The organism is Pseudomonas sp. P1_F7 (assembly GCF_056405655.1).
The window spans coordinates 1-45208 of record NZ_JBFUBR010000027.1 but is presented as its reverse complement, the minus strand read 5'-3'; the positions used below and the strand labels follow the sequence as shown (position 1 = coordinate 45208).

Here is a 45208-nt window from a genome sequence, read left to right as displayed (position 1 = left end):
CCGGACACCGGGTCAATCGCCGCGACACCGCGAGCAAACGCTACGCCTCGCGTTTCGCCAACAACCTGCGCCGCCGCCTGCTCAAAGACGCCACCCCGGACACCGGTTGCGGCCTGAAGCTGATCGAGCGCGCGGCGTTCTTGCGCCTGCCGTACTTCGACCACATGCATCGCTATATTCCAGCCCTGATCCAGCGCCATAACGGCCGCATGATCGTGCACCCGGTCAACCACCGGCCGCGCACGGCCGGGGTGTCGAAATACGGCAACATCGACCGCGCGCTGGTGGGCATTCTCGATTTGTTCGGTGTCTGGTGGCTGATCAAGCGCACGCGGCTGAACACCATTGCCCAGGAGATAGAAGGATGAATCTCTCCCGCGAAGCCTTGTGGCTGATCGTCGGTTTTGTCGGCCAGATCGCCTTTACCGGGCGGTTTGTCCTGCAGTGGCTGTACAGCGAGTACAAGAAACGCAGCGTAATCCCCGTGAGCTTCTGGTACCTGAGCATCGTCGGCAGCACCTTGCTGCTTGCCTATGCCATTTACCGTGAAGACCCGGTGTTCATCGCAGGGCAGGCCTTTGGCTCCCTGGTCTATTTTCGCAACCTGCAGTTGATCGCCAAAAGTAAAAGCCTGAAGGAGTAGGTCATGCGCGGATCGTTATCGACCCGAAATATTACGTTGCTCGTGGCCATCGCGATGGCGTTGCTGTTTTTCTGGGGGCTGGGCAGCGTGCCGTTCCTCAGTGTCAACGAGGCCCGCCGCGCCGTTACCGTGCGCGAAATGCGCGAGGCTGGTAGCTGGCTGCTGCCTTACATGAACGGCGACTTGTACTTGTCCAAGCCGCCGTTTTTCTATTGGGCCGGCCTGGTTTCAACGGCGGTGCTGGGCAACTTGTCCGAATGGAGCGTACGTCTGCCTTCGGCACTGGCTGCTGCCTTGTGCTGTGTTGGCACCTATCTGTACGGCGTTCGGCAAGCGGGGCGGCAGGTCGGTCTGTTCGCCGTGGTGTTCCTGGCCGCGAACGGTGCCTTCAGCCTGTTCGCACGGCGCTCGGAAATCGAGATGCTGTTGACCCTGCTGTGCTTCGGCGCGCTGCTGGCGGCCTGGCAGTTCATCTTCCTGCAAGGCCGGGTCTTGTGGAGTCGGCTCAGCTACGTGCTGTTGGGCTGCGCGCTGCTGACCAAAGGCCCCGTCTGCCTGTTGTGGGTGACGGCGCCGATCCTGGCCTATGCCTTGATCTACCGCGATGCCCGGGCCAAGGCTTATCTGTGCGACGGTTGGGGCTGGCTGATTGCCGTGGTGCTGGGCAGTTCCTGGTACCTGGCGGTGTCGGTGAGTCAGGGCTGGGGGATCTGGGCCTCGATCATCAGCGAAGACATCGTGAAGAAGATCGACGGGCAGGGCGCCGAGGCCTGGTATGCGTACCTGTTGTACCTGGCGGGTGATTTCTTCCCGTTCTGGCTGATCGTGTTTGTACAGCCGCGCAAGTTCTGGGCAATGATCCGCGCGCGCCGCGAGGCGGGCATGTTGCTGATTTGCAGCCTGTTGCCGCTGCTGGTGTTTTCCCTGTTCACCGAAAAGCATGGCAAGTACCTGTTGCCGGTTTATCCGTCCATGGCGTTGCTGCTGGCAATGCACTGGTCGGCGCTGCTCGATGACCTGAAGGGGCGCTGGCGCACGGTCCTGGCCGTTGTGCCCTGCGTGATGCTGGCCGGGTTCGTGGTGTTCTACATGTTCGTCGAAGCGCGGGTGCTGTCGCACCGGGTCGGTGGTCTTGAGCAGATTGCCACGCTGGCCGACGGACAGCCGGGGCAGAAGGCTTATACCCTCGGTGAGCCGGATATCCGCCTGGTCTATTACATGGGCCGGCCGGTGGCGCAGCTGACGGTGGCGCAGTTGCAGTCCGAGCCCCGTCCGGCGGGGCTGCTGTTTGTGCAAGAACCCCTCGCACCGGAACTGCAGAACCTGGCGTCATGCCAGGTCGGTGAAATCAACCCGTACCTCAAACCGCACCGTGCGGCGCTACTGGTGCGCATGGGCGGAGACTGCCGCTGATCGGCTTCCCGGTCGAACAGTCACCGCAGCACATCACCCGTTCGGACTAGGCAGGGCTAACGATTCTGCCGCGTCCGGGCGGCGCCAAACTTCATGCTCAAAGGGGTGTTGCGCCACGCGCGCCCCGCCAAACGAGCAGAAGGCGCCGCGATGGAGTTTGCATTCAGCGACGAACAGGAAATGATCCGCGCATCGGCCGAGGGCTTCCTCGCCGATGTCTCGGATTCTGCCGCCGTGCGCGCGGCAATGGTCAGCGAGCGGGGCTTTGATGAAGCCCTCTGGCAGCGTCTGTGCCAGGAAATGTACTGGCCAGCCATTCATATCCCCGAAACCTATGGCGGCCTGGGCCTCGGCTTTGTCGAGCTGACGATCCTGCTGGAACAGATGGGCCGGCGTTTGCTGTGCTCGCCGTTTTTCGCCACCGCCTGCATGGCCACGCCTGCGCTGTTGCTGGCTGCCAATGATGAACAGAAGCAGCGCTGGTTGCCGTCGATTGCCGACGGCAGCGTGACCGCGACCCTGGCGTTCAGCAGTGCCAACGGCTGGTCAGCCGACGATGTCCAGGCAACGGTGGTGGCCGAGGACGACGGGTACGTTCTCGACGGCACGCTCAAGCATGTGCTCGATGGGCATGGCGCCGACCTGTTGATCATTGCCGCACGGCAACCCGGAACCACTGGGAAAAATGGCATCAGCCTGTTTGCCGTGAGCGCCGAGCGGGCCGGCATCGAGCGGCAAATGCTGCCGACCATGGACCAGACCCGGCGCCAGGCGCGGATCCAGCTCAAGGGCCTGTACCTTGACGCTGACTGCCTGCTGGGTGAATTCGGTCACGGCTGGCCGCACCTTGAGCGAGTCCTGCAACTGGCCTGCATCGGCCTGGCTGCCGAGCAGACCGGCGGCGCGCAGCAGGTGCTCGACCTCAGCGTGGCCTACATGCAGGAACGCCAGCAGTTCGGTCGCCCGATTGCCAGTTTCCAGGCCCTCAAACACCGCGCCGCCGACATGATGCTGCAAGTCGAATGCGCGCGTTCGGCCAGTTACTACGCCGCGTGCGTGGCCCAGGAAGTTCTCGATCCAGAGGGTGATCCGCAGGTCGCGGCCGAACTGCCGCTGGCGGCGGCACTGGCCAAGGCGCAGTGCTCCGAGACTTATTTCCACTGCGCGTCCGAGTCGATCCAGCTGCATGGCGGCGTCGGATTCACCTGGGAATACGACCCGCACCTCTACTTCAAGCGCGCCCGCGCCAGCGAGAGTTTCCTCGGGCTACCGGCCTGGCATCGCGAGCGGATTGCCGCGGTCATTCTTGGAGAGCAGCCATGAAAATCAGTTTCAGTGAGCAGGACGAACGCTTCCGCCGGGAAGTCGCCGACTGGATGAGTGCCAACCTCTGCGGCGAATTCGAAGCCCTGCGTTTTCGCGGCGGTCCGGGCGATGAGCATATGTTTCCCGAAGAGCGCAAAGCCTGGGAGCGCAAACTCGCCGAAGGCGGCTGGACCTGCGTCGGTTGGGCGCCGGAGCACGGTGGACGCGGACTGTCGATCACCCAGCAAGTTATATTCCACGAAGAGTACGCCCGCGCCGGCGGTCCCGGCCGCATGGGGCATATCGGCGAAGGCCTGGCCGGGCCGACCATTGCCGTGTTCGGCACGGTCGAACAGCAACAGCGCTTTTTGCCAGGCATCGTCAGCGGTACGTCGTTCTGGTGCCAGGGCTATTCAGAGCCGGGCGCCGGTTCCGACTTGGCCAACGTTAAGACCCGCGCAACGCTGGATGAGGCGACCGGCCAATGGCTGATCAACGGACAAAAAGTCTGGACGTCCCTGGCCCACGAATCGGATTGGTGCTTTGTCATCGCCCGCACCGAACCGGGTAGCGTCGGCCATCGCGGTCTGTCGTTCCTGCTGGTGCCGATGGCCCAGGCACAAATCACTGTGCGACCGATCGAGCAACTCACCGGTACCTCGGAATTCAACGAAGTGTTCTTTGACGATGCCCGCACCGACGCCGCCAACATCATCGGCGCGCCGGGAGAAGGCTGGAAGATCGCCATGGCGCTGCTGGGTTTCGAGCGCGGCGTCTCGACCCTCGGCCAGCAGATGCAGTTTCAGAACGAGCTCAACGAAATCATCGCCAAGGCCCGCGCCAACGGCGCCGACCGCGATCCGATCTTGCGCCAGCGCCTGGCCGAAGCCTGGAGCGGGCTGCGGATCATGCGCTACAACTCGCTGCGCATGCTCTCGGGTAGCCAGGACGGTTCGCTGCGCAAGGAGGCGACCATCTACAAGCTGTTCTGGTCGACCTGGCACGCCAGCCTCGGCAAGTTGGCGATGGACGTCCTCGGCGCCGAGGCGGAATTGCTCGAAGCCGCGCCTTACCAACTGACCCGTTTGCAGTCGCTGTACCTGTTCAGCCGCGCCGACACCCTGTACGGCGGCAGTAACGAAATCCAGCGCAACATCATCGCCGAGCGTGCCTTGGGCATGCCCAAAGAGCCGCGTCCACGCGCCTGAAAGGAGAGAGTTCATGTCTGTACCTCAATATGTTGAAGGTCGCGGCCTGCTGCGCGGCAAGTCGGTGCTGATCACCGCGGCGGCGGGTGCCGGCATCGGTTTTTCCGCTGCTGTGCGTGCTGCCGAGGAAGGTTGTCGCGCGCTGATGATCAGCGATATCCATGAAGGCCGCTTGGCCGAAGCGGTGGTGAAGATCCGCGAAACCACCGGGCTGCAGCAGGTCTTCGGCCAGGTCTGCAACGTTGCCGACGAAGCCCAGGTGCAACAACTGATCGCCTGCGCCGAGCGTGACCTGCAAGGCGTCGATGTGCTGATCAACAACGCCGGGCTTGGCGGTTCGCGCTTGCTGGTGGAGATGGGCGACGAAGAATGGAACCGGGTGCTGGATGTGACGCTCACCGGCACCATGCGCATGACCCGCGCCATGCTGCCGAAAATGATGGAGCGGCGTGCCGGCGTCATCGTCAACAACGCCTCGGTGCTGGGCTGGCGTGCGCAGAAAGAACAGTCGCACTACGCCGCCGCCAAGGCCGGGGTCATGGCGCTGACCCGCTGCGCAGCGGTCGAGGCCGCTGACTACGGCATCCGCATCAACGCGGTCAGCCCGAGCATTGCCCTGCACGATTTCCTGCGCAAATCCGCGCCCCAGGCGGTACTCGATCAACTCGCCGCCAATGAAGCGTTCGGCCGTGCCGCTGAGGTCTGGGAAGTGGCCAACGTGATGATGTTCCTGGCCAGCGACTACAGCTCCTACATGACCGGCGAAGTGTTGTCGGTGTCGAGCCAGAGGGCCTGACCATGCCACGTATTTTCGACACGCCGATGGCCTTGTTCGACGCCGTGGGCGAATCACTCGGCGCCAGCGACTGGCTGTTGCTGGAACAGGACCGCATCGACCGGTTCGCCGACGCCACCGGTGATCACCAGTGGATTCACGTCGATCCGCTCAAGGCTGCCAGCGGCCCGTTTGGCACCTGCATTGCCCATGGCTACCTGAGCCTGTCGCTGGTCAATCTGTTCTTGCCGCAGATCGTCGAGGTCCGTGGCCTGGCCATGGGCGTCAATTACGGCTGCGAGCGCGTGCGCTTCCCCTCGGTGGTGCGCGTCGGCTCCCGGGTGCGCGGCAGTGCGCAATTGATCGCGGTCGAGGAAGTGAAAGGCGGCGTACAGGCGACCATCCGCGTCAGCGTCGAAATCGACGGCGAGGAACGCCCCGGCTGTGTGGTCGACACCATCAGTCGCTATTACCCGGCCTGATCTTCAACAGCATTTTCGAGGAATCCAGCATGAAAGAAGCCGTCATCGTTTCCACCGCCCGCACTCCGATCGGCAAAGCCTTTCGCGGTGCGTTCAATGACACCGAAGCGCCGCAACTGGGCGGCCACGTGGTGCGCGAAGCCGTGCGCCGTGCCGGCATCGAGCCGGGTGAAGTGGACGACGTGATCATCGGCGCCGCGGCGCAGCAGGGCACTCAGTCTTATAACCTGGGTCGCCTGTGCGCGATTGCCGGCGGCTTGCCGGCATCGGTTGCCGGGATGGCCGTCGAGCGCCAGTGCTCGTCGGGCCTGATGAGTATCGCCATGGCCGCCAAAGGCATCATGTGCGACGAAATCGACATCGCTGTGGCCGGTGGCCTGGAGTCGATTTCCCTGGTGCAGAACAAGCACAAGAACCTCTATCGCAACCAGTCCAGCCTGGTGCTCGACCTCGATCCGCACGCCTATATCCCGATGATCGAAACCGCCGAGATCGTCTCCGCGCGTTACGGCATCTCCCGCGATGAGCAGGACGAATACAGCTACCAGAGCCAGCTGCGTACCGCACAGGCCCAGAGCGCCGGGCGCTTCGACCGCGAGCTCGCGCCGCTGGCCAGCCGCAAGGCACTGTTCGACAAGGCTACCGGCGAAACCAGTTATGAAACCGTCACCTTGCTGCGTGACGAGTGCAACCGCATCGACACCACCCTCCAGAGCCTGAAGGCGCTGGAGCCGGTGTGGCCGGGCGGTCAGTGGAGCGAAAAGGGGCGTTTCATCACCGCCGGCAATGCCTCGCAGTTGTCCGATGGTGCGTCGGCCTCGGTGCTGATGAGCGCGAAAATGGCCGAGAAGCGTGGCCTGGAACCGCTGGGGATCTATCGCGGCATGGCCGTGGCCGGCTGCAATTCCGACGAGATGGGCATCGGCCCGGTGTACGCCATTCCCAAGCTGCTCAAGCGCCACGGCCTGACCATGGACCACATCGGCCTGTGGGAGTTGAACGAAGCGTTCGCCTGTCAGGTGCTGTACTGCCGCGACACCCTGGGCATTCCGGCCGAACGCCTGAACGTCAACGGCGGGGCGATCTCCATCGGCCATCCGTTCGGCATGTCCGGGGCGCGGATGGTCGGCCATGCGTTGGTTGAAGGCCAGCGCCGCGGTTTGCGTTACGTGGTGGTGAGCATGTGCATCGGTGGCGGCATGGGCGCTGCTGCTCTATTCGAGGTGGTCTGAATGATCAGCGCTCAACAGATTCAGACGACCATGGCGCGTTATGTGGAGCTGGTGGATGCCAGCGACATCGAGGGCATCCTCGCGCTCTACGCCAGTAACGCTACCGTGGAAGACCCGGTCGGCCACGCGCCGTTGCAGGGTATCGACGCCATCGCGCGCTTTTACCGTGAAGGACTGGGGGCGATAAAAGTCTCCGCAACCCAGACCGGCCCGGTGCGCGCGACGCTCAACGGTTGCGGCGCGATGCCGTTCCGGGTCGACATGGAGTGGGGCGGGCAACCGTGCTCGTTGCATGTGATCGACGTAATGGAGTTCGATGTCGACGGCAAGATCCGCTCGATGAAAGCCTTCTGGAGTGAAGTCAATGTGACGGCGCGAGGTGCAGCATGAATCTGGAACAGCGGATCGCCCGCCTGGAAGCGCTGGAGGACATCCGCCAGCTCAAGCATCGCTACCTCAACGCCTGCGACCTCAAGCAGGTCGAGGTGATTGCCGACTGCTTTGCCGAAGGTGAAGTGTTGATCGATTACGGTCTGTTGGGGATCTTTCGTGAGCGCGATAGTTTTGTCTCGCTGTACCGCGAACTGGCCTGTCATGAGCGGGTGATCGACCTGCATCACGGTGCCAACCCGGAAATCGAGGTGCTGAACGAGGATCAGGCCCAGGGCCGTTGGGCCCTGTGGTATTTCAACCTGGATGGCGAGAGCGGGGCGACGCGGCAGTTGGGTGGCTTCTATCAGGACCGTTACCAGCGTATCGCCGGCCAATGGAAGATCGTCGCCACCCGTTTTACCGCTCACTCGGAAGTGGCGCGTTCCTGAAGGCGGGTTTCGATCCGGTCGGAGTTCTGTGTCCGGCCGGTTTCGTAGAAGGCCTTGAGGTTCTCGGCAATCTGCTGCACGACCTTGTTGAAGGCCTTGGCCAGCAACCTTTCAAACAGCCTGCCACCGCGCAGGCTGTATCTCATTTGCAGGGTGATGCGGGTCACATCCCCCTCCGGCTGCAAGGCATAACTGAAACTCGCCTCGCGAAACGGAAAGGGCGAGTCATTGCCGCCCTTGTGCAACCGCAGCACGAACCCCGTGCCTTCCCGCCACTGCACCACGCTTTCATCCAGATACTGACCGCCCTTGCGCAACACCCGGCGGCTGGCGCCCAGGCCTTCCTGCACGCCGGGATGAAACTGGCAACCGGTCAGGCCCGGCACGTAGTGCGGGGCCAGGCTCAGGTCGCGCAGTTTGGCCCAGGCGGCTTGTTGCGTGAGGTTCAGTACAACGCTGTGGCTGGCTACGGGCATGTCAAAGCTCCTCTTATGAATGGGATTGGGCCGCGTCGAGAAACGCCGGGCGTTCGCCCGCGCCATGCACCGCGATGTCCGCGCCGCTGACGTAACGGGCCAGCGTCGAGGCCAGGTACAGGCAGGTATCACCAATGTCCTCCGGGGTCGCCAGTCGTTGCAGCGGAATGGTCGCCGCCACCCGGGCAATGCCCGCGTCGTCACCATAGTGCATGGCCGCCTGCTCGGTGAGAATCAGCCCGGCGGTCACGGCGTTGACCCGCACCTTCGGCGCCCATTCCACCGCCAGCGAGGTGGTCAGGTTCAGCAGACCGGCCTTGGCCGCACCATATGCGGCGGTGCCGGGAGAAGGGCGGGTGGCGCTGACGCTGCAGATGTTGATGATCGCACCGCCGTCGGCCTGGGCCTGCATCACCTGGTTGGCCTGCTGGCACAGGTTCAGTGGCGCGATCAGGTTCAGGCGAATGATCGCTTCACTGAAACGCGGCGAGGCCGTGGCTGCGTCGGCATTCGGTGAGCCACCGGCGTTGTTGACCAGCACATCGAGGTGACCGAAGCGCTCGACGATTTGTGCGATCAAGCGCCCGGACTGCTCGACGTCCCGCAGGTCGCAGGGCACGAACAGCGCCTCGCGCCCGGCGCTGGCCGGCAGGGTTGGCGGGGCTTCGCGACCGCAAATCACCACTTCGGCGCCACAGTCGAGGAAGCGCTGGCTGATGCCGCGCCCCACACCTTTGCCACCGCCGGTGACCAGTACCACTTTGCCGCGAAAGTCCATCGGATCAAGCATGGGAGTTCTCTTTTCGTCGCTCGGGAATGCCATCGATGCTAGGTCTGCAACCCCGACAGGCCAACGTCCAAAGGGACTAGGTAGTCCTGTCGGACGATGTTGGCGACCCGGCCCCTCGGAATAATCCGGCTACAACAACAGGCCGGGAGGACACCTTATGGGCGCTTCAGCGCAAGGGCACTTCGTTACGCTGCCGGATGGTTTGCAGCTGCACTATCTAGACGTAAGCGGGCAAGACACCGGCAACTGCGAGCCGGTGATTTTCATCCATGGCAGCGGGCCGGGCGCCAGCGGTCACAGCAACTTCAAGCAGAACTACCCGGTGTTCGCCGAAGCCGGTTACCGGGTGATCGTCCCGGATCTGCCGGGCTATGGTGCTTCGGACAAGCCCGACACCCTCTACACCCTGGACTTCTTTGTCGCAGCCCTGAGCGGTCTGCTCGACGCCCTGGACATCCAGCGTTGCGTGCTGGTCGGCAACTCCCTGGGCGGTGCGATCGCGATCAAACTGGCCCTCGATCAACCGCAACGGGTCAGCCGTCTGGTGCTGATGGCCCCCGGCGGCCTGATGGAAAAGGAACAGTATTACCTGCAAATGGAAGGCATCCAGAAAATGGGCGCGGCCTTCGCCAAGGGTGAGCTGAACGATGCGGCGGGCATGCGTCGCCTGCTGGCGTTGCAGCTGTTCGACGAAACCCTGATCAGCGACGAGACGGTCAACGAGCGTGTGGCGGTGGTGCAACAGCAACCGGTGTGCGTGCTGTCGACCATGCAGGTGCCAAACATGACCGCGCGCCTGGGTGAACTGCAATGCCCGATCCTCGGTTTCTGGGGCATGAACGACAAGTTCTGCCCGTCCTCCGGTGCCCAGACCATGCTGGAAAACTGCTCGGGCATCCGTTTTGTGATGCTCAGCGAGTGCGGGCATTGGGTCCAGGTCGAGCATCGTGATCTGTTCAACCGCCAGTGCCTGGCGTTTTTTCAGGAGGCCCGCGGATGAGCGTGCAACTGCGCCGTGAGTTCGGCGAAGAGCTTTATCAGGCGCTGCTCAGCGGCTCCACCCTGGCGCCGCTGACCGAGCGTTGGCCGTCGATCAGCATTGAAGACGCCTATCACATTTCCCTGTACGCCATTGAGCGTCGGGTGGCGGCCGGTGACCAGATCGTCGGCAAGAAAATCGGCGTGACCTCGGCGGCAGTGCAGCAGATGCTCAATGTGCATCAGCCGGATTTCGGCTTTATCACGCGGCAGATGTCGTTCGATGACGATGCCCGGATTTCCCTGTCCGCCAACAAACTGATCCAGCCCCGTGCCGAGGGCGAGATCGCCTTCAAGCTCAAGCATGACCTGGTCGGCCCCGGCATCACCGAAGCCGACGTGCTGGCCGCCACCGAATACGTGATGCCGTGCTTCGAGATCGTCGACTCGCGGATTCACGACTGGCGCATCCGCATCCAGGACACGGTCGCTGACAACGCCTCCTGCGGCGTGTTCGTGTTGGGTGACAGCAAGGTCGATCCGCGTGAACTGGACCTGCCCAATTTGCGCATGCGCGTGTTCAAAAACGCAGAGCCGCTAAGTGAAGGCCTGGGTTCGGCGGTGCAGGGCAATCCATTGACTGCCGTGGCCTGGTTGGCCAACACCCTGGGCGCCTTCGGCATTCCGTTCAAGGCTGGGGAAATCATCCTGTCCGGCTCTCTGGTACCGCTGGAACCGGCCCGTGCCGGCGACTGTTTTTCTCTGACCATTGATGGCCTGGGCAGTGCCCGGGTGTCTTTCTGCGCCTGACTTTTGGAGTTTGACCCAATGAGCAAAAAACTCAGAGCGGCCATTATCGGCCCGGGCAACATCGGCACCGATCTGCTGATGAAAATGTGCCGATCGGAATGGATCGAGCCGGTGTGGATGGTTGGCGTCGACCCAGAATCCGAGGGCCTGAAACGTGCCCGGGAAATGGGCATCAAAACCACCGCCGGCGGTGTCGATGGCTTGCTGCCCCACGTACTCGACGATGACATTCGCATTGCCTTCGATGCCACCTCGGCCTACGTGCATGCGGAAAACAGCCGCAAGCTCAACGAGCTGGGGGTGATTATGATCGACCTCACGCCAGCGGCCATCGGCCCGTTCTGCGTGCCGCCGGTCAACCTCAAGGAGCACGCGTCAAGCCTGGCGATGAACGTCAACATGGTCACCTGCGGCGGCCAGGCGACGATCCCGATGGTGGCGGCGGTGTCGCGGGTGCAACCGGTGAGTTACGGCGAAATCGTCGCCACCGTGTCCTCGGGGTCGGTCGGCCCGGGCACCCGGCAGAACATCGATGAATTCACTCGCACCACGGCCGGTGCGGTGGAGAAGATCGGCGGCGCCCGACGCGGCAAGGCGATCATCGTGATCAACCCGGCCGAGCCGCCGTTGATGATGCGCGACACCATCCACTGCCTGACCGATGACGAGCCGAACCAGGACGCGATCCGTACCTCGGTGCTGGAGATGGTCCGCGAAGTTCAGCGCTATGTACCCGGCTACAAGCTGATCAACGGGCCGGTGTTCGACGGGCGTAAGGTGTCGATTTTCATCGAGGTCGAAGGCCTCGGCGATTTCCTGCCCAAGTCCGCCGGCAACCTCGACATCATGACCGCTGCCGGTTTGCGCACCGCCGAGATGTTCGCCGAAGAAGCCCACAAGGGCACCCTGCAACTGCCTGCCCGTTGAGTGGAGAATCTCTATGAATTTGCAAGGTAAGAGCGTCCGTCTGCATGACATGAGCCTGCGCGACGGCATGCACGCCAAACAGCATCAGATCAGCATTGAACAAATGGTCTCGGTGGCCACCGGCCTCGATGCGGCTGGTGTGCCGCTGATCGAAATCACCCACGGCGATGGCCTGGGCGGTGCGTCGCTGAACTACGGTTTCCCGGCCCACAGCGACGAGGAGTATTTCGCCGCGGTAATCCCGCAGATGAAACAGGCCAAGGTTTCGGCCCTGTTGTTGCCGGGGATTGGTACTCTCGATCATCTGAAGATGGCTCATGAACACGGCGTGTCGACCATTCGCGTCGCCACCCATTGCACCGAAGCGGACGTGTCCGGCCAGCACATTGGCATGTCGGCGAAGATGGGCCTGGACACTGTCGGCTTCCTGATGATGGCGCACATGGTCAGCCCGGAGAAACTGCTGGAGCAGGCGCGCCTGATGGAGAGCTACGGCGCCAACTGCATCTATTGCACCGACTCGGCCGGCTACATGCTGCCCGATGAAGTGACGCAGAAAATCGGTGCCCTGCGTGCCGGACTGAATGCCGGGACCGAAGTCGGTTTCCACGGCCACCACAACATGGGCATGGCCATCGCCAACTCCCTGGCAGCCATCGAGGCCGGTGCTGCGCGCATCGACGGTTCGGTTGCAGGCCTTGGCGCCGGTGCGGGCAATACACCGCTGGAAGTGTTCGTCGCGGTGCTGGAGCGCATGGGCGTCAACAGTGGCGTGGATCTGTACAAGATCATGGACGTGGCCGAAGACCTCGTGGTGCCGATGATGGACCAGCCGATCCGCCTCGACCGCGATGCCCTGACGTTGGGTTATGCCGGGGTCTACAGTTCGTTCCTGCTGTTCGCCAAGCGGGCTGAGCAGAAGTACGGCATTGCGGCGCGTGAGCTGCTGGTTGAGCTGGGTCGACGCGGAACCGTGGGTGGTCAGGAAGACATGATCGAAGACCTGGCGCTGACCCTGTCACGCGCTCGCGGGGTCCTGCCGACCTGATCCCGGCAGGAACAAAAAAACCACCGATTCGGTGGTTTTTTTATGCGTGTTGCAAACCACGCTCAGGGCAGCAGGTTGCGCACCACTGGCGGATAACAGTTGATCGCCGCGCTCGAACAGCTGAAGTAGGCCGTGGTCGGTCGGTAGGCTTCATTCTTGAACAGTTGGCACAGGCTGGCGGTGCTGCCGGCACAGACGATGATGAACAGGGCGCAGGTGGCTTTTCGCATGGCGTGCCTCGATACGGATTTTTGTTGTTGTAGCGATACGGTATGACGGCGTGTGGAGCGTGACTTCGTCCGAATGGACTAGACGATCAATTTGAAGCTGCCTCGTCCCTTGTGGGAGCGAGCYTGCTCGCGATGGCGGTGTGTCAGGYGAWGTGGATGCTGGATGTGCYGGCCTCWTCGCGAGCAAGCTCGCTCCCACAGGTTTATTGGGCGTYCCCGGGATCTGTGACTGGCTGCAATCCCTGTGGGAGCGAGCTTGCTCGCGATGRCGGYGKGTCAGGCGAAGTRGATGYTGGATGTGCCGGCCCATCGCGAGCAGGCTCGCTCCTACGGGTTTTGTGTGGTGTCAGGTGCGTCGGGCGAGGGCGCCCATGGCCATAAACAAGGCCGCAATCGCCCGGGCTTCGTGGAGGTCGCCGCGGGCCACCAGTTCGGGGATCTGTGCCAGTGGTACGCGAAGGCATTCCAGGGGTTCGGGCTCGTCGCCTTGCAGTTGGCAGGGGCTCAGTTGTTCGGCCAGCACCACGCGGTAGCGATGGCACAAGTGCCCTGGTGCCAGTGTCAGCTCGCCCAGTTCGGTGAGACGGGCGGCGCGCAGTCCGACTTCTTCGCTCAGCTCGCGCTGCGCCGCCTGCAAATAGTCTTCGTCGGGCTCGGCGCCGCCCTTGGGCAGGCCGAGAATGGTTTTTTCCACACCGACCGCGTATTCGCGCACCAGCAACACATGCGCAGGATCAGGCATCGCCACCAGCATCACCGAGCGATAACCGGTGCCGCGCAGGCGTTCGTAGACCCGCTGCTGGCCGTTGCTGAATTGCAGGTGCAGGGCTTCGATCTGAAAGTGGCCGCTTTGCGCCAGCAGTTCAGTCTTGAGGATGGTTGGGCAGTTGCGCATGGGGCAGTTCCCTGTTTGGGATAAAGACACTGTGCGCTGTACAACGGGAGCCGCCATCGTCCGAGCGGACGAGGGCGGCAATGAGGGCTAGCCGAGGGTCGCCACGCTGCGCAGGATCAGGCGCACCAGCATGGTCTGGCGGGTCACGCCGGTCTTGGAGAAGGTCGAGCGCAGGTGTGCCCGGGAGGTGTTGCGGCTGATGCCCAGCTCTTCCGACGCTTCGTCGAGGGTCAAACCGTTGGCCAGCAACATCGCCAGCTGGGTTTCCGCCGGGGTGAAGTCGAACAGCGCGCGAACGATTTCCTGCGGTGCAGTGGACTGTTGTTCCGGGTCGCTGATGAAAATCACCACGGTCGGGCACTGTTTGCCTTCGCTCCAGTCGGTCAATGGCACCGAGCGCACGATGATCCCCAGGTCCGCTTTGCCGGACGGCCGCTGCACGCGCAGGGCTTCGACCACCGACGGGTTGCTGCTCTTTTGTGACAGCAGCGACTGCTTGACCAGTCGGCGGAACTCCTGGGTGTCCCGGGCCGTACCGACCTGCAGGCCATCGTTGACCAGTTTGATGCCGTCCTTTTCCTGGATCAGCCGGTCGGCGACCTGGTTGGTCTGCAGCACCTTGCCGGACTCGTCGAGGATGATCGTGCCGACCGCCATCTGGTTCACCGCGCCGGCGTACAGGTTGCGCTCGGCTTCGATGCGGTTGAGTTGCATGTGGATCTTGATCGAACGTTCCAGGTGCGCAATGAAATGTGTGAGCATGGCCTTTTCTTCATTGCCGAAAGGCTTGTCGTCACGTCCGCGGCTGATGCGAATGCGGCACTGGGCGCCGTCGACGGTATTGATGTCGGCACCGAGGATGTGGAACACGTCCACCGGTTCAAGGAAGTTCTTGTAGAACTCGGAATTCTGCCAGTCGTCGTTGGAGACGAACTCGGCGAGGGTCACCACCTGGCGGTTGGGCAGGTCGACAAACGGATCGAGGCTGAAAAAGTGCTTGTTATAGGACGCGGTCGCCTCGGTCGAGGTGCCGGTGGTGTTGACCATCAGACCGTCCACGTGGGCGCTGGGCGGACGCAGGATGAAGGTCACGTACTTGCTGTTCAGATGCACATTGAGCTGATTGAGAAAAGTAGCCCAGGGAATGGTTTCCAGCGGCCCCTGATAGAGGTTGCCGATCAAATCACTGAACGTATCGAGGCTGAGGCTCTGCTGCATGGGGAAAAACCGTTTTTATTATTAGCGTTGGCGGGGGCCGAGAATAAGCGCCGATATCGGCTCCTTGCAACGCTCGGGCTCAGGGCCTGACAGGCGGCTGCCGGTCAGGTCCGGGGCGGGCGAAAAGCCGCTGGCGTCAGACCCGTTCGCTGGCGCGCACGACATACTTCTTGTGTTCGGCAACGTCCGCCGACAGCGCCTGGACGTCGGTGTAGAACTGCTCGTACCAACGGCGCAACTGATAGACCGGACCGTCGCCGTCACACAGCAGCGGGTTGTCGACGCGGGTCTTGCTGTGCCAGATGGCCACGTCTTCGTAGAAGGCTGCCTGCGCCTGCGCCACGTAGGCCTTGGCCATCGCCTGGTTCTGCTCTTCGCTGAGCCCCGGGATCTTTTTCACCAGCACGCCGTAGCGCAGGGTGAAGCTGTCGAGATCGATCGGCACGTGGCAGTTGAGCAGGATCGAATGGATCGGCTGGCCGTTCATGGCGCCGTTCATTTCGGTGATCTGATAGGCCGGGCCGAAGTAGGTGGCTTCGGTGGTCAACACGCTGTCACCGGACAGGCGCTCACTGCGGGCGCGCATGATCTGGGTGGCCAGGTGGCCCTGGAAAATATTGATGAACTCTTCGACCGGCGCGCCGTGCACAGTACCGAAGTGCGCCATGTCGGCGATGTTGTCGATCAGTTCGCGGCAGTTGGTGCCAATCTGCAATTCGGCGACTTCCCACGCCGCCCATTCGTCGCTGTAGCAGGCGTCGATGCGCGGAATGCGTTGTTCCGGCAGCGGCGGGTTGCCTTCAGGGTCATTCCAGACGAACAGCAGCTGGTTTTCTTCCATGATCGGCCAGCTCTTGATTTTGGCCCGTGGCGGAATGCGCTTGGCGTACGGAATGTCATCGCACACGCCATCGGCGCCCCAGCGCCAGGCGTGGAACGGGCAGCGGATCGAGTTGCCTTCAACGCAACCGGTGCTCAGGTCGGCGCCCATGTGCGGGCAGTAGCCATCCAGAATATGCAGCTCGCCGTCTTCACCCTGGAACGCCACCAGGCGGGTGCCGAACACCTCCAGGCGATGGGCCTTGCCGTCGCGGTATTGCGCGGCCAGGCCCAGGCAATGCCAGCCGCGGGCGTAGCGGTCTTCCAGCAGTTTGGCTTCGATGCGGTGCAGGGTACTCATCTTATTATTCTCCCAAGGGATCACGGGTTTGGCGCATGTAACGGATTCTGCCGCCCCTGTAAAAGCGGGCATCGTCTGAATGGACGATGGCTGCTTCAAGTAGGCCCGCTCTACTGGCGTCATTGGACCCATGGCAGGAGTTGGCGATGAATAATGAACAAGGGCCGGTAGCGGTGATTACCGGGGCCGCCAGTGGTATTGGCCGAGGCCTGGCCGAACACGCGGCGACACTGGGCATGCGCCTGGTACTGGCGGATCGGGATGCGGCGGGCCTGCAAGCCCTGTGCGAGGAATTGAAAGCCAGCGGTGTGCAGGCGATTGCCTGCGTCACCGATGTCGGTGATGTAACGCAGGTCGAGCGCTTGCGTGACCGGGCTGTCGAGCACTTTGGCGGGGTTGACCTGCTGTTCAACAATGCCGGGGTGATGCAAACCGGCTTCAGCTGGGAAATCACCGAGGCGCAGTGGCAGCGCATACTGAACGTCAACCTCAGCGGGGTGATCAACGGCATACGCAGTTTTGTGCCGCTGTTGCTCAGCCAGGGCCGGGCAGCCCATGTGATCAACACGGCATCCCTTGCCGGGCTGGTCAGCAGCCCGCTGATGGCGCCGTACAACGTGACCAAGCAGGCCGTGGTCGCGCTCTCGGAAACCCTGCATTACGAACTCGCCATGCTGGGTGCACCGGTGTCGGTTTCGGTGCTGTGCCCGGGGCCGGTGGCCAGTGAAATCATGGCGTCGAACCAGGAAGTGGGCACCGCCGGATCCGACTTCAGTCAACTGCTCGACAGCACCGTTCGCCAGGGCATGACCCCGGCGGAACTGGCCGCGCAAGTGTTCGCCGCCGTCGCGCAAAAGCGTTTCTGGATCCTTCCCCACAAGAGTTTCAAACCGGCCCTTGAACGCCGTCTGCAAAGCATCCTGGGAGAAACCAATCCGCAGTTTCAAATGACTGACGTAGAGGACGATGCCCATGCCGCTCGATAAGCAGATCGCTGGAGTACTCCAGCAGTTTCGCGACATCCCGGAGCCCGATTTCAGTCAGATCGATGCCGCTCAGTACCGGCAGTTCTCCGACAACCTGCTGCCGGCCATCCCCGGCGAACCGATGAGCGAGGTGCGCGACCTGAAAGTGGCCGGCGCGGACGGTGATCTGGACGCACGACTGTACCGGCCATCGGAAGAACCCGACCTGCCGTTGCTGGTGTTTTTCCATGGCGGTGGATTCGTCATGGGCAATCTCGATACCCACGACAATCTCTGCCGTTCGCTGGCCCGTCAGACCGAGGCGGTGGTGGTGTCGGTCGCCTACCGACTGGCGCCGGAAAGCAAGTTCCCGGCTGCACCGCTCGATTGTTATGCGGCCACCTGCTGGCTGGTTGAGCACGCGGCTGAACTGCGCGTCGATGGCACCCGACTGGCCTTGGCCGGGGACAGTGCCGGGGGCAATCTGGCGCTGGCGGTCAGTCAGTTGGCGGCACAACGCAGTGGGCCGAAGATCAGTTATCAGTGCCTGTTCTATCCCGTTACCGACGCCGGTTGCGACAGTCAGTCCTTCGAAGACTTCGCCGAGAGTTATCTGCTTTCCGCTGGGATGATGCGCTGGTTCTGGCAGCAGTACCTGCAAGACGTCGGGCAGGCGGATGATCCTATGGCCTCGCCACTGCGCGCCGAGAGCCTGGCGGGATTGCCGCCAACGACCCTGATTACCGCCGAATATGACCCGTTGCGTGATGAAGGCGAGGCAATGGCCGAGTGCTTGCGCGAGGCCGGCGTGCCTGTGCGCGTACAGCGTTGTGACGGCATGATCCATGGTTTTATCAGCATGGCGCCCTTTGTCGAAGGGGCGGCACATGCCTTGTCCGATGCGGCGGCCGACCTGCGCGGGGCACTCCAGTGAACGGCCTGGCTTTCAACACGGTACCGCAACTGATCGAGGCCATCGGTGCCGGTCGGATGGTGGTGATCACCGATGACGAACACAACGGCGAAGGCTCGTTGCTGATGGCCGCCGAACAGGCCGGGGCCGAGGCCGTCACCTTCATGGCGGTGCAGGCGCGCGGGCTGATTTGCCTGGCCCTGACCGAGCAGCGCTGCCGCGCGCTGGGCCTGGACCTGATGGTGCCCAACTCCCGGGCGCAACATGGCGTGGGTTTTACCCGCTCGATCGAAGCCGCCACCGGGGTGTCCACGGGTATTTCGGCGGCAGACCGGGCGCGGTCGATCCAGGTGGCAGTCGACCCGGCCAGCGTTCCGGCGGACCTGGTGCAGCCGGGGCACATTTTCCCGGTGCAGGCGTTGCCCGGTGGCGTGATGCAGCGGGCCGGCCATGTCGAGGCCGCTTGCGACCTGACGCGACTGGCGGGGCTGCAACCGGCGGCAACGCTGGTGGGCATTCTCAACGAGGACGGCGAACTGGCCCGTGGTGCCGAGTTGCATGAGTTCGCCCAACGGCATGGCTTGCGGATCGGCACCATTGCCGACCTGATTCACTATCGCATCCTGCATGAAGGCACGATCGAGCGCGGCGGCGAATATCCGTTGCATACCCGCCACGGCGAGTTCCAGGTGACCACCTATCAGGACACCTACCAGGGCTCGTTGCACATGGCGCTGGTCAAGGGCCGGATCGACAGCACGCAACCGGTGCTGGTGCGGGTGCAAAGCATCGAGACGTTGCGTGACGTGCTGGGGTGTGAACGCGAAGGCGGGCCGCAACAGTGGACCCTGGAGCGTTCGCTGGCCAGTATCGCGGCGGCCGGTAGCGGTGTGCTGGTGCTGCTGGCGCAAAAGGAAACCGCCGAGGGCGTGCTCGAACAACTGCGTCAGCGCAACGCAGGCAAGCACCTGGCGTCACCATTTCCGCAACGGACCCTGGGCATCGGCGCGCAGATCCTGCGTGACCAGAACGTACGCAAATTGCGCCTGATGAGTTCGCCGGTGCCGTACAAGGCCGTGTCCGGGTTTGATCTGGAAGTGACGGAATTCGTGCCGTTTCAACCGGCAGACTGAAGCCTACACCTAAACCTGTGGGAGCGAGCTTGCTCCGGGCGGCGTTCCGACGATGGCGGTCTGTCAGGCGACATTGATGTTGACTGGGCCGGCCTCATCGCGAGYAAGCTCGCTCCCACAATGTTTTTTGGATAGCCGTAGATTTTGCGCACACCAGACAACCCTGTGGGAGCGAGCTTGCTCGCGATGGCAATCTATCAGACACATCCAGTCAAAAGCTGACTCAACTCTCAAGCATCCACCGGTCTAGCCTTCCTCCTGAATTCACCATGGAGAGGGCAAAGGAATGCCGGATTTACCCGCCTCACATCGCCTGCGCACAGGCCGCTATCCTGAACCCAACAGGATTTACCTGCTGACGAGCAACACGCTGGACCGAGAACCGGTTTTCAAGGATTTCGGTTTGGGCAGGCTGGTCGTCAAGCAATTTCAATATGCACAGGAACAATACTGGGCGAACTCTTTAGCCTGGGTTGTCATGCCCGATCACTTTCATTGGTTGATCGAACTGCAGCAGTGCTCACTCAATCAGCTGATGCAAAAAACCAAATCATTGAGTACGCGGGCCGTGAACATGTCCGTCGGACGTAAAGGCAGCCTTTGGCAGCAGGGCTATCACGATCGGGCACTGCGGCGGGATGAAGACCTGGTGAAGCTTGCTCGATATGTCGTCGCCAACCCGTTGCGGGCTGGGTTGGTTGAGAAGCTTGGCGACTATCCGTTGTGGGATGCGATCTGGGTTTGATCTGGAACCGTGTTGCCTCAATCGCGAGCAAGCTCGCTCCCACAGTGAATTTGGTTGTTCGCAGATATTGCGTACACCCGCTAACCCTGTGGGAGCGAGCTTGCTCGCGATGGCGGAGTGTCAGTCGACATCTATTTTGAATGTGCTGGCCTCATCGCGAGCAAGCTCGCTCCCACAGTAATTTCGGTTGGTTGCATATTTTGTGTACACCCACGAATCCTGTGGGAGCGAGCTTGCTCGCGATGGCGGTCTGTCAGGCGACATTGATGTTGAATGGGCCGGCCTCTTCGCGAGCAAGCTCGCTCCCACAATGGTTTTGTGATTAACACCATTCTGCGAAGGCTTAAGGCTTGATGCCTTGCAACATCTTCTTCGCCTGATCCTGCATCGCCTGCGGCGCGGTCATGTTGCCGTCGATCACGGTGATCACCGCGTAGCCTTGCCACAGTTGATAGGCATCGGCCTTTTGCTGGGCGTCGGTTGGTGTCGACGGTGCGGCCAGGTTGACGTGGACCACGCCGTCGGCGCCGCGCTGTGAGGTGAAGTTCACCCGATCCCAGTTGCCGATCGGGGCAAAGCTCACGCCTTTGACTTCTTCGGGTTTCAGGGGCGGGTAGTTGAGGTTCAAACCGCTGATACCCGGCAGGCCGAGCACGTTCAAATCACACTGGTGTTTGTTCTTGGTGCAGGCCTGTTTAGCTTCGGTACCGGCCAGGCTCGCCTGTTCAATGACCTTCACGGCAAACCGCGACGTGTCGTCCATGGCGCCAAGGGTCTTGCGGTAGCCGGCCTGCTGGTCGCGGATGATCAGGTCCATGTCGATGGCCGTGGACACCGCTACTGCCGGAACACCTTTGAACATCGCGCGTACCGCAGCGTTCAGGGTGCCGGACATCTGCGTCAACGGGCCGACGTTTTCGCCGAAGTTGCTGCCGGATACCACCAGGTCTGGCGGCGAACCCTTGAGGATCACATCGAGGCCGACGTTGACCGCATCCACTGGCGTGCCGATGGCAGAGGTCTTGCCGGCAGGCGGGGTGTAGCCCTCCGGCGGCCCGACGCAAAATTTGCCCGGCGCCAGTTCGGTCACCGCCAGGGCCTGGCCGGGCACGACCACGCTGGCGGCGCTGATGCCGCTGCTGTCGTTCAATGGGCCGACCAGCGTGACCTTGTGCCCGGCGTCGGTCAGGGCGCGGTACATCGCATCGATACCGGGTGCGCGGCAACCGTCGTCGTTGGTCAGCAGGATGTTCAGGGCATTGGCGTGCATCGACAGGCCAACGCTGGCCATGGCGATGACGCCGGTGAGGAGTTTATTCATGGGCAGTCTTCCGTGAAATCTACAGATTTGGAAAAGCATAACGCCCCGACCGAATGAGTCGGTCGGGGCGCTGAGGTTTTAGCGGGTGCCGAGTTTGCGCAGGTTGCCAGGGGTGAATTCATCTTCGGTGAAGGCGGTGGCGTTGAGCTTCGCCGGTTTCTGATCGATCAGCATCCGGTCAACCAGATACGAGCCGGCAATCAGGTCGTGATAGATCCCGAGGCGAGCGTGGTAACGCTGCATCTCGTAGGCGTAGATCGAAGTCTGCATGTTGGTGCGCCAGAGTTGACCGCGACTGTCGTAGTTGTCGGCCAGGGTCGCGGACCAGGTGTCCTCATCCAGGTACATCACACGCTTGGCGTACACGTGGCGGGCACCTTCCTTGAGGGTGGCTTGCAGCACCCAGACGCGGTGTTTTTCATAGCGCATGTACTGCGGATCGATATGGCCGGTGGTGGCCAGAATCTGATCGGTGCTCACGCTCGGATCATCGATCTTGTAGTTGTGATAAGGAATGTAGATTTCCTTTTTGCCGACGATGGTCCAGTTGTAGCGGTCCGGTGCACCGTTGAACAAACGGTCTTCGTCGTACACGCGAAAACCTCCCGCGCCGGTCGGCGAGTCGTAGCCTACGGTCGGCGCGCGACGCACCCGGCGCTGACCGGGGCTGTACTGCCAGGCCTGGCGCGGGGAGGAGGTCGGGTTGATGAACTCGTGGCCGACGACGATTTCGCCTTTCTTGCGCACCGGTTCCAGCGTGGTGATCAGGAAGTTGGTGAGGATGCCGTTGGCCGTCTCCAGAGATTTGTCCGGACTGGACCAGATCGAGAAGATCTTGTAGTTGACCTCTTCGAGCACCTTTTCCTTGTTGGCGTACACCACCGCCTGGCCGTAGTTGGCCTCTTCAGTGTTGGCGCGCGACTGCAAGGTATGGTTGAACATCAACTCGCTGCCGTTCTTCGGGATCGGGAACGGAGAAGCACCCCAGGCGTTTTTCGTGTCGTTGTTGTCATTGTCGAGTTCGGCAGTGACGGCGTTTTTCTTGATCAGGTCTTCCATGCGCTGATCAAGGCGGAAGTCGCGGTGGCTCGGGTACACCGGGATCTTGAAGGTATCAGGGTAACGCTTGAGCAACGCTTTCTGGCCATCGGTCAGGTTGTCGGCGTACTTGTCCATGTTCTTCGAATCGATCACGAACAGTGGTTTTTCCGCGGCGTACGGGTCCGGATACGGGGTGCCGGGGCCGGCGTACTTGAGACCCGGTGGCAGACCGCGCCATTTGCCGGACCAGGCCGGGATGCTGCCGTCAGCGTTGCCGGCCTTTTCGGCGCCTATCGGGGTCAGGTCCTGGCCCAGGCGGGCGGCTTCCTCGGGGCTGACCTTGGCGTAAGCCAGGCCACTGCCGAGCAGAGCCACGGTCAATGCCGTGCTCAATAAGGTTTGGGTGAATCTGGACATGCTGTGCTCCTCCGACAGGGGAATCAGAACCGGTTCTTGAAGCTGAGCGCGACGTTGTCGCGGTCGGCCAATGGGCTCTGGGCCGCGGAAAACCCGGGTAGAGCAGGCTCTCACCCCAGCTCACCACCTGGTTGCCCAGGCGCGCGTTGAGGGCGTGACCACTCACGTCCCAGGTGCCATAGGCGTAGTAATCGAGCATGCGCAGCGGTCAGGCCGGCCCGACCTGCAGTTCAGGGGTGGGAAGTGAAGCTGGGGCGACTATGGAGTCACGCTTGCAATGCAACATCGTCCAACCGGACTAAGCGATATCGGGTTGCTCCTCGATTCCACCCTGCGACCCTGGCATTCCGGGCAGGGCTTGCACCACCTACGGGTGCAACGCCAGGCTAACGCAAGCCCAGCTGTCGCTTGAGCTGCGCCAGGCGCGGATCGCCAGGCGCGGCCTGCTCCAGGCGCCGGAGGTACTGCACCGCCTGTTCGCGCTGGCCGCCCGTACCGTGCTGATAAATCAGCGCGTAAAGCAGATCGGGATCTTGCGGGGCTTGCGCCAGACCGGCTTCCAGCGCCGTGCGCGCAGCATCGCGGCGCTGCATTTGTAGCAGGAGCAGCCCCTGGTTGTAGCGAATCCGCGAGTAATCGGGCAAGGCGATAGCGGCCTGCTCCATCCACTGCAAACCTTCCTCGGCCTTACCGCGCTCGACCAGCAACAGCGCCAGCATGTAAGCCAGGTTGCCGCGATCGCTGGCCGGCATCTCTTTGAGTGCCACGCCCTCGCGCAGGACCCGCTCGGCTTCGTCCTGGCGCAAGACGCCGTTTGCCAGCGTCACCAGGTTGATCCGCGCCGGCGAGAAGTACGGATCAAGTTTGAGCGCCTGGCGGTACTGCTCCAGTGCGTCCAACTGTAGAGCCTTGCGCTCCAGCAGCACGGCCAGATTGAGGCGGTTGCCGGGCAGATCGGCATTGCCGCGCAGGCGCCGCTCGTAGTCGTCGAGGGCCGCGGTGAAACCTTCGCGGCGCTCTTTGGGCAGGGCAATCAGGGGAATACCTGCCAGCGCACGCAGCGCCTCGTCGCGCACCGCGCGTTGCGGGTCGTCCAGCAACGGTAGCAGACGCTTGACCCGCTCCACTGGCGCCAGCTCGGTAAAGGCAGGAATCGCGTAGGCACGTACCAACGGGCTCTGGTCTTTGAGCGCCTGAGTCAAGTTCGGCAAGGCCGGCTCGCCCAGCGCCACCAGTTGTTCGGCAGCGGTGGCGCGGACGATCGCCGGCTTGCCCAGGTCGCCAATCACTGCCGCCAGTTGCGGCAACGCATCGGCGCTACCCTGGCGGGCGCCATGCAGCGTTTCGCCGTAGTGCGGCGGCCGCTGCGGCTTGCCGAACCAGCCTTCGATGGCCTTGGCCGCCCACGCCGGCTCCTTGTCCTTATGGCATGCAGTGCAGGCATCCGGGCTGCCGGTCCTGGCGGCAAGATCCGGGCGCGGCAGGCGCAGGCTATGGTCGCGACGCGGGTCAACGACCATGTAGGTCTGCTCCGGCATATGACAATTGACGCACTGCGCGCCGGCAGAGCCCGCCGCGTGGTGATGGTGCTCGGGACTGTCGTAGTTCTTCGCCTGCAAGCTGGGGAAACGTGCAGGTGGTGCCTGGGTGTGGCACTGCTTACAGAGGCCGTTGCCTTCGATCTTGACCTTGGTGGTGTGCGGATCGTGGCAATCCGTACAGGTCACCCCTGCGGCGTACATTTTGCTCTGGGCGAAAGAGCCATAGACGTACACCTCGCCCTGGATCTGCCCATCGGCATGGTAGAGATCGGGCCGTAGAGTGGCCGGCAACACCGCGTCAAGCAGCGGTTTACCCGGCTGCTGGCCGACGCCCAGGCTCTGCCGGCGGCTGTGACAGTAGGCGCATTGTTCCATCAGACCCTGGCTGCCGAGCGCCTTGAAGTCCACCGGCAGGCCTACGTCCCTGGCTTCGCTCTTGGGTTCATCCTTGGCTTTTTCGGCCCATTCGACGTGCTTCTGTGCCGGGCCGTGGCACCCCTGGCAGCCGACGTTCGGCTCGTGCCAAGTGGTGGAGAAACTGTCGGTTTTATCGTTGTAATTCTTCAGCAGGTTGCTCGAATGGCAATCCGCGCACATTGCATTCCAATTCTGGTAGCGCCCGGTCCAGTGCAACGGGTCGTTCGGCGCAATACGCTGACCAGGGTAAAGCGAGAACCAGCGCTGCCCGCCTTCGGCCTTCGGTCGTGTATCCCAGGCAATGGTCAGGCTCTGCAGGCGGCCACCGGGAAACTCCACCAGGTACTGCTGCAGCGGCTTGTAGCCAAAGGTGTAGCGAATCAGGAAGTCCGCCGGCTTGCCATCCGCGCCTTCGATGTTGACGAAGAACTTCTCGCCGCGGCGGAAAAACTTCGCCTGCACGCCGCCATCCTTGAACCGCGCATCCTTGAAATTACCCAGCATATTGGCCGCAGTCGCCTCACGCATCGCCCAGTCGTGATCGGAATTTTTCCAGTCCTTGGCCTGCTTGGCATGGCAACCGAGGCAGCTGCCGGCGGCGGCATAGCCGGCGGGGTCTTTCGCCAAGTGCGGCGATGCGGCCTCCTGTGCATGCACCGGGAGGTTGAGCAGCAGCAGGGAACACAGCCCCAGGAACAGGTTCTTGGCGGTCGACAAGCAATGATCCTCGGACTTAAGACTTTATTTTATTTGGCATTTTATTCACCGACCGGGCCTGCCGAAACTCGACGGCAGCAGCACCGGGATCGACCCAGGCATAATGCCACGCTTCAACAAGCCTGGGTCGGGAAGAGCGCGCAACAGCAGGAGTCGACGAGGCTGCTGCACTGAACTCCCTTGTGACCTACCGTAGTTCGATTGATACCTCCTCGATCCGGCCTCCTGTAAAGGTGTAGCCGGGCGCGGATTCCTCGGGATAGTCACCTGCGGAGGAGCCGTGGTCGATCCCGACGTCAAAGGTTTCTTCGATCGTGTAGAAGGCCGGCGGGCTTGCGGGCAAATGGTCCTTGCCGATCAATACGCCATCGACCAGCAATTGGATCGCTGCGCCCTTGGCGTAACCGCCGCCGTCGTAGTCGAAATCGAAACGAAGTTCGTGACGGCCAGGTTTGAGTGGCTCGGCCCCGCGGAGCGTCACCGTCTTCAGATCGAAAAGGCGGTAAGTGAACATCGGATGCTGTTCGGCATCGAGATAGAGCGACCATCCGGCACTGTTGCCGCCCACCGTCGCAACCACTCCGTGCGCTTGCGCGCCGACATCGACGATTCCAGTCACACTCCATGAACGGTTGTACGTCTTTGGCAGCGCCGATTCAGGGATGCCGACGGCGCCTTCGTGGAAAGTCATGCGAGTGCGACCTTCGTGGAGCGCGGGAAGTCCTTTGGAGCCCGACATGGCGAGGTCGGCGAGCGGAAGCACCTGGTTACGCCCTGCCTCCTGCATGAACAGATCCTTCAACGCAGCGAGTCGTGCCGGCTCTTGCTGTGCCAGATCATTGCCTTGCGAATAGTCTTTTTTCAGGTCGTACAGCTCCCATTGATCTTCCTCGAACTTCTTCGTTGTGAAGCCAATGATGGTTGACCAGGGGAGCCTGCGATGAAACGCCGATGCAATCCAGCCGTCATGGTAGATTGCGCGGTTCCCGAAGACCTCGAAGTACTGAGTGGTGTGGCGCTCGGGCGCTTTCGCGTCAGCAAAGCTGTAGATCAAGCTCGTCCCATCCATGGGCTTCTGCGCGATGCCATTGACCGTGGTTGGCTCTTTGATATGCGCCGCGTCCAGGATGGTCGGCACAATATCGTTGACGTGGCTGAACTGGCTGCGCAATCCGCCGCGATCCATGATTCCCTTCGGCCACGTGATCACCATCGGGTTGCGCGTGCCGCCGAGATGCGATGCAACGGTCTTCGTCCATTGGAACGGTGTGTCCATCGCCCACGCCCAGCCAGCCGGATAGTGCGCGTGCGTGCCAGGTCCGCCGAGTTTATCCAGCTGCGCGAGTTTGCTCGCGTCGCTTTCCGGCAATCCTTGTATGGGGCCGAAATAGTTCGCGCTGCCGAGCAAACCACCTTCGGTGCTCGCTCCATTGTCGCCGACGATGTAGATGAACATCGTGTTGTCGAACTGGCCATTGGCCTTGAGTGCATCGATCAACTTGCCGACCTGGACGTCGGTATGTTCCAGGAAGCCGGCGTAAACCTCCATCAATCGCGAAGCGATGCGCTTCTGATCCGGGGTCAGCGTGTCCCATGCTGGCATCCGTGGGTCTCGTGACGTGAGTACGGTGTCAGCCGGGATGATGCCAAGCTTTTTCTGCCGGGCGAAGGTCTCCTCGCGCAGCTTGTCCCACCCCTGGTCAAACTGACCACGATACTTTTCGATCCACTCCTTCGGTGCCTGCAGCGGAGCATGGGTCGCGCCCGGCGCGAAGTACAGGAACACCGGCTTGTTCGGCGTGACCGAGTGCTGTACGCGCAACCATTCGATCGCGTGGTTGGCGAGATCTTCGGTCAGGTGATAGTTGCTGCCTGGCGGCCGCATGATCGGCGTCGTACCGTCGTAAAGCGACGGATCATATTGATCGGTTTCTCCGCCCATGAAGCCGTAGAAACGTTCGAAACCCTCACCAGTCGGCCATCGGTCGAAGGGGCCGCTCGGCGAAATTTCCCAGTCGGGCGTCTGATGCCATTTGCCAAAGGCGGCAGTGTTGTAGCCATTCTGGCGCAGGATTTCCGCTATGGTCGCAGTATCCTTGGTGTGGAAGCCGCTGTAACCCGGGCGATCGTCAGGCACGTTCTCTACCGTGCCGATCCCGACCGCATGCGGGTTGCGACCGGTCAGTAGTGACGCGCGCGTCGGTGAGCAAATCGAGGTGGTATGAAAGCTGTTGTAACGCAGCCCTTCATGCGCCAGTGTGTCGAGCACCGGTGTCTGGCCGGGCCCGCCAAAAGTTGACGATGCGCCGAAGCCAACATCGTCGAGCATCACGATCACCACATTGGGCGCACCTTTTGGTGCACTTACCTGGTACTCGGGGTGAGGCACAGGTGGGGTTTCCTGTGCGCGAATGGACGCTGCGAAGAGCCCGAGACACAGGACGAGCCATTGACGGTAACAACGCATCGAGTATCTCCAGAATTTTTCTTGTTATAAGAACGAGCGCCGTCGCACTACGCCTTGTCTGATCAGGGCTTGAACCGCCCAGGGTCTCCCGCGCCTCACCAGGTGTGGTCATTCTGCCATCAGTTACCGTGATCACGGAATTCTTGCCACAGCTGATAGGCATCGGTTTTGCTGTTCGGCCGTCGGGGTTGGTGGCGCGACCAGTTTGGCACGCACGATGCCGTCGCCGCCCCGGCCGAACGCGTCGGCCGGGGCGGCGAGGTTTAGCGGGTGCCGAGCTTGCGCAGGTTGCCGGCGGTGAACTCTTCGTCGACGAAATTGCTGGCATTGAGCTTGGCAGGCTTTTGATCGACCAGCATGCGGTCAACCAGGTAGGAGCCTGCGATCAGGTCGTGGTAGATGCCCAGACGGGAGTGGAAACGCTCGATGTGATAGGCGTAGATCGAGGTTTGCATGTTGGTGCGCCACAGTTGCCCACGGCTGTCGTAGTTGTCTGCCAGGGCGGCCTGCCAGCTGTCCTCGTCCAGGTAGAGCACACGCTTGGCATAGAGGTGCCGTGCGTTTGGCTTGAGCGTGGCCTGCACGATCCACACGCGGTGTTTCTCGTAGCGCATGATATCCGGGTTGATGTGACCGGTGGTGGACAGGATCTGTTCGATGTTTACGTCAGGCTGGTCGATCTTGTAGTTGTTGTACGGAATGTAGATCTCTTTTTTACCGACGATGGACCAGTTGTAGCGATCCGGGGCGCCGTTGAACAAGCGATCTTCATCATAGACCCGGAAGCCGCCCGCACCGCTAGGCGAGTCGTAGCCGACGGTCGGCGCGCGGCGCACGCGGCGTTGACCCGGGGAGTATTGCCAGGCTTGCCGTGGTTCGGCGGTGGCATTGATGAACTCGTGACCGACGACGATCTCACCCTTCTTGCGCACGGGTTCCAGGGTCGTGAGCAAAAAGTGCGTGAGGATGCCACCGGATGTGTCCAGGGTCTTTTTGGGGTCGGCCCACACTGAAAAGATCTTGTAGTCGACCTTCTCCGTCACCCGATTTTTGTCGGGATAGATCACTGCCTGTTGGTAGACGGCCTCTTCGGTGAAGGACCGCCCTGACATGGTGTGGTTGAGGATCAGTTCGTTGCCGTTCTTCGGAATCGGGAAAGGCGAGGCACCGAAGGCATTGCTGGTGTCGTTGCCGTCGTTGGAGAGCTCCGCGTTCAGGGCGTTTTTCTTGATGTCGTCTTCGGTGAGCTGATCGACACGGAAGTCGCGATGGCTCGGGTACACCGGCATCTTGAAAGAGTCCGGGTAGCGCTTGAACAAAGCTTTCTGGCCGTCGGTCAGGTTGGCGGCGTACTGGTCCATGTTCTGCGCGGTGATGGTGAACAAGGGTTTTTCAGACGCATAGGGGTCCGGGTACGGCGTGCCTGCACCACCGAACGTGAGACCCGGTGGCAGACCGCGCCATTTGCCGGTCCAGGCCGGGATGCTGCCGTCGGCGTTGCCGGCCTTTTCGGCGCCCATCGGGGTCAGGTCCTGGCCAAGGCGGGCGGCTTCCTCGGGGCTGACCTTGGCGTAAGCCAGGCCACTGCCGAGCAGACCGACGGTCAATGCCGTGCTCAATAAGGTTTGGGTGAATCTGGACATGCTGTGCTCCTCCGACAGGGGAATCAGAACCGGTACTTGAAGTTGAGCGCGACGTTGTCGCGATCGGCCAACGGGCTGTTGTTGGCGTTGCCGAGGTAGGCGTTGTAGCGGGCCTCGACGGTGAAGTTGCCGAGGTAGCGCCACGAACTGCCGATGCTGGCGCGGTTATCGTTCTGGCCGGCGTTGATCGAGCCGACCATCGAGCTGTCGCCGTGGGCGGCGGCGCTGAAGGTGACAGGCACCGTCATGTCCCATCCGCTGAACACGTTGTTGTAGTCAAAGTTCGCTTGCACCGTGTAGCCCCAGGCATCGCGGTCATAGACCAGGCTGTCGGTGCCCGGCAGCGAGAAGCCCGGCGCCAGGGCTACCGGCTGCGACTTGTCGTTGCTGATCACGGTGTTGTAGACCACCTCGCCGGTCAGGCTGGTGTTGTCCGCGAAGGACGTCGGGCCGAGCACGTAGATCATCGACGTTTGCGCTTGCAAGGTCTTGCCGCGCACGGGGCTGGAGAATCCGTTGTTGACCATCACCGGCGTACCGTCGCGGTAGCTGACTTCACCGGCCCAGCTGACGTCGCCCAGCACGGTGGCGAAGCTCGCGCCGAACAGGTCGATGTTGTCGAAGTAGCGCACCTGATAGCGGCCCAGGGTCGATGCGAAGTCCAGTGATGGGGTCTTGTCGTGATAACGCGAGTAGTAGATGCCGAACTCGGTGTTTTTCAGCGACTCGGCGGCGTAGGTGAAGGCCAGACCGTACTGGCCACTGTCGCTCGGTTTGTCGTCCTTCAGACGGGTGACAAAACCGGAGGCGTCGTTGAAGCCGCCCTCGTCGATGAAGTCGGTGGTGGAGAAGTAGCTACCCACGCCGAACAACTCGGTTTTCTCCCACTTGTATTGGTAGTAGGCCTGGATACCCAGGCTTTCGGTCAGGGCGAACTGGGTGAACAGTTGGCCGACCGGCAGCAGGATTTCCTTGACCTCGACGCCCGGAGTGGTCGCCTTGGTCGCGTCCACCGGGCTCTGGGCCGCGGAAATACCCGGGTAGAATAGGCTTTCACCCCAGCTCACCACCTGGTTACCCAGGCGCGCGTTGAGGGCGTGGCCGCTTACGTCCCAGGTGCCATAGGCGTAGTAATCGAGCATGCGCAGTTCATTGCGGTGCTGGTCGATGGTGTCCTGGGAGAAACGGTCGGGTTTGCTGCAATGGCCGCCGGCGAAACAGTTCGAGGTGCCGGTGGTGTTGTCGTTGTCCTGATCGTAGACGTTGTCGTAGAAGCCCGTCGCCCGGACGAACACGCCGTAGTCGTCCTGCCACTTGATGTTGGCTTCGGTGAGAAAGCCGCTGCGGTTGTTGATCAGGCTGCCTTTGTCGAACGCGTTATCGCCATCGTTGCCGTTAGCGTTCGCGGTCAGTTTGTGATCGCGAGCCTCGGTCCGCCAAGCGAGGCTGTACGTCAGTGTAGTGTCCCAGTCGATGCTCAAGTCTTCGCTTGGCTGAAAGCTCATGGCGTTAACGTGAGCGCTTAGTCCGCCAGCCAGCATCAATAGAACAAGCTGTGTGCGAGGGTGCTGTGTTGGTGGGGCGATTATTGTTTTTATCATGTCGTCCTCATGGCCCAGGTCAGACCTGCCCGACCTGCATTTCAGGGGGTGATTGGTGCTGTGGGCGACTATGGAGTCACCAATTGCGCGCAACATCGTCCAAGCGGACTAAGCGATTTGCACGGGAACGGCACACACCGGATCGCTGTAGGAGCTGCCGAAGGCTGCGATCTTTTGACCTGGCCTTTAAAAGATCGCAGCCTCGTTGCACTCGTCAGCTCCTACACAGCTCCTACAGGAGAATTCGGGGGCGGCCTTCGCCTTAGTCCCATCGGACGATGAACACCCGGCGCGTGCGGCGAACAATCCCGAGACCGACTGCACCGGGCGAAGATCCGGCGGTGGCGGTTTCTGCCTGATGGGCGCTGAACAAAGGTGATCGCATGAACGCTGCCGGGATCAAATGGGACGAGTGCTGTGATGTGTTGGTGATTGGCTCTGGAGCCGGGGGCATGACCGCTGCGCTGCGTGCCCACGACTTGGGCCTGAATGCGCTGCTGATCGAAAAGAGCGGCGAGTACGGCGGCACCTCGGCGGTGTCCGGCGGCGGCATCTGGATCCCCGACAACCACCGGATCAAGGCCCTCGGCGGCAGCGATTCGGCAGCCGAAGCGATCGCCTACATCCGCGCCGTGACCCATGGCGAGATCGACGACGGGCGCATCGAAGCCTATGTCGAACACGGCCGGGAGATGGTCGAGTACCTGGAAAAACACACCCGTGTGCGCTTCGAAGCGCAACCGCGCTACGCCGATTACTACCCGGAAGTCGAAGGCGGCAAACCGGGCTATCGCTCGATGGATCCACAACCGTTCGATGCCGCCGAACTCGGCGAAGAATTTTTGCGCATGCGTGCGCCGTCCCCCGGCACCCTGATGATGGGGCGCATGGCGATGACCATGAAAGAGGCGCAGGTGCTGCTGTGCCGTGGCCCCGGCTGGTTGCGCCTGACCCTGCGGGTGATGTGGCGCTACTGGCGTGATCGTGAAGGGCGGCGCTTGTCCCGCCGTGACCGTTTCCTGACCCTGGGCAATGCCTTGATCGGTGCCTTGCGCTGTTCGTTGCAGGATCGCGGCAAGTCGCTGTGGCTCAACTGTGCGCTCGAAGAGTTGCTGCTGGTCGGCGACCGGGTCGGCGGGGCGCGGGTCAATCGCAATGGTCAGTCGCTCAACGTCAAGGCGCGCTACGGGGTGATCATTGCCGCCGGTGGTTTCGAGCGTAATCAGGCGATGCGCGAGCAGTACCTGCCGCAGCCGTCCCGGGCGAACTGGAGTGCAACGCCGCCCAACAATACTGGCGACGGCATCCGCGCCGGTCAGGCCCTTGGCGCCCGCACCGCGCTGATGGAGCACAGCTGGTGGGCGCCGACCACTTACGTCAAGGGCGAAGAAAAACAGCGCGCGCTGTTCGTTGAACGCACCTTGCCGGGGTGCGTGATGGTCAACGCGGCGGGGGAGCGTTTCGTCAATGAAGCCGCGCCCTATACCGATATCGTTTACGCGATGTACGCCAACAACCGTGAAGGCGCCGCGAGCGTGCCGTGCTGGATGGTGTTCGACGCCGAATTCCGCCGCAAATACCCGTGCGGCGCCTTGCTGCCGGGTTATGCCCAGCGCGATTGGCAATTGCCCGAGCATCTGCGCGACTACTTCCAGAAGGCGTCGAGCCTGGAAGAACTGGCGACGAAAATCGGCGTCGACGCTGGCGGGCTGGTGCGCACCGTGCAGCGTTTCAACGGCATGGCCGTGCAGGGCGTCGACGAGGATTTCCACAAGGGCGATTCGCTGTTCGATCGCTACTACGGCGATCCGAACGTGCAACCCAATCCGTGCCTGGCGCCGTTGCTCAAAGGGCCGTTCTACGCCGTGCGCATCGACGCCGGGGACATCGGCACCAAGGGTGGCCTGCTGACCGACGTGCACGCCCGCGTGTTGCATGAAGACGGAGAACCGATCAACGGCCTGTACGCCATCGGCAACAGCGCCGCCTCGATGATGGGCCGCACCTATCCGGGTGCCGGTTCGACCATCGGCCCGGCCATGACCTTCGGTTACCTGGCAGCCAATCACATCAAGCGCCAGAGCGAAACCGCTTCGGCGAAAACCTTGTTCGGGAGTGTCGAATGAACAACCAGCGTCCACAGATCGCCGTAGTGACCGGCGCCAGTCGCGGAGTCGGGCAGGGCATTGCCCTGGCCCTTGGGGCGGCGGGCATGACGGTGTATGTCACCGGTCGTGCCCCGGCGCAGGGTGGATCGAATTTGTACGGGCATGCCTTGAGCGGTTCGCTGGAGGACACCGCCGCCGCGATCACCGCTGCCGGTGGGCGCGGTATCGCGGTGGTCTGTGACCACGCCGATGACGCGCAGGTTCAGGCGCTGTTTACCCGTGTGGAAGATGAGTGCGGGCATCTGGATTTGCTGGTCAACAACGCCGCGTTCATCCATGACCGGTTGATCGAGCCGGGGCCGTTCTGGGCTAAACCACTGGACCTGGTGCGCATTCTCGACGTCGGTCTGCGCTCGGCCTACATCGCCAGCTTCTACGCGGCACCGCTGTTGCTGCGCAGTGCCCAAGGGCTGATTTGCTTTACCTCGTCGTTCGGTGCCGGGTGCTACATGCATGGCCCTGCGTACGGCGCGCAAAAGGCCGGCGTCGACAAGCTGGCGGCCGACATGGCGATCGATTTCGAAGGGCAGGGCGTGGCGGCGTTGTCGCTGTGGCTAGGCCCGCAACTGACCGAACGCACCAGGATAGCCGGCGAGCAGCATGGCGAGCAGTACAAGGCGTTTCTCGCCCATGCCGAAACCCCGCAATTCAACGGGCGGGTGATACATGCCTTGCTCAATGATCCGCAGTTGATGGCGTTGTCCGGGCAGACCCTGATCACCGCTGAAATCGCCCCAGGCTACGGCATCAGCGAAGCCGAAGGCCGCCAGCCACCATCCCACCGTGCCATGCTCGGAGATCCACGCCAGCAACATCCGGCGCGGGTGGTCTGAATTCACAATCTTTAAGACATACGCAAAAACCTGTGGGAGCGAGCTYGCTCGCGATGACGGCAGAACATTCAACATCTAKGTTGACTGACCTGACGCTATCGCGAGCAAGCTCGCTCCCACAGTTGATCTGTGTCGGACGCGAAATCTGTGTASACCCTCGRACAYTGTRGGAGCGAGCTCGCTCTTACAGGAAGTGTGCTTAATCTGCTGGCTGCAGTGCCCATTCGCGCAACACATTCTTGGTCACTTTGCCCGCCGCATTGATCGGCATCTTCTGCAGCACCTGCACCCGGCGCGGCACCTTGTAGTTGGCCATCTGCTCTCGGCACCAGGCGAGGAATCGGGCCTGCTCGATCTCGATGCCTGGCGCGGGCAGCAGGAACGCCATCGCCACTTCACCCATGCGCTCGTCAGGAATACCGATCACCGCTGCCTGGGCCACACCCGGATAGGTCAGCAAACACTGTTCGATCTCCGCCGGGTACACATTGAAGCCACCGGTGATGAACATGTCCTTGAGGCGGTCGGTGATGCGCAGGTAACCCTGTTCGTCGAGCATGCCGATGTCGCCGGTGTGCAGCCAGCCGTCGGCGTCGAGAATCTCCTGGCTGGCTTCGGGGTTGTTGAGATAACCCTGCATCAGGTTGTAGCCGCGAATCTGCACTTCACCGGGAATGTTGGCCGGCTGGCTGCGACCGCTGTTGCCGACACAGCGCACTTCCACCCCCGGCATCGCCCGGCCACTGGTGTTGGCGACCAGTTCCGCCGAGTCGCCGGAGCGGCAGATCGTGGCGAAACCGCAGACTTCCGTCAGGCCATACGCGGTGACGATGGTGGCGAATCCCAGTTCGTCGCGCATGCGGTGGATCATTTCCACCGGGATCGCCGCCGCCCCGGTCACCGCCACGCGCAAGGAGCTCAGGTCGAATTCACTGCGTTGCGGATGGGCAAGCAACGATTGATACAACGTCGGTGGCCCGGGCAACACGCTGATGCGTTCGCGCTGCACGCATTCGAGCACGGCCTGCACGTCGAACACTTGCTGCGGCAGGAGGGTGCAGCCACGCATCAACGCAGCCAGCCAACCGGCCTTGTAGCCGAAGGAGTGGAAGAACGGATTGACGATCAGGTAGCGATCGCTCTCGCGCAAGCCGACGATATCGCTCCAGTCGCGCACGATGCGCAGGTTCTGGCCGTGGCTGGTCATCACGCCTTTGGGTTTGCCGGTGGTGCCCGAGGTGAACAGCACGTCGGACAAGGCCTGCGGGCCAACGCTCTGTTCGCGGGTGCGCAAGACAAGGTGCGGCACGTCGGCCCCCAGATCCAAAAACCGTTCCCAAGCCAGGGTGCCCGAATTGGCGCCGCGCAGGCTGATGATGTGGCGCAGGGCAGGCAAGTCTTCCGACGCCAGCATGCCGGGGTAGTCCGCGCCGAGGAATTCGCCGATGGCAAACAGCACGCAGGTACCGCTTTCGCGCAGGATGTAGCCAGCTTCGCTGCCCTTCATCCGGGTATTGAGCGGTACCAGGGCGGCGCCGACACTTTGCAGGGCGCCGGCGGCGACGATCCATTCCCACACGTTGGGCGCCCAGATTGCCACGCGGTCCCCGACCTGTACGTCGAGGGCCAGCAGTGCGCGGGCAGCCTGGCGGCGCAGTTGGTCCAGTTGTCGGTAGCTGATGGTGTGGCCCGCGTCCTCGATGGCCGGGCGGTCGCCGTAGGCCTGGGCAGCGTTGGCGAACAGTTGAGCAATGGTCAGTGCGGTAGCGACAGGCGGCATGGGGCCTCCCCGGTTAGAAGACAAGTACGAGAAAGGGAGTAGGCCGGGCAGGGCGCCCGGCCGGATTGCGAATTACTGGGCGGGCGGGGCGAAACGGCGACCGGCGGAGAAACCACCGTCCACGGCGATCATCTGGCCGCTGACAAAGGACGCTTCGTCGGATGCCAGGAACAGCGCGACGTTGGCCACTTCTTCCGGTTGCCCGGAGCGGCTGAGCATGTGCTGCGAGGCGAAAAACGCGTGGAACGCGTCATTGTCACGGACCATGCTGGTCATCGGCGTTTCGATCAGGCCCGGGCACAGGCCATTGACGCGAATGTTGGCGTAGCCGTAGTCGATGGCCATCGAGCGGGTCAGCTGGTTGATGCCGCCCTTGGACACGTTGTAGGCCACGTTGCCGTCGCAGCCTTGCAGGCCGAAGATCGAACCGACGTTGATGATCGAACCACCGCGCTGCTCAACCATCGATTCCAGCGCGTATTTGCTGGTGAGCATGCTGCCGGTCAGGTTGATGTCCATCACCCGTTGCCAGGCGGCGGTGGTGGTCTGGGTCACGCTGCCCTGGTCGGCGACGCCGGCGGCGTTGACCAGTACGTCGATGCGCCCGAAGCGGCTGATGACTTCTTGCATGACCTGCTGCACCTGCGCTTCGTCGCGCACGTCCAGGGTCATGAACAGGCCGGGAAAGTCTGCCGGTGCGCTGCCGATGTCCAGCCCGATCACTTGCGCGCCTTCGGCAGCGAAACGGCGCACGCAGGCCAGACCGATACCCGAAGCGCCGCCGGTGACTACCGCGACCTTATTCTGCAAACGAGCCATAACTGCACCTCTTTATTGTTGTGGGCTAATGCTGTGGCCGAGTCTAACTGCAGACCGGGCCGGACATGATCGTCCGTTGAGACTATGGCGACAGAGCGCAGGATCAAAAGATCGCAGCCTGCGGCAGCTCCTACAAGGGGGACGCGTAGCCTCAATCGGGGAATTTCAGGTATACCCGGGCGCCGGTCGGGCGGCTCTGGCAGGCCAGCGTCCAGCCATCGGCCAGTTCCTTGGCACTCAATACATCGTTGCGCGCCAACTGGATTTCACCTTCCTTGACCACGCACATGCAGGCCCCGCAAAAACCTTCTTCACAGGACGACGGCACGTCCAGGCCGGCAGCCTTGCAACTTTGCAGCAGGGTGTCGCCGGGTTTGCAGGCGATTTCGTGTTGCTGGCCATCGAGTTCGACGATCAGCGCTTCGCATTGCGAATCCATGGCCGCCGCCCGCGCCACGGCTTCTTCGGCCAACAGTTCATCGGGGTCCGGTGGCGAGACGAAGCGTTCGACATGGATCCGTTCGGCCGCTTCGCCCAGTGCCAGCAGCGTGCGCTCCACGGTGTCCATGAACGGTCCCGGCCCGCAGATGAAGTAGTCGCCGCCGGCCGATCCGCGCAGCAGATGACGGACCTGATGGTCCGTCAGGAAGCCCTGCACCGAATCGAGGACGTGCACCACGTGCAGTTGATCAGGATGCGCCTTGATCAACTGGCACAGCTCGTCCTTGAAAATCACCGACGCCTCATCGCGGTTGGCGTAGATCAACTTGATCGGCCGCCGACTGCTGTGCAGCACCGACTTGAGAATGGAAAACACCGGGGTGATGCCCGAACCGCCCCCGAACAGGACCAGGGGCTTTTCGGTGTCCGCCTGCGGGTCCAGGCAGAACAGCCCGGCCGGTGGCAGCACTTCCAGCCAGTCTCCGACCTGCACTTCATTCATCCAGTTCGACACCCGGCCGCCGTCGACCCGTTTCACCGTGACCTTGGGCAGCGCGTCCGCGAGGGGCGAGCTGGCCATGGAATAGCAGCGGGTCAACAGTTTGCCGGCCAAGGGCACGCGAAAACTCAGGAACTGGCCCGGTTTGTAGCGAAAGCGCTCACGCAGGGTTGGCGGTACGTCCAGCACCAGCGAGCGCGCATCGGCGGTCTCGTCGATCACCGCGCACACTTGCAATGAGACGCTTCCCGTCGTGTGTTCGGCCGGAATCAGGTTCTGATGTTGCGTGCCCATGTTCACCTCGGCCTCAGAGCCCGCTGATCAGTTGGGCGTTGTCGACACGGATCTCGGCACCGTTGACGAATCGCGACTCGTCGGCGGCGAGGAACAGCACCACGTTGGCAATGTCCCGTGGCGCGGCCATGCGGTTCATCGGGTCCTGGTCCAGGGCTTCCTGCGGGATCGGCTGACCACCGGCCAGGGCCTGGGTCATCGGCGTGTTCACGCCATCGGGGTGCACGCTGTTGCAGCGGATGCGGTAGCCCTGCTGCTTGCAGTGCAGGGCAATGGAACGGGTCATCGCCGCCACTGCGCCTTTGGATGCCGAGTAAGCGCAGAACATCGGCATCGCGCCCAACGCCGCCACTGACGACATGTTGATGATCGAGCCGCCGCCGGTTTCCTTCATGGCCTGGATCGCGTACTTGCAGCCGAGGAAGTAGCCTTCGCCGTTGATCTTCTGCACCTTCTGCCACAGCTCCAGCGTGGTGTCTTCGATGCTGCCCAGGGCCAGGATCGCGGCGTTGTTGACCAGTACATCGAGGCGGCCGAAGTGTTCGACGGTGGTTTTAACGACGTGTTGCCAATCGCTTTCGCTGGCGATGTCGTGGCGGATGAACAGCGCATTGGCGCCGATTTCCGCAGCGGCCTGACGACCGGCCTCTTCGTTGAGGTCGGTCAGTACCACTTTGGCGCCTTCGCGGGCCAGCAGCAGGGCATCTTCGCGACCGATGCCGCTGGCGGCGCCGGTGATGATGCAGACTTTGCCTTCTACACGTTGCATTGTTGTTCTCCTGATCGTGCGGTTTGAAGTGCGAATTGGTCGGCCACGTGGGCGGCAGCCCGGCGACCGGAATAGATGCAATCGGCCAGGGACAGGCCGGAGACATACAGGTTGGAAGCGACCCCGACCGCATTGCGGCCAGCGCTGTAGAGACCGTTTATTGGCTGGCCCGCGTGGTCCAGCACCCGACCGCTGTCCTCGCAGACCTTCAGCCCGCCCAGGGTGATGACCGGGCAGGGGAAGAGTTTGCTGTCGAAAGACAGGTCGAGTGCGTACCACGGGCCTTGTTCCAGGTTGGCAAGCATCGCGGTGGATTTGCCGAACTCGTCGGCGACCTCACCCCGTGCCGCGCGGGAATAGCGTTCGACACTCTGGCGCAGCAGTTCCGGCGGCAGGTTGCAGCGTTTGGCCAACCCGGCCAGGCTGGTGCTGCGTTTGGCGTTGAACAGCAGATTGAGCAGGACTGGCAGGCGCTGGAAATTCCAGACTTTGCCGGGGCCGACTTGACTGAGTGCTTCTCGAACCAGCGCCCGATTGAGAATCAGAATGGCGCGACCGTTCTGTTCTTCGACCATGGCGTGGCCGAGGGTCGCGCCGTAGATTTCTTCGTTGGCGTAACGTTGTCCGCGAGCATTGACGATCAGCCCGCGGGCCCAGGCCAGTGGCGGATTGATGAAACGCCAGGCGCTGACCTTGTCCATCCGCGCCACGCTGCCACCGGCACTCTGGCCCAGGGCGATGCCGCTGCCATTGCAACCGGTGGCACCCAGCGGCAGACCGGCCAGGTACTGCGGCGCGTGTTGGCACACCAGATCGCGATTGAAGATAAAACCGCCGCTGCTCAGCAGCACCGCCTGTTCGGCGCGAATCAATTGCCGAATGGCGCTGGTCTGTTCGATGCTGCGCTGACGGGCGCGCAAGCGGTCGGCCAACGCCGGAGCGTACATATGAATGGCGGCGGCCCAGCGTGACAGACGCGCATGTTGTTCGGCGGCGCGGCTGCCGGAAGGCAACTGCCAGGCTTCGACACCGAGGACCTTGTCGTCGAGGTCGAGTACCAGTCGCCGCACTTCGCACTGGCTGCGCAGGCGTGCGCCATTACGCAAGGCGCTGGCCTTGAGCGGGGCGAACAGGCTGGCGCCGGACATGCCCGGACCTTTGGTGCGATGACCGCGGGGCGCCGGTTTGGCGCTGGCGGCATAGACCGGCACGGCTTCGTTGCCGGAGTAATAGAGGTAGTACTGGTCACTCGGGTACGAGGTTTTGTGCGGTGGCACGCTGGCCTCGAAGGCCGCGCCTTGTCGCTCCAGCCAGGCCAGTTGCTCGCGGCTGCCGTCGCAGAAATTGCGCAGCGTCTCGTGGCTGACGGCTTCGCCGACTTCCTGACGCAGGTAATTGAACATGGCTTCGCTGGTGTCTTCATAGCCAGCCTGACGTTGATACGGTGTGCCGCCACCGGCATACACCACGCCACCGCTGAGCGCCGTGGCGCCGCCGCCTTCGAAGCGATCCAGTGCGAGCACCGACAGGCCGCGAGTGCTGGCTTCGATGGCGGCACAGGCGCCGGCTCCGCCAAACCCGACGATCAGCAAGTCGCAGCGGTCATCCCATGGCAACTGGTCGGCGCTGTTCACTCGCAACGCCGTCAATCCGTTCACGCCGTCCATGCCCAGGCCTCAGCCGGCTACAGCGAAGGAGGGTGCGGGTTTGGCGGTGGTGGTGTAGCTGCCGTCGAGGTAGACCAGCGGGGTGATTTCGGCGGTGGTGTGGATCTGCAGGATGCGCCCGATGAACACCGTGTGGGTGCCGTAGCTGAAGTGGCCGTCCTGACGGCAGAGGATCGCCGACTGCGCGTCACCCAGGTAAGGAATGCCGCCGGGGCTGGTCAGCCAGTTGCCCCGGTCGAAGCGCGCTTCGCCCTTGATGGCGCCGCTGCACAGGTTGGCCAGGTCTTGTTGTTCTACGCCGAGGATGTTGACGCAGAAGTCGGCGCCGGTGGCCAGTGCGGCGTGGGGCGAGGCGGTCTTGTTGACGCAGATCAGCAGCGATGGTGGTTCGGTGCTTAGGGAGTCGACCGCGGTGGCGGCCATGGCGAAGCGTTCGGAGCCGTTGCTGGTGCTGATAATGGTGACTGACTTGGCCAGGCGGCGCATGGCCTGGAGCATGTCGGCTTTGAGATTGACGTCGTTCATCGCACTGGGCCTTTTTGTTGGTTGGGGAGTGCGATGGATTCTTGCTCTGGCTCTTGTCTGGGGCATCGTCCGAGGGGACTAGGCCTTGGCGGCCTCTGGGCCGACCAGGCTGGTGGTTTGGGTTGTGTACATATCCGTTTCTTCGGTAACGGCGGCTGGCGGTTTCGCCCTTACGGCGAGTCCCTTTTGTCAAACGACACAAAAGGAACCAAAAAGTCTCGCCCCTTACGTACGGCCCCTCGCTGAGGCTCGGCGTTCCTTCGCTGCGGTATTCATCCGGGGGCATTGCCCTCCGGTCGGCTTCGCTTCGACCTACATGCAATGAGTTCGACTGCGTCGAACGGCGCTGCGCGCCAATCCCCGGATGAACACCTCCACTCAGCCTGCCGAGGGGGCGGGTGGATCAAGATCAAGAGCTGCAGGCGAGCTAACGCTCGGCCTGATGAGTGGTGAGAAGCGTGGGTGTACGCCGCTCTGCTTTTGCTTTTCTGTGGGAGCGAGCTTGCTCGCGATGGCGGCCTGCCAGCCGACCAATTCCTTACAGATGTACTCAGCACCTGTGGGAGCGAGCTTGCTCGCGATAGCGGCCTGCCAGCCGACCAGGTACCTCCCAGACGAACGAAACCCGCGAACAGGCCGGCCGGTAGGCCGCCTCGGGCGCTGTTGCGGTACACGCCCCCTCGTGAGGCCGAGTGGAGGTTCTGCGCAGTGGGCAACCCGGCATGGATGCCGGGTTAGCCGCCCCCGGCCATGGATGGCCGATGGCGGCGGGCCCACGGAGCAGGACCGGAGCGAGGGGATGCCGAGCCACAGCGAGGCACCGAATGTCAGGGGCAAGAGCCCTTTGGTTACTTTGGGGCTTTTCCAAAGTGACCCGCCGTAAGGGCGGAACCCTAAGCGGCCGTGACCGCAGCAATGGATATGTACACCCACAAAACACTCGTCGCCTGACACAAAGCCATCGCGAGCAAGCTCGCTCCCACAGGGATCTTCAGTGGCCACAAGTCCCGAGTAAAACAGGGGACTCAATGTGGGCCTGCCCGCGAAGACGGCCTGCCAGCCAACACTCCTCTTTCAGATTCACCTCCAAAAAACTTTTCCCCAATCCCACATGGTCCGTTTGAGGGATGCCCGCCGCTTTGCGCATTGTTTGAATGCCAGTGTAGGGGCGCTACACCCGCCCCGTTGCACGCGCGCCCCGGCGGACGGGGTGAACAAAGGAGAACAATAAAAATGCTCAACCAAGACCTGATTCGCCAGCGTCTGAGCCAACGTGCCCGCGAGTTGGTGCCGATCCTGCGTGAACGCGCCCTGAATGCCGCGCAAGCAGGCCAGTTGCCTGAAGAAACCCTGAAGGATTTCCACGACGCCGGTTTCTTTCGCATCCTGCAACCGTCCCGTTGGGAAGGTTATGAACTGGAGCCCAAGGATTTCTTCGACGTACAGATGACCCTTGCCGAAGGCTGCATGTCCTCGGCCTGGGTACTTGGCGTGGTAGCGATCCACAACTGGCAACTGGCGCTGTTCGACGACCGCGCGGCCCAGGATGTCTGGGGCAGCGACTCCAGCGTGCTGATCTCGTCTTCCTATATGCCGGTAGGCAAGGTCGAGCGGGTCGACGGTGGCTTCAAGTTGAGCGGCCGCTGGGGCTTTTCTTCCGGCAGCAAGCATTGCGACTGGGCGTTCCTCGGTGCGCTGGTACCGCCGGCAGAGGCGGGTGGGGCGCCGGATTATCGGACGTTCCTGGTGCCGCGCAGCGACTACCAGATTCTCGACAACTGGAACGTCATGGGCCTGGAAGCCACTGGCTCCCACGACATTCTGGTGGAAAACGCCTTCGTTCCCGAGTACCGCACCCATCGCGCGTTCGACGGTTTCATGCAGAACAGTCCGGGCAACGAGGTGAACATCGCGCCGTTGTTCCGCCTGCCGTTCGGGCAGATTTTCGTGCGTGCGGTTTCGTCCTCGGCTATCGGTGCCCTGCAAGGCGCGGTGGATCAGTTTGTCGAGCACAACCGTGCCCGGGTCGGGGTCAATGACGGTCGCAAGATGGTCCAGGACCCAGCCGCGCAATCGTCGCTGGCCAACGCCATGGTCTGCGTCGATGAGTGCAAGACCGTGCTGCATCGCAACTTCGCCCTGATGCTGGAACGCGCGCAGAAGGGGGAGCCGTTGAGCATGCCCGAGCGGGTGAAGATGCGTTACGACTCGGCGCTGGTGGCCGACAAGTGCGCCAAGGCCGTTGGCGACCTGATGTTCAACAGCGGTGCTTCGACGATCTTCCGCAGCCATCCGATCAACCGTGCGTTCCGCGACATTCACACCGGTCGCGCCCACGTGGCCAACAGCCCGGCCAAGTACGCCTGGAACCTCGGCGGCGTGAGCATGGGTCAGGACAGCAACGACTTTTTCCTCTGACGCTTCCCTGCAAACCGGCTAGTCCGTTTGCGTGATTCGAGCGCCCTGCCAATACCCGAGCATGGGCGCAAGGCACAGGTCTCTGGCGCCGACTGCGCATCCAAATAAGCACAAGGATCAACCATGAAATTTTCCCTGATTTACGAAGCACAGACGGTGGATTCCAGCCGCGAAGGCGACCGCAAGATTTTCGAAGATACCGTCGAACAGGCCGTGCTCGCTGACAAGCTCGGCTTCGACACCTTCTGGTGCGTGGAGCACACCGCGCTGAGCAACTACTCGCACATGTCCGCGCCGGAAACCATGCTGGCGTTCGTTGCCGGTAAAACCGAGCGCATCGGCATCGGTCACGGCGTGGTCTGCCTGCCTCCGGCGATGAACCATCCGGTGAAAGTCGCCGAGCGCATCGCCACCCTCGACCTGTTGTCCAAGGGCCGTGTGCACTTTGGTGTGGGCAAGGGCGGCACCCAGCAGGAAGCCGGCACCTTCGGCTACGACCTCGCGACCTTGCAGCCGCAGATCGACGAGATGATGTACCTGATCCCGAAAATGTTCGTGCAGGACGAGATCGAGCACAACGGCGACTTCGTGCAGATCCCCAAGCGCCCGATCCATCCAAAGCCTTACCAGGATCCGCACCCGCCGATGTACCTGGCATGCACCAACACCGAGTCGCTGAAAAATGCCGGCGGTCGTGGCATGGGAGCCCTGGTGCTGGGCTTCGGTGGCCCGGAAGAGATCGCCAAGAAGGTCGAGGTGTATCACACGGCCTACGACAACCGCGATGAGAAGAAGCAGGTCGGTTTCCGCCCTAACCGCCACATCGCCGCGCTGTGCCCGGCCATCGTGCTGGACGACAACGCAGAAGCGCGCCGTATCGGTATCCGTGGCCAGCGCTACTTCATGGAGTCCCTGGGCTACTGGTACGGCGGTGGCGAGCGTCCGGACCCGGAGAAGTGGAAAGACGACACCTACGTCGATGGCAACGGCCAGAGCGTGATCAAGTCGCGCTTCGCCTCGGAAGAAGTCAGCGTCGACTTCTCCGACCCGACCATGGCCATGATGAACCCGAACCACGCCTACGGCACCGTCGAGGATTGCATCGGCTACGTGCAGCGCCTGATCGATGCCGGCGCCGACGAAATCCTGTTCATCTGCCAGATGGGCACCGTGCCGCAGTGGGCACAGCTGGAGACCTTGAAGAACATTGGCGAGAAGGTGATTCCGCATTTTCGTAAGGGTTGAAAGTTGACGCTAAAGGCGTGAACACCGCATCCCCCCTGTGGGAGCGAGCTTGCTCGCGATAGCGGTCTTACATTCAGCATCGATGTTGACTGGTATGGCCCCATCGCGAGCAAGCTCGCTCCCACAGTTGATCGCATTTCAGGCCTGGCACGGACGTCAGGCCAACTTTCCAACGGGTCCCCAAGGCCCGTTTTTTTATGCCTGCCAGATAAGGCGTTGAACACCGCCTATCCCCTGTGGGAGCGAGCTTGAACTGGCCTAATGATTTTGGACACTTCAATCGGGCGCTATGATGGCGCCCAAATCTGAGGTGTTGGGTTATGCGTAAATCTTATTCGAGTGAGTTCAAACTCAAGGCTGCCAGCATGGTACTGGACGAGGGGCAGTCGGTGCCTGAG

General features: G+C 62.3%; 40 protein-coding genes and 1 pseudogene. 22 read left to right on the top strand and 19 right to left on the bottom strand.

The features are described 5' to 3' along the window. The 10 genes and pseudogenes from AC1D1M_RS29470 to AC1D1M_RS29425 form a co-directional block, all read left to right on the top strand. Positions 1-368 (top strand): annotated as a pseudogene (locus AC1D1M_RS29470) (dolichol-phosphate mannosyltransferase); the annotation flags it as partial. Beyond that, positions 365-643, top strand: coding sequence for a lipid-A-disaccharide synthase N-terminal domain-containing protein (locus tag AC1D1M_RS29465; RefSeq protein WP_110660501.1), 279 nt, complete (start codon positions 365-367; stop codon positions 641-643). The pseudogene AC1D1M_RS29470 and the gene AC1D1M_RS29465, both read left to right, overlap by 4 nt. A gap of 3 nt (positions 644-646) precedes the next feature. Continuing rightward, entirely contained in the window at positions 647-2056 is a 1410-nt protein-coding gene (locus tag AC1D1M_RS29460; protein WP_477778413.1) for an ArnT family glycosyltransferase, read from the top strand. A 150-nt stretch (positions 2057-2206) separates the two neighbouring features. Then, positions 2207-3379 (top strand): acyl-CoA dehydrogenase family protein, encoded by a 1173-nt coding sequence (locus AC1D1M_RS29455; RefSeq protein ID WP_477778412.1) that lies wholly within the window; start codon positions 2207-2209, stop codon positions 3377-3379. Next, positions 3376-4569: an acyl-CoA dehydrogenase family protein gene (locus AC1D1M_RS29450; protein WP_477778411.1), complete on the top strand. Its 1194-nt coding sequence runs from the start codon at positions 3376-3378 to the stop codon at positions 4567-4569. The genes AC1D1M_RS29455 and AC1D1M_RS29450 overlap by 4 nt, the downstream gene beginning before the upstream one ends. Before the next feature lie 13 nt (positions 4570-4582). Next, complete coding sequence (locus AC1D1M_RS29445; protein WP_204934507.1) at positions 4583-5365, top strand: SDR family oxidoreductase; 783 nt, start codon at positions 4583-4585, stop codon at positions 5363-5365. Between the two features lie 2 nt (positions 5366-5367). Further along, complete coding sequence (locus tag AC1D1M_RS29440) at positions 5368-5826, top strand: MaoC family dehydratase (RefSeq protein ID WP_477778410.1); 459 nt, start codon at positions 5368-5370, stop codon at positions 5824-5826. Between the two features lie 29 nt (positions 5827-5855). After that, the gene (locus AC1D1M_RS29435) at positions 5856-7058 is read left to right on the top strand and encodes an acetyl-CoA C-acyltransferase (protein ID WP_477778409.1); all 1203 of its coding nucleotides are present in this window, start codon (positions 5856-5858) and stop codon (positions 7056-7058) included. After that, positions 7059-7448, top strand: coding sequence for a nuclear transport factor 2 family protein (locus tag AC1D1M_RS29430; protein WP_477778408.1), 390 nt, complete (start codon positions 7059-7061; stop codon positions 7446-7448). Next, positions 7445-7879: a nuclear transport factor 2 family protein gene (locus AC1D1M_RS29425; RefSeq protein ID WP_477778407.1), complete on the top strand. Its 435-nt coding sequence runs from the start codon at positions 7445-7447 to the stop codon at positions 7877-7879. Before AC1D1M_RS29430 ends, AC1D1M_RS29425 begins: the two co-directional genes overlap by 4 nt. Here the strand turns inward: AC1D1M_RS29425 and AC1D1M_RS29420 are convergent. Continuing rightward, entirely contained in the window at positions 7855-8355 is a 501-nt protein-coding gene (locus AC1D1M_RS29420; protein ID WP_477778406.1) for an SRPBCC family protein, read from the bottom strand. The two genes, AC1D1M_RS29425 and AC1D1M_RS29420, sit on opposite strands and share 25 nt — an antisense overlap. Positions 8356-8368: 13 nt before the next feature. Then, complete coding sequence (locus AC1D1M_RS29415) at positions 8369-9145, bottom strand: SDR family oxidoreductase (protein ID WP_477778405.1); 777 nt, start codon at positions 9143-9145, stop codon at positions 8369-8371. A gap of 157 nt (positions 9146-9302) precedes the next feature. Between AC1D1M_RS29415 and AC1D1M_RS29410 the strand changes: the two genes are divergently transcribed. From AC1D1M_RS29410 to dmpG, 4 genes are read left to right on the top strand one after another with little or no spacing between them, the layout of a single operon-like run. Beyond that, positions 9303-10145, top strand: coding sequence for an alpha/beta fold hydrolase (locus AC1D1M_RS29410; RefSeq protein WP_477778404.1), 843 nt, complete (start codon positions 9303-9305; stop codon positions 10143-10145). Then, positions 10142-10933 carry a fumarylacetoacetate hydrolase family protein gene (locus AC1D1M_RS29405; RefSeq protein ID WP_477778403.1) on the top strand — a complete coding sequence of 264 codons (792 nt, stop codon included), beginning with the start codon at positions 10142-10144 and terminating at the stop codon, positions 10931-10933. Before AC1D1M_RS29410 ends, AC1D1M_RS29405 begins: the two co-directional genes overlap by 4 nt. Positions 10934-10951: 18 nt before the next feature. Next, complete coding sequence (locus AC1D1M_RS29400) at positions 10952-11860, top strand: acetaldehyde dehydrogenase (acetylating) (protein WP_046042760.1); 909 nt, start codon at positions 10952-10954, stop codon at positions 11858-11860. Between the two features lie 13 nt (positions 11861-11873). Continuing rightward, positions 11874-12908 (top strand): 4-hydroxy-2-oxovalerate aldolase, encoded by a 1035-nt coding sequence (dmpG, locus tag AC1D1M_RS29395; protein ID WP_102702278.1) that lies wholly within the window; start codon positions 11874-11876, stop codon positions 12906-12908. Between the two features lie 62 nt (positions 12909-12970). Here dmpG and AC1D1M_RS29390 read toward each other — a convergent pair whose 3' ends face one another. The 4 genes from AC1D1M_RS29390 to AC1D1M_RS29375 all read right to left on the bottom strand — a co-directional run bounded on the left by AC1D1M_RS29390 (position 12971) and on the right by AC1D1M_RS29375 (position 16431). Further along, the gene (locus tag AC1D1M_RS29390; protein WP_007997177.1) at positions 12971-13138 is read right to left on the bottom strand and encodes a hypothetical protein; all 168 of its coding nucleotides are present in this window, start codon (positions 13136-13138) and stop codon (positions 12971-12973) included. Positions 13139-13484: 346 nt separating this feature from the next. After that, positions 13485-14033 (bottom strand): ADP compounds hydrolase NudE, encoded by a 549-nt coding sequence (gene nudE / locus AC1D1M_RS29385; protein ID WP_477778402.1) that lies wholly within the window; start codon positions 14031-14033, stop codon positions 13485-13487. An 87-nt stretch (positions 14034-14120) separates the two neighbouring features. Then, entirely contained in the window at positions 14121-15251 is a 1131-nt protein-coding gene (locus AC1D1M_RS29380) for a helix-turn-helix transcriptional regulator (protein ID WP_008048786.1), read from the bottom strand. Between the two features lie 136 nt (positions 15252-15387). After that, positions 15388-16431 carry a 3-ketosteroid-9-alpha-monooxygenase, oxygenase component gene (locus tag AC1D1M_RS29375; protein ID WP_477778401.1) on the bottom strand — a complete coding sequence of 348 codons (1044 nt, stop codon included), beginning with the start codon at positions 16429-16431 and terminating at the stop codon, positions 15388-15390. A gap of 146 nt (positions 16432-16577) precedes the next feature. On the opposite strand from AC1D1M_RS29375, the gene AC1D1M_RS29370 reads away from it, so the two are divergent. The 4 genes from AC1D1M_RS29370 (at position 16578) to AC1D1M_RS29355 (ending at position 20187) form a co-directional block, all read left to right on the top strand. Further along, positions 16578-17417, top strand: a complete 840-nt coding sequence (locus AC1D1M_RS29370) for an SDR family NAD(P)-dependent oxidoreductase (protein WP_477778400.1) — start codon at positions 16578-16580, stop codon at positions 17415-17417. Then, entirely contained in the window at positions 17404-18330 is a 927-nt protein-coding gene (locus AC1D1M_RS29365; RefSeq protein WP_477778399.1) for an alpha/beta hydrolase, read from the top strand. The genes AC1D1M_RS29370 and AC1D1M_RS29365 overlap by 14 nt, the downstream gene beginning before the upstream one ends. After that, positions 18327-19442 carry a 3,4-dihydroxy-2-butanone-4-phosphate synthase gene (locus AC1D1M_RS29360; RefSeq protein ID WP_477778398.1) on the top strand — a complete coding sequence of 372 codons (1116 nt, stop codon included), beginning with the start codon at positions 18327-18329 and terminating at the stop codon, positions 19440-19442. Before AC1D1M_RS29365 ends, AC1D1M_RS29360 begins: the two co-directional genes overlap by 4 nt. A gap of 286 nt (positions 19443-19728) precedes the next feature. Then, positions 19729-20187: an REP-associated tyrosine transposase gene (locus AC1D1M_RS29355; protein ID WP_477778397.1), complete on the top strand. Its 459-nt coding sequence runs from the start codon at positions 19729-19731 to the stop codon at positions 20185-20187. A 343-nt stretch (positions 20188-20530) separates the two neighbouring features. Here the strand turns inward: AC1D1M_RS29355 and surE are convergent, their stop codons facing one another. The 7 genes from surE to AC1D1M_RS29320 all read right to left on the bottom strand — a co-directional run bounded on the left by surE (position 20531) and on the right by AC1D1M_RS29320 (position 31292). After that, on the bottom strand, positions 20531-21508 hold the full coding sequence (gene surE / locus AC1D1M_RS29350; RefSeq protein WP_477778396.1) for a 5'/3'-nucleotidase SurE: 978 nt from the start codon (positions 21506-21508) through the stop codon (positions 20531-20533). Between the two features lie 78 nt (positions 21509-21586). After that, positions 21587-22924, bottom strand: a complete 1338-nt coding sequence (locus tag AC1D1M_RS29345; RefSeq protein ID WP_223541600.1) for a DUF1329 domain-containing protein — start codon at positions 22922-22924, stop codon at positions 21587-21589. After that, complete coding sequence (locus tag AC1D1M_RS29340) at positions 22815-23165, bottom strand: DUF1302 family protein (RefSeq protein WP_223541592.1); 351 nt, start codon at positions 23163-23165, stop codon at positions 22815-22817. The genes AC1D1M_RS29345 and AC1D1M_RS29340 overlap by 110 nt, the downstream gene beginning before the upstream one ends. Before the next feature lie 187 nt (positions 23166-23352). After that, a complete protein-coding gene (locus AC1D1M_RS29335; protein WP_477778395.1) occupies positions 23353-25641 on the bottom strand; it encodes a HEAT repeat domain-containing protein in 2289 nt (762 codons plus the stop codon). Positions 25642-25828: 187 nt separating this feature from the next. Beyond that, on the bottom strand, positions 25829-28108 hold the full coding sequence (locus AC1D1M_RS29330; RefSeq protein WP_477778394.1) for an arylsulfatase: 2280 nt from the start codon (positions 28106-28108) through the stop codon (positions 25829-25831). A gap of 263 nt (positions 28109-28371) precedes the next feature. Further along, the gene (locus tag AC1D1M_RS29325; RefSeq protein WP_477778393.1) at positions 28372-29751 is read right to left on the bottom strand and encodes a DUF1329 domain-containing protein; all 1380 of its coding nucleotides are present in this window, start codon (positions 29749-29751) and stop codon (positions 28372-28374) included. A gap of 23 nt (positions 29752-29774) precedes the next feature. Continuing rightward, the gene (locus AC1D1M_RS29320) at positions 29775-31292 is read right to left on the bottom strand and encodes a DUF1302 domain-containing protein (RefSeq protein ID WP_477778414.1); all 1518 of its coding nucleotides are present in this window, start codon (positions 31290-31292) and stop codon (positions 29775-29777) included. Positions 31293-31735: 443 nt separating this feature from the next. Here AC1D1M_RS29320 and AC1D1M_RS29315 point away from each other — a divergent pair, with 443 nt between their 5' ends. Beyond that, entirely contained in the window at positions 31736-33478 is a 1743-nt protein-coding gene (locus AC1D1M_RS29315; protein ID WP_477778392.1) for an FAD-binding protein, read from the top strand. Continuing rightward, entirely contained in the window at positions 33475-34353 is an 879-nt protein-coding gene (locus AC1D1M_RS29310; protein WP_477778391.1) for an SDR family NAD(P)-dependent oxidoreductase, read from the top strand. Before AC1D1M_RS29315 ends, AC1D1M_RS29310 begins: the two co-directional genes overlap by 4 nt. A gap of 199 nt (positions 34354-34552) precedes the next feature. Here the strand turns inward: AC1D1M_RS29310 and AC1D1M_RS29305 are convergent, their stop codons facing one another. The 6 genes from AC1D1M_RS29305 to AC1D1M_RS29280 form a co-directional block, all read right to left on the bottom strand. Then, positions 34553-36133, bottom strand: a complete 1581-nt coding sequence (locus tag AC1D1M_RS29305; RefSeq protein ID WP_477778390.1) for a FadD3 family acyl-CoA ligase — start codon at positions 36131-36133, stop codon at positions 34553-34555. A 72-nt stretch (positions 36134-36205) separates the two neighbouring features. Beyond that, the gene (locus AC1D1M_RS29300) at positions 36206-36952 is read right to left on the bottom strand and encodes an SDR family NAD(P)-dependent oxidoreductase (protein ID WP_477778389.1); all 747 of its coding nucleotides are present in this window, start codon (positions 36950-36952) and stop codon (positions 36206-36208) included. A 151-nt stretch (positions 36953-37103) separates the two neighbouring features. Further along, the gene (locus AC1D1M_RS29295) at positions 37104-38186 is read right to left on the bottom strand and encodes a 2Fe-2S iron-sulfur cluster-binding protein (protein ID WP_477778388.1); all 1083 of its coding nucleotides are present in this window, start codon (positions 38184-38186) and stop codon (positions 37104-37106) included. A 13-nt stretch (positions 38187-38199) separates the two neighbouring features. After that, entirely contained in the window at positions 38200-38955 is a 756-nt protein-coding gene (locus AC1D1M_RS29290) for a glucose 1-dehydrogenase (RefSeq protein ID WP_477778387.1), read from the bottom strand. Beyond that, the gene (locus tag AC1D1M_RS29285; protein WP_477778386.1) at positions 38943-40622 is read right to left on the bottom strand and encodes an FAD-binding protein; all 1680 of its coding nucleotides are present in this window, start codon (positions 40620-40622) and stop codon (positions 38943-38945) included. Before AC1D1M_RS29285 ends, AC1D1M_RS29290 begins: the two co-directional genes overlap by 13 nt. Positions 40623-40631: 9 nt before the next feature. Further along, positions 40632-41147, bottom strand: coding sequence for a flavin reductase family protein (locus AC1D1M_RS29280; RefSeq protein ID WP_477778385.1), 516 nt, complete (start codon positions 41145-41147; stop codon positions 40632-40634). 1233 nt (positions 41148-42380) lie between these two features. Here AC1D1M_RS29280 and AC1D1M_RS29275 point away from each other — a divergent pair. Both AC1D1M_RS29275 and AC1D1M_RS29270 read left to right on the top strand, forming a co-directional pair. Further along, the gene (locus AC1D1M_RS29275) at positions 42381-43565 is read left to right on the top strand and encodes an acyl-CoA dehydrogenase family protein (protein ID WP_477778384.1); all 1185 of its coding nucleotides are present in this window, start codon (positions 42381-42383) and stop codon (positions 43563-43565) included. 123 nt (positions 43566-43688) lie between these two features. Beyond that, positions 43689-44810 carry an LLM class flavin-dependent oxidoreductase gene (locus AC1D1M_RS29270; protein ID WP_056722369.1) on the top strand — a complete coding sequence of 374 codons (1122 nt, stop codon included), beginning with the start codon at positions 43689-43691 and terminating at the stop codon, positions 44808-44810. Positions 44811-45208: the final 398 nt, after the last annotated feature.

What these genes read in the sequence shown, in the direction of transcription:
- AC1D1M_RS29275 (WP_477778384.1), top strand. Translation starts at nt 42,381, where the DNA reads ATGCTCAACCAAGACCTGATTCGCCAGCGTCTGAGCCAACGTGCCCGC.
- AC1D1M_RS29375 (WP_477778401.1), bottom strand. Translation starts at nt 16,431, where the DNA reads ATGAGTACCCTGCACCGCATCGAAGCCAAACTGCTGGAAGACCGCTAC.
- AC1D1M_RS29405 (WP_477778403.1), top strand. Translation starts at nt 10,142, where the DNA reads ATGAGCGTGCAACTGCGCCGTGAGTTCGGCGAAGAGCTTTATCAGGCG.
- AC1D1M_RS29270 (WP_056722369.1), top strand. Translation starts at nt 43,689, where the DNA reads ATGAAATTTTCCCTGATTTACGAAGCACAGACGGTGGATTCCAGCCGC.
- AC1D1M_RS29465 (WP_110660501.1), top strand. Translation starts at nt 365, where the DNA reads ATGAATCTCTCCCGCGAAGCCTTGTGGCTGATCGTCGGTTTTGTCGGC.
- AC1D1M_RS29340 (WP_223541592.1), bottom strand. Translation starts at nt 23,165, where the DNA reads ATGCTCGATTACTACGCCTATGGCACCTGGGACGTGAGTGGTCACGCC.
- AC1D1M_RS29410 (WP_477778404.1), top strand. Translation starts at nt 9,303, where the DNA reads ATGGGCGCTTCAGCGCAAGGGCACTTCGTTACGCTGCCGGATGGTTTG.
- AC1D1M_RS29440 (WP_477778410.1), top strand. Translation starts at nt 5,368, where the DNA reads ATGCCACGTATTTTCGACACGCCGATGGCCTTGTTCGACGCCGTGGGC.
- AC1D1M_RS29390 (WP_007997177.1), bottom strand. Translation starts at nt 13,138, where the DNA reads ATGCGAAAAGCCACCTGCGCCCTGTTCATCATCGTCTGTGCCGGCAGC.
- AC1D1M_RS29370 (WP_477778400.1), top strand. Translation starts at nt 16,578, where the DNA reads ATGAATAATGAACAAGGGCCGGTAGCGGTGATTACCGGGGCCGCCAGT.
- dmpG (WP_102702278.1), top strand. Translation starts at nt 11,874, where the DNA reads ATGAATTTGCAAGGTAAGAGCGTCCGTCTGCATGACATGAGCCTGCGC.
- AC1D1M_RS29300 (WP_477778389.1), bottom strand. Translation starts at nt 36,952, where the DNA reads ATGGCTCGTTTGCAGAATAAGGTCGCGGTAGTCACCGGCGGCGCTTCG.
- AC1D1M_RS29310 (WP_477778391.1), top strand. Translation starts at nt 33,475, where the DNA reads ATGAACAACCAGCGTCCACAGATCGCCGTAGTGACCGGCGCCAGTCGC.
- AC1D1M_RS29365 (WP_477778399.1), top strand. Translation starts at nt 17,404, where the DNA reads ATGCCGCTCGATAAGCAGATCGCTGGAGTACTCCAGCAGTTTCGCGAC.
- AC1D1M_RS29460 (WP_477778413.1), top strand. Translation starts at nt 647, where the DNA reads ATGCGCGGATCGTTATCGACCCGAAATATTACGTTGCTCGTGGCCATC.
- AC1D1M_RS29425 (WP_477778407.1), top strand. Translation starts at nt 7,445, where the DNA reads ATGAATCTGGAACAGCGGATCGCCCGCCTGGAAGCGCTGGAGGACATC.
- surE (WP_477778396.1), bottom strand. Translation starts at nt 21,508, where the DNA reads ATGAATAAACTCCTCACCGGCGTCATCGCCATGGCCAGCGTTGGCCTG.
- nudE (WP_477778402.1), bottom strand. Translation starts at nt 14,033, where the DNA reads ATGCGCAACTGCCCAACCATCCTCAAGACTGAACTGCTGGCGCAAAGC.
- AC1D1M_RS29415 (WP_477778405.1), bottom strand. Translation starts at nt 9,145, where the DNA reads ATGCTTGATCCGATGGACTTTCGCGGCAAAGTGGTACTGGTCACCGGC.
- AC1D1M_RS29430 (WP_477778408.1), top strand. Translation starts at nt 7,059, where the DNA reads ATGATCAGCGCTCAACAGATTCAGACGACCATGGCGCGTTATGTGGAG.
- AC1D1M_RS29320 (WP_477778414.1), bottom strand. Translation starts at nt 31,292, where the DNA reads ATGCTGGCTGGCGGACTAAGCGCTCACGTTAACGCCATGAGCTTTCAG.
- AC1D1M_RS29380 (WP_008048786.1), bottom strand. Translation starts at nt 15,251, where the DNA reads ATGCAGCAGAGCCTCAGCCTCGATACGTTCAGTGATTTGATCGGCAAC.
- AC1D1M_RS29290 (WP_477778387.1), bottom strand. Translation starts at nt 38,955, where the DNA reads ATGCAACGTGTAGAAGGCAAAGTCTGCATCATCACCGGCGCCGCCAGC.
- AC1D1M_RS29355 (WP_477778397.1), top strand. Translation starts at nt 19,729, where the DNA reads ATGCCGGATTTACCCGCCTCACATCGCCTGCGCACAGGCCGCTATCCT.
- AC1D1M_RS29450 (WP_477778411.1), top strand. Translation starts at nt 3,376, where the DNA reads ATGAAAATCAGTTTCAGTGAGCAGGACGAACGCTTCCGCCGGGAAGTC.
- AC1D1M_RS29285 (WP_477778386.1), bottom strand. Translation starts at nt 40,622, where the DNA reads ATGGACGGCGTGAACGGATTGACGGCGTTGCGAGTGAACAGCGCCGAC.
- AC1D1M_RS29445 (WP_204934507.1), top strand. Translation starts at nt 4,583, where the DNA reads ATGTCTGTACCTCAATATGTTGAAGGTCGCGGCCTGCTGCGCGGCAAG.
- AC1D1M_RS29315 (WP_477778392.1), top strand. Translation starts at nt 31,736, where the DNA reads ATGAACGCTGCCGGGATCAAATGGGACGAGTGCTGTGATGTGTTGGTG.
- AC1D1M_RS29435 (WP_477778409.1), top strand. Translation starts at nt 5,856, where the DNA reads ATGAAAGAAGCCGTCATCGTTTCCACCGCCCGCACTCCGATCGGCAAA.
- AC1D1M_RS29420 (WP_477778406.1), bottom strand. Translation starts at nt 8,355, where the DNA reads ATGCCCGTAGCCAGCCACAGCGTTGTACTGAACCTCACGCAACAAGCC.
- AC1D1M_RS29295 (WP_477778388.1), bottom strand. Translation starts at nt 38,186, where the DNA reads ATGGGCACGCAACATCAGAACCTGATTCCGGCCGAACACACGACGGGA.
- AC1D1M_RS29305 (WP_477778390.1), bottom strand. Translation starts at nt 36,133, where the DNA reads ATGCCGCCTGTCGCTACCGCACTGACCATTGCTCAACTGTTCGCCAAC.
- AC1D1M_RS29280 (WP_477778385.1), bottom strand. Translation starts at nt 41,147, where the DNA reads ATGAACGACGTCAATCTCAAAGCCGACATGCTCCAGGCCATGCGCCGC.
- AC1D1M_RS29325 (WP_477778393.1), bottom strand. Translation starts at nt 29,751, where the DNA reads ATGTCCAGATTCACCCAAACCTTATTGAGCACGGCATTGACCGTCGGT.
- AC1D1M_RS29400 (WP_046042760.1), top strand. Translation starts at nt 10,952, where the DNA reads ATGAGCAAAAAACTCAGAGCGGCCATTATCGGCCCGGGCAACATCGGC.
- AC1D1M_RS29330 (WP_477778394.1), bottom strand. Translation starts at nt 28,108, where the DNA reads ATGCGTTGTTACCGTCAATGGCTCGTCCTGTGTCTCGGGCTCTTCGCA.
- AC1D1M_RS29455 (WP_477778412.1), top strand. Translation starts at nt 2,207, where the DNA reads ATGGAGTTTGCATTCAGCGACGAACAGGAAATGATCCGCGCATCGGCC.